The sequence below is a fragment of the Burkholderia sp. BCC1972 genome, assembly GCF_905339605.1.
Classification (GTDB): domain Bacteria; phylum Pseudomonadota; class Gammaproteobacteria; order Burkholderiales; family Burkholderiaceae; genus Burkholderia.
Window position 1 is genome coordinate 57,672 of record NZ_CAJPGH010000023.1, and the last position, 56,221, is coordinate 113,892.

Genomic DNA, 56,221 nt, shown 5'->3' on the forward strand with positions numbered 1-56,221 from the left:
TGCGGCCGTCAGTGGAACGTGAAGCCGCCGTCGACGTTCACGGCCTGGCCCGTGTCGATGGCAACCGGTCCCTCGACTGGGGCTGTCATGGCGATGTCTCCTTGATGATCGTTATGGATATCGAAATGTGCCGCGTGAAACCGGCGCTCAGTCATGCCGCGCGCCGGCGTCGCGCAGCAGCTGCCGCGACGACGCGTAGCGCAGCGTGCGGCCGACGTCGACCGTCAGCGGCCCGCGCCAGTCGAGCGAGATCTCGTAGCGATCGCCGCGCGCGACCTCGATCTCGCGCTCACCGTCGAACGCAAGCGTGCCGCGCTCGAATGGAATCACCTGCCACGTGTCCGGTTCGAGCCGCTCGCAACTGCGCATCACGACGCGGTCGATGCGCCCCGGTGCGATCGGTGCGGCGAGCGGCGTGCCCCCCGTCTTGCCGGCCTCCGCGAAGCGCATCGCGAGCCCGTGCGGCGCGCTGCGTTCGAGCGGCGCCCACGCGCCGCCGAGCGCCGACAGGCCGATGCCGTCCGGCTCCGCGAACGTCAGGTAGAGCGAATCGATGTCGTCGGAAGCGGAGATCGCACGCGCGCCGATGAAACGCTGCCGCGCCGCGCACACGTCGACGAGCGCGATTTCCTCGCGCCCCGGCTGCGCGCCCGCCACGCAGCGCACGACGAGCCGCTTGTTGCGCACGAACGCGACTTCGGGCGGCACGGCGCCGGTCGCCGCGAGCGCTGCCGCGACGCCGGCGACAGTCGCCTCGCGATGTTCGGGAAACGCGTTGTTGGTGCCGGTGGACAGCGCGACGAGCGGCGTCGCGCCGCAATGCGCGGCCACCGCGCGATGGGTGCCGTCGCCGCCAAGCACGACGATCAGCGCGACTTCCATCCGGTGCAGGTAGGCGGCGCCGGCTTGCGTGTCGGCGACGCTGTCGGTGATCGGCAGGTCGACGAATTCGACCTCGGGCCAGCGTTCGTGCGGCGCGACCGCGCGATGCGTGTCGATCGCGCGCAGCAGCAGCGTCGCGATGCCCGTGCGGTCGCGCAGCGTCAGCACGCGCTCGACGCCCATCGCACCGAGGCCGGCCAGCAGGCGCACGATCATGTTCGCCTTCTCGGCCGTCGGAAACACGGATGCATGCGTCGTGAGGCGGCGAATGTCGCGCCCCGATGCGGGGTTCGCGATCACGCCGACGGTAACGGGCGTCGTCACGGGTTCGTCTCCATCCAGTGGGCCGGCATGCCGGCCCTGCCTGTTTCGTCCGCTGCCATCGACGGGCAGCGGATCGTCGTCGCCGACGCGACCGCATCGGCTTGCCCTTGATCTCTGCAAGCGGCGTGCCATCGTCACTGCAATAACCGTGGAACCCGCGTGCACGCTGGCGCGGCGGACAGGCGCACGTTCCGGATTCGCGACCGTGACGGCGTCGCGCGTCGCGAACCGGCGCGGGTGTCTCACGAAGTCGATGCGACGAACCGATCGTCCCGGCATCCGCGCGTGCGCGCCGCCGTGCCTGCAAACCCCGCACACGTGCGGCTCGGCGCCTGCGCCGGCCGGCCGGACAACCGCCGCGCGCCACGCATGCGGATGTCTCAATCGCGCGAGACGCGGCGAGATCCCGGTGAGACGAACGTCTCACGCCCGCCGCGTGCTGCGATGCAATGTGATCCGCCGAACCGGATGTGCTACAAGGACATCGATATCCCCGCCGTACGGAACCGGAGCCGACCATGCCCTATGCCGTCCCCCAGGCCCAGCACGCCGACCGTGTACTCGGCGCGCTCGCCGGGCGCCTGCCTGCGCCGGCCGACTCCGAGCGCCTCGTGTCGTCGTGGCAACGCTCGCTGGAGCGCTACTGTCTCGACCCTGCTTCGTCGATCGGCCCGCGTGTGCTGACCGCGGCCGAGCTGCGCGAAGTGCGCGACAAGGAAGAGGCCTTCCTGCGCGCGTCGGGCCAGTGCCTGACGCGGCTGCACGACATGATCCGCGTCGCCGACTACTGCGTGATGCTGACCGACGCGCACGGCGTGACGATCGACTACCGGATCGACCGCGAGCGCCGCAACGATTTCCGTCATGCAGGGCTGCACATCGGCTCGTGCTGGTCGGAAAGCGAGGAAGGAACGTGCGGCGTCGCGAGCGTGCTGACCGATCTCGCACCGATCACCGTGCACAAGACCGATCACTTTCGCGCGGCGTTCACGACACTCACCTGCAGCGCGGCGCCGATCTTCTCGCCGGGCGGCGAACTGATCGGCGTGCTCGACGCTTCGGCCGTGCATTCGCCCGACAGCCGCGACAGCCAGCGGCTCGTCTACCAGCTTGTGCGGCAAAGCGCGGCGCTGATCGAGGACGGCTACTTCGTCCACAGCACCGCGCAATACTGGATCCTGTTCGGGCATCCGAACCGTCACTACGTCGAAGCACAACCCGAATGGCTGATCGCGTTTGACGAATGCGGCAATATCGTCGCCGCGAACCGGCAGGCGCGCGACGCGCTGCCGGCGCTGCGCGAGCCGCGCCATATCGACGAGATCTTCGATGCGACCGAGATGCCGCTGCGCGATGCCGCGCGGCTCGATACGATCGTCGCGGTGCGGCTGCGCGCGACCGGCGCGCCGCTCTATGCGCGATTGCGGGCGCCGCTACGGCGCGCCGGCCGCGAGCCCGGCACGGTATCGCGCCGCGCGGGCACCGCGCCACGCCACGTCGGCGCGCTGACGCCGTTCCTGCACAGCAGCGACGCGCATATCGCGCAGCAAGCCGAGCTCGCGCTGCGCGTCGCGAGCAAGCGGCTGCCGATTCTCGTGCTCGGCGAAACCGGCGCGGGCAAGGAAGTGTTCGCGCGCGCGATCCACGATGCCGGTGCGCGGCGCGCGCGACCGTTCGTCGCCGTCAACTGCGGCGCGCTGCCGGATGCGCTGATCGAGAGCGAACTGTTCGGCTATGCGGCCGGCGCGTTCACCGGCGCGCGCAAGCACGGTGCACGCGGCAAGATCGCGCTCGCCGACGGCGGCACGCTGTTTCTCGATGAAATCGGCGACATGCCGCTCGCGCTGCAGACGCGCCTGCTGCGCGTGCTCGCCGACGGCGAGGTCGTGCCGCTCGGCAGCGATACGCCCGTGCGCGTCGATCTCGACGTGATCTGCGCGACCCACCGCGATCTCGCGCGGATGGTGGCCGACGGGACGTTCCGCGAAGATCTGTACTACCGGCTGAGCGGCGCGACGTTCGAACTGCCGCCGCTGCGTGAACGCTCGGACGTGCGCGACGTGATTGCCGCCGTGTTCGCCGAGGAAGCGCAGGCGACCGGCCACGTGCTCACGCTCGATCCGACGCTCGCCGAGCAGCTCGCCGCATACGCGTGGCCCGGCAACGTGCGGCAACTTCGCAACGTGCTGCGCTATGCGTGCGCGGTGTGCGACGCCGCGCGCGTGACGCGGCACGACCTGCCGGCCGACCTCGTCGCGCAACTCGGCGCCGATGCGGCCGGCGCACTGCCCGACGACGAGCGCGGCCGCATCGTCGCGGCGCTCACCGCGCACCGCTGGCGGCCCGACGCGGCCGCCAAGGCGCTCGGCATGTCGCGTGCGACGCTGTACCGGCGCATCGCGAAGCACCGGATCGTCGCACCGCACCGCGCGTGACGCACGGGCACGACTGCGGTCATGCGGCCTGCCCGGCCGCTTCGTTCGCGTTGCCTGCCACGCCGGCCGCTTCGTCGCGCCGCGTGAACACTTCGTGCGCGGCGAACAGCGCGTTGAGCGCGGCCGGCATCCCCGCATACACGGCCATCTGCATGAACACCTCGACGATCTCGTCGCGCGTGCAACCGACGTTCAGCGCGGCCTCGATATGCACCTTCAGTTGCGGCTGCGCGTTGCCGAGCGCGGCCAGCGCCGCGATCGTCGCGATTTCGCGCGCCTTCAGGTCGAGCTGCGGCCGGCTGTAGATGTCGCCGAAGCTGAACTCGACCAGGAGCCGCCCGAAGTCCGGTGCGATCGGCGCGAGCGCCGCGATCACGCGTTCGCCCACTTCGCCGTCGATTTCCTTCAGTTTGTTCCAGCCGCGCGTGTAGCGATCCTCAACGAGTCGTTCCATGGTGTCCGTCCTGTTCCGATAAAGCGTGAGAAGAATTTGCCCGTCGTTCCGCTTCGTGCCCCTGCGCCTCGTAGTACGTGATCTTGTCGCCGATCACGTCGAGGTTTGCCTGCAGCTCCGCGAGATGCGCGCGCACCGCGTCGCGATGCGCGACCAGCAAGTCGCGCCGCGCGCCGAACGTCGACTCGCCTTGCTCGCGCAGCACCGCGAACGCCTGGATCTGCGCGATCGGCATGCCGGTCGCCTTCAGGCGCATCACGAAGGCCAGCCCGGCAAGGTCGGCCGGTGCATAGAGCCGGTGCCCGGCTGCCGTGCGCGAAATCGCGCGCAGCAGGCCGGCCTGCTCGTAGTACCGCAGCGTGTGCGTGGACACGCCCGTCAATTCGGCGACTTGCCCGATCGTCAGCGGACCGGCGGCGGAGGGTTGGGATGCGGTTTTCGACATGGCAGGAACAAGGTTAGGAGTTAGAGTTCACTCTAAGTCAAGCGTTATCGAACGGCCAGCGCAACGACGATCCGCGCACGCCCTGCGACACCGTAAAGAATGGTCAAAACCGGCACCCGGCACGGGTTTCGGCCTTTACAGCACCGCAAGCCTTCAGCAAGATTCGGTCAGCCTGTCTTAAAAAGGGCACGCATTTGTCCTATGCTTAACGGCGACGGCCGGCCCGATCTCGCGCCGCCGTCCGTTGCAACAGCCATTCATCCGTCAGAACCAGGGAGCCTTTGCCATGCTGAAAAAGCTGCTGATGCTGTTCGTCGCGCTGTCGCTGTCGCTCGCCGCCGGCCTTGCCGCGGCTGTCGAAGTCAACTCGGCTGACCAGGCCGCGCTCGAATCCGTGAAGGGTCTCGGCCCCGTGAAGTCGAAGGCGATCATCGACGAACGCACCAAGAACGGCCCGTTCAAGGATGCCGACGATCTCGCGAACCGCGTGAAGGGCCTCGGCACGAAATCGGTCGGGCACCTGGAGGAAAACGGCCTGACGATCGGCGGCTCGTCGACGCCGCCGAAGGGCGTGAAACTGTCGAAGCCGGCCGCAACCGCACCGGCCACGACGACTGCCGGCACCGCATCGACGTCCACGACCGCGACGGCCGGCACGACGACTGCAGCGCCGGCCCCGGCGGCAAGCGCACCGGATGCGGCGGCGAAACCGGCGAAGGCGAAGCGCGCGTCGAAGAAGGAAAAGGCAGCGGCCGCAGCGGCGGCATCCGCCGACGCGGGTGCGAGCGCACCGGCCGCCGCGTCGTCCGCGAAGGCGACGAAGGGTTCGAAGAAGAAGAGCAAGAAGGACAAGGCAGCCTCCGCCGCCGCGGCGTCGGGCGCCTGATGTGCGCCGCGCGCGCGACGGCGTGCGCGCGGTATTCGTTCAACGGGCGCCGTCGTCACGGCGCCCTTTTCAGTGAAGGTGAAGAACCATGGGTCTCCTCGACATCGTCGGCGGTCTGATCGGCGGCCAGGCCGGCGGCAACTCGCAAAGCGCGCTCATCACGACCGCGCTCGAATTCATCAACAACCAGCCGGGCGGCCTGAACGGCCTGATCGAGAAGTTCAAGGCAGGCGGCGCCGGCGACATCATCGGCTCGTGGGTCGGCAACGGCGAAAACCAGCCGATCTCGGGCGAGACGCTGCAGAACGTGCTTGGCTCGGACGTGGTCGGCTCGCTCGCGAGCAAGGTCGGTATCGATCCGTCGCAAGCCTCGTCGATTCTCGCGCAGGTGCTGCCGCACGTCGTCAACGGCGCGACGCCGAACGGCGAAGTGCCGGCCGGCGGCCAGGTCGACACGTCGAACGTGCTCGGCACGCTCACGCAGCTTGCCGGCATGTTCGGCGGCAACAAGCAGGGCTAAGCATTCCAGCCGGCGCGGCAGCCCGTTGTGCCGCTCCATAAGCAAACACCCCGCTTCAGGCGGGGTGTTCGTTTTTGCGCGCCCGGCGTGAGCCGGGCGGGCGACCGATGGCAGGCGATCAGTGCACGACGCGGTCGAACACGAACTTGCCGTCGTGGACGTCGACCGGAATCACGTCCTTCGGACCGAAGCGGCCGGCGAGGATCAGCTTCGCGACCGGGTTCTCGATCTCCTGCTGGATCGCGCGCTTCAGCGGCCGTGCACCGAACAGCGGATCGTAGCCGACCTTCCCGATCTGCTCGAGCGCCGCGTCCGACACGTCGAGCGCCATGTCGAGCTTCGCGAGCCGGTCGTGCAGGCGCGCCAGCTGGATCTTCGCGATCGACTCGATGTTGCTGCGGTCGAGCGCATGGAACACGACGACGTCGTCGATCCGGTTCAGGAACTCGGGGCGGAAATGCTGCTTCACCTCGAGCCACACCGCGTCCTTGATCTCTTCCTGCGGCGCGCCCGTCATCGCCTGGATCACCTGCGAGCCGAGGTTCGACGTCATCACGATCACCGTGTTCTTGAAGTCGACCGTACGCCCCTGCCCGTCCGTCATGCGACCGTCGTCGAGCACCTGCAGCAGCACGTTGAACACGTCCGGGTGCGCCTTCTCGATCTCGTCGAGCAGGATCACGCTGTACGGCTTGCGGCGCACGGCTTCCGTCAGGTAGCCGCCTTCCTCGTAGCCGACATAGCCCGGCGGCGCGCCGATCAGCCGCGCGACGCTGTGCTTCTCCATGAACTCGCTCATGTCGATGCGGATCAGGTGCTCTTCCGAGTCGAACAGGAACGACGCCAGCGCCTTGCACAGCTCGGTCTTGCCGACACCCGTCGGGCCGAGGAACAGGAACGAGCCGTACGGACGGTTCGGATCGGCGAGACCCGCACGCGAACGGCGGATCGCGTCGGCCACCGCGCCGATCGCCTCATGCTGGCCGACCACGCGCTCGTGCAGCTTTTCCTCGATGTGCAGCAGCTTCTCGCGTTCGCCCTGCATCATCCGCGACACGGGAATCCCCGTCGAACGCGACACGACTTCAGCGATTTCCTCGGCACCGACCTGCGTGCGCAACAGGCGCGGACGCGTCGGGCTGTGCTGCTCCTGCTCTTCGGCCTGCGTGACCTGCTTCAGCTGCGCCTCGAGCTGCGGCAGCTTGCCGTACTGCAGCTCGGCGACCTTCTCCAGCTTGCCGTCACGCTGCAGCCGCGCGATGTCCGCCCGCACCTTCTCGATTTCTTCCTTGAGCTGTGCGCTGCCCTGCACCGCGGCCTTCTCGGCGGTCCAGATCTCTTCCAGGTCCGCGTACTCGCGGCCGAGGCGGTCGATCTCTTCCTCGATCAGCTGCAGGCGCTTCTGCGACGCTTCGTCCTGCTCCTTCTTCACGGCTTCGCGCTCGATCTTCAGCTGGATCAGCCGGCGGTCGAGCTTGTCCATCTCTTCGGGCTTCGAATCGATTTCCATCTTGATCTTCGAAGCGGCTTCGTCGATCAGGTCGATGGCCTTGTCGGGCAGGAAGCGGTCGGTGATGTAGCGGTGCGACAGCTCGGCCGCCGCGACGATCGCCGGGTCGGTGATGTCGACGCCGTGGTGCAGTTCGTACTTCTCCTGCAGCCCGCGCAGGATCGCGATCGTCGCCTCGACGCTCGGCTCGTCGACGAGCACCTTCTGGAAGCGGCGCTCGAGCGCGGCGTCCTTCTCGATGTACTTGCGGTATTCGTCGAGCGTGGTCGCGCCGATGCAGTGCAGCTCGCCGCGCGACAGCGCCGGCTTCAGCATGTTGCCCGCGTCCATCGCGCCTTCGGCCTTGCCCGCGCCGACCATCGTGTGGATTTCGTCGATGAAGACGATCGTCTGGCCTTCGTCCTTCGCGATGTCGTTCAGCACGGCCTTCAGGCGCTCCTCGAATTCGCCGCGGTACTTCGCACCGGCGAGCAGCGCGGCCATGTCGAGCGACAGCACGCGCTTGCCCTTCAGCGTCTCCGGCACCTCGCCGTTGACGATCCGTTGCGCGAGCCCTTCGACGATCGCGGTCTTGCCGACACCCGGCTCGCCGATCAGCACCGGGTTGTTCTTCGTGCGGCGCTGCAGGATCTGGATCGAGCGGCGGATTTCGTCGTCGCGGCCGATCACCGGGTCGAGCTTGCCCGCACGCGCGCGCTCGGTCAGGTCGACCGTGTATTTCTTCAACGCTTCGCGCTGGCTTTCCGCGTCCTGGCTATGCACCTGCGAGCCGCCGCGCACCGCGGCGATCGCGGCTTCCAGCGCCTTGCGCGTGAGGCCGTGCTGACGCGCGAGCTTGCCGGCTTCGCCCTTGTCGTCGGACACGGCGAGCAGGAACATTTCGCTCGCGATGAACGTGTCGTTGAGCTTCTGCGCTTCCTTGTCGGCCTGGTTCAGCAGCCCGGCCAGTTCACGGCCGATCTGAATGTCGCCGCCCGTGCCCGTCACTTGCGGCAGGCGCGAGATGGCTTCGTTCAGCGCGCCTTGCAGCGCCTGAATGTGAACGCCCGCGCGCGACATCAGCGAGCGCGCGGAACCGTCCTGCTGCGCGACCAGCGCCGCGAGGACGTGAACGGGTTCGATGTATTGATTGTCGCGGCCTGCCGCGAGGCTTTGCGCGTCCGCGAGTGCTTCCTGGAACTTGGTGGTGAGCTTGTCGATTCTCATTTAGTCGAGACCTCCAATTTTCGATTAACACCAAGATGAGGATGGTTATGCGGCTTTCAAGCGAAATTCGGGTTGATTCAGCGCAAAAATTGCTGGATTGACTGGAAGCGGCTCCTGGACGGGCCGCGCGCGGATCGCGGGGCGCGGCGCCTGCGTGTCAGCCGGCCGCCGACGGCGGCTCGACGGTCGCCGGCGCGTCGTCCGGCGGCGCTTCGGCACGCACGAGCGCAACCGGACGGATACCGAGCAGCGCCGCGATCGGCGACGCGGGCTCGACGAGTTCACTGAGCCGGTGACGGTCGAGTTCGGCGAAGAACGCGTCGCGCGCGGCCGCCAGCACCCCCTTCAGGCGGCACTGCGGCTCGATCACGCAGCCGCGCGATTCGCCGCTGTCGGTCAAAAAGCAACCGACCAGCGCGAAGTCGCTCTCGGTCGCGCGCACGACCTGGCCGACCGTCAGCTGCAGCGATTGCGGGAAGAGCCGCAGCCCGCCATTGCGGCCGCGAACCGTGTCGACCCATCCCAGCTCGCCGAGCTGCTGCACGACTTTCATCAGATGGTTCTTCGAGATGCCGTAGGCATCCGAGATCTCCTGGATCGTCGCGAGCCCCTCTCCGCGTACGGCAAGGTACAGCATCACGCGCAGCGAATAGTCGGTGTAGTCGGTGAGTCTCATGAGCGAATACGGAAGTGAGCGAACGTGTTCCGATGACGTGAGGCGGGCCGATCGCGGTGCCCGCGGGACCGGCCGACGGTCCCGTTCCGCGCCCCGGGTTGCCGGGATCGCGTGCGCGCAATAAGATGCGTGACAGTTACACGTTTTCAGCGGGTATTGGACGCTATTTTGCGTCAAAATCCGACCGGCGTCCTGCCTGACACCCACGCCACGCCCGTCGGCGCCCCCGATCTACCGGCCCCTTTTTGCCATGACTGCCCTGCCCGCCTCGCCCGACACCGCACCGGCCCGCCCTCGCGACACCGAGCCGACCGAAGACAACATCCGCGATCTCGTCTACGCGTTCTACGACCGCGTGCGCGCCGATCCGCTGCTCGGGCCCGTGTTCGACGCGAAGCTGGCCGGCCGCTGGGACGACCACCTGCCGAAGATGGTCACGTTCTGGTCGAGCCTTGTGCTCGGCACCAAGGGCTATCGCGGCAACGTGCAGCAGGCGCACCAGCCGCTCGACGGGATCGAGCCGGCCCATTTCAGCCGCTGGCTGTCGCTGTTCCTGAAGACCGTCGAGGCGCGCTACGCGCCGCCCGCGGCGATCCGCTTCATGGAGCCCGCGCTGCGGATCGCGCAGAGCCTGCAGTTGAGCCGGTTCGGCTGGGACTACCGGATTCCGCCCGAGCAGCAGGCACTGCTCGACGCGATCGCGCCGCGCCGCCGCGACGCGAACGACGCTCCGCACGCGTCGCTGTCGCGTACCCGCGGCGAGCCGTTTCCGACGAAGATCATCGGGCGCAGCGTCGATCCGGACGCGTAACGCGCGGCCCGTGGCGCCAGGCACGCGTGCCGCCTGCGGCACATGGCCGCACCGTCCGTCCCGATGCCGTGTTCAGCGCGGCGTATTGCCCGACTCGACACCCCAGCGCGCGAGCGCGGCATCGTCGGTGCTGCGCGCATCGACCCAGCGCTCGCCGTCCGGCGTCGTTTCCTTCTTCCAGAACGGCGCCTCGGTCTTCAGATAGTCCATCACGAACTCGCACGACGCGAACGCATCGCCGCGATGCGACGCGACCGTCGCGACCATCACGATCTGGTCGAGCGGCAGCAGCCTGCCGACGCGATGCACGATCGCGACGTCGATGCCCGGCCAGCGCCGGGAGGCCTCCGCGGCGATCTTCTCGAGCGCCTTCTCGGTCATCCCCGGATAGTGCTCGAGCTCCAGCGCGGCGATCGAGTCGCCTTCGTTCAGGTCGCGCACCGTGCCGACGAAGCACGCGAGCGCGCCGATCTTCGGGTTGCGCGCGCGCAATGCCGCGACTTCCGCATTCAGATCGAAATCGTCTGCCTGGACTCGTACCGTTGCCATCGCACGCCCTCTCAACCGCCCGTCACCGGCGGAAAGAACGCGACCTCGCAGCCTTCGGTGAGCCGCGTGTCGGGATCGGTCATCTCGTGGTTGCACGCCATGCGCAGCGCGCGCCCTTCGGCGAGCGTCTCGGCCCACGCGCCGCCGCGCACGCGCAGCCACGCGCGCACGTCGCCGACGGTCGTCACGCTGTCCGGCACGTTTGCCTCTTCATCGGCGACGCCCAGCGCCTCGCGCACGCTTGCAAAAAATTTCAGCTGAATCTTCATGGTTCGGGAAGCCGTCGCGTTACGACAGCAGTTCGGAAAACGGAATGAAACGCACGGTCTCGCCGGCGCTGATCGCGTGCTGTGGCGGATTGTCGATCAGGCCGTCGCCCCAGACCGTCGACGTCAGCACCGCCGAGCTCTGGTTCGGGAACAGGTCGAGGCCGCCGGCCGCGTTCACGCGCGCACGCAGGAATTCGTTGCGCCGGTCGCCCTTGCTTTGCGAAAAGTCCGCCCGCAGCGACAGCGCGCGCGGCGCGACGTCGCGCACGCCGGACAGACGCAGCAGGAACGGCCGCACGAACAGCAGGAACGTGACGAAGCTCGATACGGGATTGCCGGGCAGCCCGATGAAGTGCGCATCGGCGCGCTCGTCGCCGCGACGCACCGCGCCATACGCGAGCGGCTTGCCCGGCTTCATCGCGATCTGCCACAGCGCGAGCCGCCCTTCGGCCTCGACGGCCGGCTTCACGTGATCCTCGTCGCCGACCGATACGCCGCCGCTCGTCAGGATCACGTCGTGATCGCGCGCGGCCTCGCGCAGCGTGTCGCGCGTCGCGGCGAGCGAGTCGGGCACGATCCCGTAGTCGGTCACGTGGCAGCCGAGCCGCTCCAGCAGCCCGCGCACCGTGAAGCGGTTCGAGTTGTAGATCGCGCCAGGCTTCAGCGGCTCGCCGGGCATCGTCAGTTCGTCGCCGGTGAAGAACACCGCGACGCGGATCCGCCGAGCCACCGACAGCTGCGCGCAGCCGACCGATGCGGCGAGGCCGAGCGCCTGCGGCGTGAGCCGCGTGCCGGCCGGCAGGATCACCGAACCCTGGCGGATGTCCGCGCCCTGCGCGGTGATCCACTCGCCGGCCTTCGGCGTGTGCAGGATCTCGACGGCGTCGCCGTCGGCCGATGCCTGCTCCTGCATCACGACCGCATCGGCGCCGGCCGGCACCGACGCACCGGTAAAGATCCGCGCAGCCGTGCCGGCCGCGAGCGGTTGAGCCGGATGGCCGGCCGGAATGCGCTGCGACACCGGCAACCGCCGATCGCCGTGCAGCAGGTCGGCGACGCGCACCGCATAGCCGTCCATCGCACTCGTATGCATCGGCGGCACGTCGAGCGGCGAACTCACGTCGGCGGCCAGCACGCGGCCGAGCGCATCGAGCGTGGCGACGGTTTCGGCGCCGGGCAGCGGCTTCGCGGCATCGAGCAGCGCGGCGAGCGCCTCGGCGGTCGACAGCATCGGCGCGCGCGGCGCCGCGGGATTCGGGTTCGACATCGATGGAATCGGGGATCGTTGAAGTCAATACGTCATTGTAGCGACGCCGTCGCACGGGCGCGCAATATGGCGGACATGCGAAAACTGTGATCGGCGCGAACGCGCGGGTCTGGCACTTGTTTCGCGCGACAGGCGATGCCCGCGCGCCAATTGAAACGGCCGGAATCCCGATCCGTTCGACGAATCGGCATTCCGGCCGTCCTGCGCAGCCGGGCCCGCGGGCCCGGCCGTGCGTCACGCGCCCGTGTGAGCGACGATGAAGTCCTTCACCTGCTGGGCATCGGCCTTCACGACCTCGAAGCGCTGCGGCAGCGACTCGAGCCCGTCGAACGCGGCCGGCCGCTCGGCTTCGCGATCGAGCGCCTCGCGGATCGTCTCGCCGAACTTGATCGGCTGAGCCGTCTCGAGCACGACCATCGGCACGCCGGCATCCAGGTGCTCGCGTGCGACCTTCACGCCGTCGGCCGTGTGCGTGTCGATCATCGTGTCGTAGCGCGAGAACACGTCGCGGATCGTCGCGATGCGGTCGGTGTGGCTGCTGCGGCCCGATACGAAGCCGAACTCGGCGACGCGCGCGAAATCGCCGCTCGCCGCGAGATCGAAGCCGCCCTTTTCCTCGACGTCGCGGAACAGCTGCATCACGCGCGCCGGATCGCGGCCGAGCAGGTCGAACACGAAGCGCTCGAAGTTCGACGCCTTCGAGATGTCCATGCTCGGGCTGCTGGTGTGATACGTGTTCTCGGCGCTGCGCACGCGATACGCACCGGTGCGGAAGAACTCGTCGAGCACGTCGTTCTCGTTGGTCGCGACCACGAGCTTCGCGATCGGCAGCCCCATCATCCGCGCGATGTGGCCCGCGCAGACGTTGCCGAAGTTGCCCGACGGCACCGTGAACGACACGCGCTCGTCGTTGGACTGCGTCGCCGCAAAGTAGCCCTTGAAGTAGTACACGACCTGCGCAACGACGCGCGCCCAGTTGATCGAGTTGACCGTGCCGATCTTCTGCTGTGCCTTGAACGCGTGATCGTTCGACACGGCCTTCACGATGTCCTGGCAGTCGTCGAACACGCCTTCGACCGCGAGGTTGAAGATGTTCGGATCCTGCAGGCTGAACATCTGCGCCGTCTGGAACGCGCTCATCTTCTTGTGCGGCGACAGCATGAACACGCGCACGCCGGCCTTGCCGCGCATTGCGTACTCGGCCGCGCTGCCCGTGTCGCCGGACGTCGCGCCGAGGATGTTCAGCGCTTCGCCATGCTTCGCGAGCGTGTACTCGAACAGGTTGCCGAGCAGCTGCATCGCCATGTCCTTGAACGCGAGCGTCGGGCCGTTCGACAGTTCGAGCAGCGACAGCGCCGCGCCGTTCTCGGTGCCGAGCGTCTTCAGCGGCGTGATGTCGGACGCGTTCTCGCCGTGGCGCGTGTTGCTGTACACGGCGGCCGTGTACGTGCGGCGCGTGATCGCGCGCAGGTCGTCGGCCGGCACGTCGTCGCAGAACTTCGACAGGATCTCGAACGCGAGATCCGCGTACGACAGCGTGCGCCAGCGCGCGAGCTCGTCGGCGGACACCTTCGGATACTCGGCCGGCAGGTAGAGCCCGCCGTCCTTTGCGAGGCCGCCGAGCAGGATGTCGGAGAACGTGTGGCGCTCGCCGATGCCGGCGCCGCGCGTGGAGATGTAGTTCATGTCGCCTTCCGTCCTCAGTTCAGCGCTTCCATGCGCAGCTTCGTCACCTTCGACACGACCGTCGCGAGGCTCTCGATTTGCGCGATCGCCGCATTGACGTTCTTCTCGACCGTTTCGTGCGTGATCAGGATGATGTCGGTTTCGCCGTTCGCACCGTCGACCTGCTCCGACTCCTTCTGCAGCAGCGCGTCGATCGAGATGCCCGATTCGGCGAGGATGCGCGTGATGGCGGCGAGCACGCCGGTCTGGTCGGCCACGCGCAGGCGCAGGTAATAGCCGCTCGTCACTTCCTCGATCGGCAAGATCGGCGTGTTCGACAGGCTGTCCGGCTGGAACGCGAGATGCGGCACGCGATGCTCCGGGTCGGCCGTGTGCAGGCGCGTGACGTCGACGAGATCCGCGACCACGGCCGATGCGGTCGGCTCCGCGCCCGCGCCCTTGCCGTAGTACAGCGTCGTGCCGACCGCGTCGCCGTGCACGACGACCGCGTTCATCGCCCCCTCGACGTTCGCGAGCAGGCGCTTCTCGGGGATCAGCGTCGGGTGCACGCGCAGCTCGATGCCGTTTTCGGCGCGGCGCGTGATGCCGAGCAGCTTGATCCGGTAGCCGAGCTCTTCCGCGTAGCGGATGTCGGTCGCGTCGAGCTTGCTGATGCCTTCGACGTAGGCACGGTCGAACTGCACCGGCACGCCGAACGCGATCGCGCTCATGATCGTCGCCTTGTGCGCGGCGTCGACGCCTTCGATGTCGAAGGTCGGATCGGCTTCCGCGTAGCCGAGTTCCTGCGCGGCCTTCAGCGCGGTCGCGAAGTCGAGCCCGCGGTCGCGCATTTCCGACAGGATGTAGTTGGTCGTGCCGTTGATGATGCCCGCGATGTACTGGATGCGGTTCGCGGTCAGGCCTTCGCGCAGCGCCTTGATGATCGGGATGCCGCCGGCGACGGCCGCTTCGAACGCGACCATCACGCCCTTCTCGCGCGCGGCTTCGAAGATCTCGGTGCCGTGCACCGCGAGCAGCGCCTTGTTCGCCGTCACGACGTGCTTGCCGTTCGCGATCGCGCGCAGCACGAGCTCGCGCGCGATGCCCGTGCCGCCGATCATCTCGGCGATGATCGCGATCGACGGATCGTCGACGACTGCATTGAAGTCGTCGGTGATCTGTGCGGCGGCGGCGTCACCGCCGAGCGCAGCCTGCGCCTTGGCCGGGTTGCGCACGGCAATGCGCGCCACCTCGATGCCGCGCCCCGCGCGTCGCTTGATTTCTTCCTGGTTGCGGCGCAGCACCGTGAAGGTGCCGCTGCCCACCGTGCCGAAGCCCAACAGGCCAACTTTGATCGGTTCCATGCTGCGTGTGATCGATGAGTAAGTAGTAATGAATTCCGTGTGACGCTGCCCGCTCAGACCGAATGGCGCTTGCGGTAGCCGTCGAGGAAGCGTGCGATCCGGTTGATCGAATCGGTCAGGTCGTCGAGGTTCGGCAGGAAGACCACGCGGAAGTGGTCCGGCGTCGCCCAGTTGAAACCCGTGCCCTGCACCAGCAGCACGCGCTCTTCGAGCAACAGGTCGAGAATGAATTGCTGGTCGTTCTGGATCGGGTAGAGCTTCGGGTCGAGGCGCGGGAACATGTACAGCGCGGCCTGCGGCTTCACGCAGGTCACGCCCGGGATCGACGTCAGCATGTCGTACGCGAGCTCGCGCTGCTTGTACAGGCGCCCGCTCGGCACGATCAGCTCGTTGATGCTCTGGTAGCCGCCGAGCGCCGTCTGGATCGCGAACTGGCCGGGCACGTTCGCGCACAGGCGCATCGACGACAGGATGCCGAGTCCCTCGAGGTAATCCTTCGCGCGCCGGCGGTTGTCGCCGCCGAGGCCCGACACGGCCATCCAGCCCGCGCGGTAGCCGCACGAGCGATAGCTCTTCGACAGGCTGTTGAACGTGACGGTGATCACGTCTTCCGACAACGCCCCCATCGCCGTGTGCTCGAGGCCGTCGTAGACGATCTTGTCGTAGACCTCGTCGGCGAACACGATCAGCCCGTGCTGGCGCGCGATGTCGATCAGCTCGAGCAGCAATTCGTCGGAATAAAGCGCGCCCGTCGGGTTGTTCGGGTTGATCACGACGATCGCCTTCGTGTTCGGCGTGATCTTGCTGCGGATGTCGTCGAGATCGGGCATCCACGCATTCTGCTCGTCGCACACGTAGTGCACGGGCGTGCCGCCCGACAGGCTCACGGCCGCCGTCCACAGCGGGTAATCAGGCGCGGGCAGCAGCACTTCGTCGCCGTCGTTCAGCAGCGCCTGGGTCGCCATCACGATCAGCTCGGACGCGCCGTTGCCGATGTAGATGTCGTCGAGGCCGACGCCCACGACGCCCTTTTCCTGCGTGTAGTGCATCACGGCCTTGCGCGCCGAGAACACGCCCTTCGAATCCGAATAGCCGGACGACGCCGGCAGGTTGCGGATCATGTCCTGGATGATCTCGTCCGGCGCGTCGAAACCGAACGGCGCGAGGTTGCCGATGTTCAGCTTGATGATGCGGTGGCCTTCTTCCTCGAGGCGCTTCGCGTGCTCGAGCACCGGGCCACGGATGTCGTAGCAGACGTTGAGCAGCTTGTTCGACTTCTGAATCGGTTTCACGACGACACGGTTCCTGGGTTGGCCTTGCGGCCGGGGGGACGGGATCAAAACTGGAAAGCGGCCGGTCTGTGCGCGCTGTCTAGACTGGGAAAAAGCGGGCGGTCGGACGCGGCTTGTGGCGACGCACGACGCAAGTGGCGCCCGGGGGCGACCAAAAAGTTATAATTTAGCGGATTTTGGCCGACTTTCGCAATGCACCATAGCCGCGCCGGGCCCGCGCCGTCAGGCGTCCCCGCGCGGCCAGGCGCGTGAAACCGGCCATCCGGGCCGCTTCGGCCCTGCGAACCATTCCCCTTCGGAACCGCGGAATACCGATTTGAAACTGCACCAGGACACGAGCGGCGCGCTCAACACCGTCACCGGCTACGGCCCCGATTACGTCGACGTCAATCTCGAACGCCATGAAACGAGCGTCATCGTGCTGCCCGGCGCGCCGGTCCAGGCATGGCCCGTGGCGTCGTTCGACGCGCTCGCGCCGGAGCATTTCGCGATGCTGCTCGATCCGACGCCCGAGCTCGTGATCTTCGGCAGCGGCGCGCGGCTGCGCTTCCCGCACCCGCGCCTCGTCGCGGCGCTCACGGCCAAGCGGATCGGCGTCGAGACGATGGATTTCCAGGCGGCCTGCCGCACCTACAACATCCTGATGGCCGAGGGCCGCAAAGTCGCCGCCGCGCTCTTAATTGAACGTTAATCCCGGATGCGGTAAAACTCGGGCCGGCGCAACGGGTCGATCCCTTCGATCGGCCCGGCCAGGCCGCCCGCCCCGGCGCAATCCGCCGGCGGCCCGTCACAACAACCAACAGGCTGAAAATCCATGAACGATACGCCGTCGAGGCTACCGCTCAATCGCATCACGCTCGTCCTCCTGCTCGTCGCGCTCGCGATCGTCTGGTTCGCGCCGCTCGGGCTGCGCCACCTGATCCCGAGCGACGAAGGCCGCTACGCGGAGATGGCGCGCGAGATGTTCGTCACCGGCGACTGGATCACGCCGCGCTACAACGGCTACAAGTACTTCGAGAAGCCGCCGCTGCAGACCTGGCTGAATGCGCTCACGTTCGCGTGGTTCGGCATCGGCGAATGGCAGGCGCGCCTCTACACGGCCGTCGCGAGCTTCGCCGGCATCCTGCTCGTCGGCTACACCGGCGCGCGCCTGTTCAACCCGCTGTCGGGCTTCCTCGCGGCCGTCGTGCTCGCGAGCTCGCCGTACTGGAACCTGATGGGCCACTTCAACGCGCTCGACATGGGGCTCGCGTTCTGGATGGCGCTGTCGCTCTGCTCGCTGCTGCTCGCGCAACAGCCCGGGCTGCGCCCGGCCGCCGTGCGCGGCTGGATGTGGGCATGCTGGGCCGCGATGGCGTTCGCGGTGCTGTCCAAGGGCCTCGTCGGGCTGATCCTGCCCGGCGCCGTGCTCGTGCTCTATACGCTGATCGCGCGCGACTGGGCACTGTGGAAGCGCCTGTACCTCGTCAGCGGCCTCGTGATCTTCTTCGCGATCGTCACGCCGTGGTTCGTGCTCGTCCAGCAGCGCAACCCCGAATTCTTCAACTTCTTCTTCATCGTCCAGCAGTTCCGCCGGTACCTGACCCCGGAACAGAACCGCCCGGGCCCGGTGTACTACTTCGTACCGGTGCTGCTGGTCGGCTTCCTGCCGTGGCTGTCGGTCGCGTGGCAGAGCATCCGCCATGCGCTGCGGATGCCGCGCCAGCCGAACGGCTTCTCGCCGATGCTGGTGCTGCTGATCTGGAGCGCCTTCATCTTCCTGTTCTTCAGCACGTCGCACTCGAAGCTGATCTCGTACGTGCTGCCGGTCGCGCCGGCGCTCGCGCTGATCATCGGCGCGTACCTGCCGCTGATGACGGCCGACCGGTTCCGCCGCCACCTGCTCGGCTACCTCGTGTTCTTCGTCGCCGCGGCGTTCGGGATCATCTTCCTCGCGTACCTGGGCGATGCCCGTACGCCGAACGCGCTGTACCGCGCATTCCAGATGTGGCTGTACGCGGGCCTCGCGGTCTCGGCCGCGCTGACGCTCGCGGCCGCGTGGCTGAACCGCCGCACGGGCGTCGCGGCCGCGATCGCCGCGTTCGGCGCCGCCTGGCTCGCGTTCGGCACGATCGGCGGCACCGGGCACGACGAATTCGGCCGCTACAGCTCGGGCGCGCTGCTCGCGCCCGCCGTGCGCGCCGAACTGGCGAAACTGCCGCCCGACACGCCGTTCTATTCGGTCGAGATGCTCGACCACACGTTCCCGTTCTACATGGGCCACACGACGATCATGGTCCAGCGCCAGGACGAGCTCGCGTTCGGGATCTCGATGGAGCCGAACAAATGGATTCCGACGGTCGACGAATGGGTCACGCGCTGGAAGCAGGAAACCCATGCACTCGCGATCATGCCGCCCGGCCAGTACGACACGCTGGTCAAGCAGGGCGTGCCGATGCGCGTGGTCGCGCGCGACAACCGCCGCGTGATCGTCGAGAAACCGCAATCGTAAGGACGCCCATCGCATGAATCCCGTTTCACTTGTGTGCATCGTCACCGGCGTGATGCTCAACGCCGTTGCGCAGCTGCTGCTCAAGGCCGGCGTCAACGCCGTCGGGCACTTCGAATTCAGCCGTGCGAACATTATCCCTGTCGGCCTGAAGATCGCGACCCAGCTGCCGATCATCGGCGGCCTCGGCTGCTACGTGCTGAGCGTCGTGGTCTGGATTCTCGGGCTGTCGCGGGTCGACGTGTCGATCGCGTACCCGATGCTGTCGCTCGGCTACGTCGTGAATGCGTTCGCGGCGTGGTACCTGTTCGGCGAAGTGCTGTCCGTCCAGCGGCTCATCGGGATCGGCATCATCCTGATCGGGGTGCTCGTGCTCGCGCGCAGCTGAGCATGCCCCGCGGCGTTAAGCGCCCGCCTACAAAAAATCACGGTGCGAATCCGCCAACCGGTGTTTAATGCCGGTTTCGGGCGGGATCGCCCGACCCTTTTATTACACGCCATTACAGGCCAACGCGTTCATGAGCCAGACTACCGCTCCGTTTCTGCCGTTCACCCGCCCGGAAATCGACGAGGAAACCATCCAGGGCGTCGTCGACGTGCTGCGCTCGGGCTGGATCACCACCGGCCCGCAGAGCCAGAAGTTCGAGGCAGCGCTGTCCGAGTACTGCGGCGGCCGTCCGGTCCGCGTGTTCAATTCGGGCACCTGCACGCTCGAGATCGGCCTGCGCATCGCGGGCGTCGGTGCCGGCGACGAAGTGATCACGACGCCGGCGTCGTGGGTCTCGACCAGCAACGTGATCATCGAAACGGGCGCGACGCCCGTGTTCGCCGACATCGATCCCGTCACGCGCAACATCAATCTCGACAAGCTCGAGCAGGCGATCACGCCGCGCACGAAGGCGATCATCCCGGTGTTCCTGTCCGGCCTGCCGGTCGACATGGACCGCCTGTACTCGATCGCGCGCGCGCACAAGCTGCGCGTGATCGAAGACGCCGCACAGGCGTTCGGCTCGACCTGGAACGGCAAGCGCATCGGCGCGCTCGGCGACCTCGTGTCGTTCAGCTTCCACGCGAACAAGAACCTGACGACGATCGAAGGCGGCGCACTCGTGCTGAACAACGAGGACGAAGCGACGCTCGCGCAGAAGTACCGGCTGCAGGGCATCACGCGCACCGGCTTCGACGGGATGGATTGCGACGTGCTCGGCGGCAAGTACAACCTGACCGACGTCGCCGCCCGCGTCGGCCTCGGCCAGTTGCCGCACATCGACCGCTTCACCGCGCAGCGCCGCGCGCTCGCCCGTGCGTATTTCGCCGCGTTCGACGGCAGCGCGGCCGCGAAGCTCGGCGTCGGCCTGCCGGTCGCCGACTTCGCGAACAGCAACTGGCACATGTTCCTCATCACGCTGCCGCTCGAGCGGCTGACGATCACGCGCGCCGAGTTCATGGCGCAGCTGAAGGAACGCGGCATCGGCACGGGCATCCACTACCCGGCGATCCATCTTTTCACGCTGTACCGTGCACGCGGCTTCAAGGAGGGCATGTTCCCCCACGCCGAACGGTACGGCGCGTCGACCGTCACGCTGCCGCTGTTCACGCAGATGACGGAAGACGACGTGCGTCGCGTGGTCGACGCCATCAACCAGATTTGCGAACAATACGGAAAATAAGCGTACATGAGTCATCTTGAAGCACGCGCCGGACATCCGGTCGCCGGGCACCAGGACGCAGGCCGGCCCGAAGTATCGGTCATCATCCCCGTGTACAACGAGGAAGACGGCCTCGCCGCGCTGTTCGCGCGGCTGTATCCGGCGCTCGACGCACTCGACACGTCGTACGAAGTGATCCTGATCAACGACGGCAGCCGCGACCGCTCGGCCGCGATGCTCGCCGATCAGTTCCACGTACGGCCCGACACGACGCGTGTCGTGCTGCTCAACGGCAACTACGGCCAGCACATGGCCATCCTCGCGGGCTTCGCGCAGTCGCGCGGCGAGATCGTCATCACGCTCGACGCCGACCTGCAGAATCCGCCCGAGGAAATCGGCAAGCTGATCGCGAAGATGCGCGAGGGCTACGACTACGTCGGCTCGATCCGCAAGCAGCGCCAGGACAGCCTGTGGCGGCGCAAGGCGTCGCAGATGATGAACCGGCTGCGCGAGCGCATCACGCGCATCAAGATGACCGACCAGGGCTGCATGCTGCGCGCGTACAGCCGCCGCATCATCGACACGATCAACGTGTGCGGCGAAGTCAACACATTCATTCCCGCGCTCGCGTACACGTTCGCGCAGAAGCCGACCGAAATCGAGGTCGCGCACGAGGAACGCTTCGCGGGCGAATCGAAGTATTCGCTGTACAGCCTGATCCGGCTGAACTTCGACCTCGTGACCGGCTTCTCGGTCGTGCCGCTGCAGTGGCTGTCGTTCATCGGCGTGATCCTGTCGCTCGGCTCCGCCGCGCTGTTCGTGCTGCTGCTGGTGCGCCGCTTCATCGTCGGCGCGGAAGTGCAAGGCGTGTTCACGCTGTTCGCGATCACGTTCTTCCTGCTCGGCGTGATCATCTTCGCGCTCGGCCTACTCGGCGAGTATGTCGGCCGCATCTACCAGCAGGTGCGCGCGCGTCCCCGCTACCTGATCCAGGCCGTGCTCGAGCAGCACGACGGCATGCCGCCGGTGCCGGCCGGCACGAACCGCACGGGAGCGCCGCAATGAAGCCGCGCGCGGTCGTCTTCGCGTATCACAACGTCGGCGTGCGCTGCCTGCAGGTACTGCTCGCGCGCGGCGTCGACGTCGCGCTCGTCGTCACGCACGAGGACAACCCGAACGAGAACATCTGGTTCGGCAGCGTCGCGTCCGTGGCGGCCGAGCACGGCATTCCGGTCGTCACGCCGGCCGATCCCGCCGATCCGGCCCTGCGCCGCGCGGTGTCGGATGCCCGGCCCGATTTCATCTTCTCGTTCTACTACCGGCACATGCTGCCGGTGGACCTGCTCGCGATCGCGCCGCGCGGCGCGTACAACATGCACGGTTCGCTGCTGCCGAAATACCGGGGTCGGGTTCCGACCAACTGGGCCGTGCTGAACGGCGAGACCGAGACCGGCGCGACGCTGCACGAGATGGCCGCGAAGCCCGACGCGGGCGCGATCATCGGCCAGACCGCGGTGCCGATCCTGCCGGACGACACGGCCACGCAGGTGTTCGACAAGGTCACGGTGGCCGCCGAGCAGACGCTCTGGCGCGTGCTGCCCGCGCTGCTCGCGGGCGAGGCCGCGCACCTGCCGAACGACCTGTCGACCGGCAGCTACTACGGCGGGCGCAAGCCCGAGGACGGCCGCGTCGACTGGTCGAAACCGGCCGCACAGGTCTACAACCTGGTGCGCGCGGTCGCGCCCCCGTATCCGGGCGCGTTCACGGACGTCGCCGGCACGCGTTTCGTGATCGCGCGCGCGCGCCTCGCGGCGCCCGGCAGCGCGGCAGCGGCCGCCGCGGCAGATTTGCCGCCCGGCCTGCACGTAAGCGATAATGCGCTATTCGGCGTCTGCGGCGACAGCCGCGCCCTATCCATTCTCGAGCTGTGGCAGCAGCGCGACGGCAGCGAAACCGTCGTGACGCCCGCGGAATTCGCGCAGTTCATTCATTCTTCCCGTCATTCATGAAAGCAAAAAAAGTCCTGATCCTGGGTGTGAACGGCTTCATCGGCCATCACCTGTCGAAGCGCATTCTTGAAACCACCGATTGGGAAGTGTTCGGCATGGACATGCAGACCGATCGGCTGGGCGACCTCGTCAACCACGAGCGGATGCATTTCTTCGAAGGCGACATCACGATCAACAAGGAGTGGGTCGAGTATCACGTGAAGAAGTGCGACGTGATCCTGCCGCTCGTCGCGATCGCGACGCCCGCCACCTACGTCCAGCAGCCGCTGCGCGTGTTCGAACTCGACTTCGAGGCGAACCTGCCGATCGTGCGTTCGGCCGTCAAGTACGGCAAGCACCTCGTGTTCCCGTCGACCTCCGAGGTCTACGGCATGTGCTCGGACGAGCAGTTCGATCCGGACGCATCGGCCCTCACCTACGGCCCGATCAACAAGCCGCGCTGGATCTACGCGTGCTCGAAGCAGCTGATGGACCGCGTGATCTGGGGCTACGGGATGGAAGGCCTGAACTTCACGCTGTTCCGCCCGTTCAACTGGATCGGCCCGGGCCTCGACTCGATCTACACGCCGAAGGAAGGCAGCTCGCGCGTGGTCACGCAGTTCCTCGGCCACATCGTGCGCGGCGAGAACATCAGCCTCGTCGACGGCGGCTCGCAGAAGCGCGCGTTCACCGACATCGGCGACGGCATCAGCGCGCTGATGAAGATCATCGAGAACAAGGACGGCGTCGCGTCGGGCAAGATCTACAACATCGGGAATCCGAAGAACAACTTCTCGGTTCGCGAACTCGCGCACAAGATGCTCGAACTGGCCGCGGAATACCCCGAGTACGCCGATTCGGCCAAGCAAGTGAAGCTCGTCGAAACGACGTCCGGCGCCTACTACGGCAACGGCTACCAGGACGTGCAGAACCGCGTGCCGAAGATCGACAACACGATGCAGGAGCTCGGCTGGGCGCCGCAGGCGACGTTCGACGACGCGCTGCGCAACATCTTCGAAGCGTATCGCGGCCACGTCGCCGACGCGCGCGCGCTCGTCGAACAGCAAGGCTGACCGGGACGCTCGCTTGGCTCGTATCGTCCTCAAGATCGACGTCGACACGCTGCGCGGCACGCGCGAAGGCGTGCCCAATCTCGCGCGCATCTTCGACCGCTTCAGTGCGCGCGCGACCTTCCTCTTCAGCCTCGGGCCCGATCACACGGGCTGGGCGCTGCGGCGCGTGTTTCGCCCGGGCTTCCTGAAGAAGGTGTCGCGCACGTCGGTGGTCGAACACTACGGCGTGAAGCAGCTGATGTACGGCGTGCTGCTGCCGGGCCCCGACATCGGCCGCCGTGCGATCGCCGACATGCGCGCGATCCACGAGGCCGGTTTCGAATGCGGGATCCACACGTGGGATCACGTGTACTGGCAGGACAACGTCCGCGCGCGCGATCGCGACTGGACCGCGCGTGAAATGCAGAAGTCTCACGCGCGCTTCATCGAGATTTTCGGCGCACCGCCCGTCACGCACGGCGCGGCCGGCTGGCAGATGAACGATTCGGCGTTCGAGCAGATCGATGCATGGGGGATGCGCTACGCATCCGACGGGCGCGGCCACTCGCCGTACCTGCCCGTCGTCGGCGGCCGCACGCTGTCGCACGTGCAGATGCCGACCACGCTGCCGACGCTCGACGAAGTGCTCGGCATCGACGGCGTCGACACGCACAACGTCGCCGCGCACATCCTCAAGTTCACCGAAACCAATCCGCACGACCAGGTCTTCACGCTGCATGCGGAACTGGAAGGCCAGAAGCTCGCGCCCGTGTTCGAGCAACTGCTCGCCGGCTGGCGCGCGCAGGGCCACACGTTTGCGACGATGGGTGACTACCACGCGACGCTGGACCGCGACTCGCTGCCATCGTACCCTGTCACGTGGGGCGAAATCCCCGGCCGCTCCGGCGAACTGATCGTCCAGCCCGACTGAGTTCGCGCGCGAGCCGGCGTCGCCCGCAGCGCGCTTGGCCGTGCTGCGGCGGCGCCCCGCCGCACAGCGCCGTCGCAGCGGCGCCTTTCCATAACAACAGGAGAAACACGTGTCTGTCGAAGTTGACCGTCAAGTTCCCGATTTCACCGCACCGGCCACGGGCGGCGACATTTCGCTGTCCGACCTGAAAGGCAAGAAGCTCGTGCTGTACTTCTATCCGAAGGACAACACGCCGGGCTGCACGACCGAGGGGCTGCAGTTCCGCGATCTCTATCCGAAGTTCAAGAAAGCCGGTGCGGAAGTCATCGGCGTGTCGCGCGACAGCCTGCGCTCGCATGACAATTTCAAGGCAAAGCTCGAACTGCCGTTCCCGCTCATCTCCGATGCCGACGAAGCGCTGTGCGCGCTGTTCGATGTCATCAAGATGAAGAAAATGTATGGCAAGGAAGTGCGCGGAATCGAGCGCTCGACGTTCCTGATCGACGCCGACGGCGTGCTCCGCCAGGCATGGCGCGGCATCAAGGTGCCGGGTCACGTGGACGACGTGCTAAAGGCTGTACAAGCGCTTTGAGGCGCGTTATATTGGGCCGCAATGAATGCCAGTTCGCCCCATATTTCTCGTAGCTGCGCCGGTGCTCGATGCGATGCTTCCCGGCACCTGACGCGCATCACGACGATATCAGCCGAGCCGCATGCCCCTGTCGACGGGGCAGCGGCTTTTTTTATGGATTGCGCGCCGGCCCTCCCGGTCCGGCCCTAACCGCATCGAGGAGCTGATCGACACTTAGGCGAACCGGCTAGACGAACTTCCTGTGCGCCACCGCGCGCAAACTGCATGCGTCTACGTCACGCAGGATGCGATCAGCGGCGCACGCCATGCGACACGATTCCTCCCGAGGGACACCATGCCTTTGCCTACCCCCCCCAGCAAGCTCGGCAGCCTGCTGCCGCCCGACGAATACAAGGCGAAAGCGCGGCCCGCGAAAGCCGCGAAGAAATCCGCCGAAGGGGACGCATCCACAGCCGGTGACTATGGTCCGGCCAGCGTGGCCCAACCGATGATCGAAGCCGCGAACACGGCCGCGCCGCTGCGTGCCGTCGCGTCTTCGGCGCCTGATGCCGCGAGCGCACCCGCACGCGGCCGCAAGACCAGGCAGACGGCCGCGCTGTTGCAGCCGATGCCGGCCCCCGCCGAACCCGCGGCGCCGGTCGTCGCACGCAACGACAAGCCGGCCGCCGGCAAACCGGCCGCCGCACCCGTGCGCGACGCCGGTGCCGCGACGAAGTCGCGCAGCCGCAAGCCCGCCGAAGCCGAACTGCAGAAACTGTTCGTGCTCGACACCAACGTGCTGATGCACGACCCGAGCAGCCTCTTCCGCTTCGAGGAACACGACGTCTATCTGCCGATGATGACGCTCGAGGAACTCGACAACCACAAGAAGGGGATGTCCGAAGTCGCGCGCAACGCACGCCAGGTCAGCCGCACGCTCGACGCGCTCGTCGCCGATGGCGGCCCGATCTCGGACGGCATCCCGCTGTCGCGCCTCGGCAGCCGCGAGGCGCTCGGCCGCCTGTACTTCCAGACGAAGCTCGCCGACATCGCGCCGATCGAAGGCTTGCCCGAAGGCAAGGCCGACAACCAGATCCTCGGCGTCGTGCGCGCGCTGCAGCGCGACCGGCCCGACCGCCAGGTCGTGCTGGTGTCGAAAGACATCAACATGCGGATCAAGGCGCATGCGCTCGGCCTGCCCGCGGAAGACTACTTCAACGACCAGGTGCTCGAGGACAAGGATCTCCTCTACTCCGGCGTGCGCGAACTCCCGCAGGACTTCTGGACCAAGCACGCGAAGGGCATGGAGAGCTGGCAGGACACGAAGACGGGCACCACGTACTACCGCGTGACGGGCCCGCTCGTCGCGTCGATGCTCGTCAACGAGTTCGTCTATTTCGAGCCGCAGAACGGCGAGCCGACGTTCCATGCGATCGTCCGCGAACTGAACGGCAAGACGGCGCTGCTGCAGACGCTGCGCGACTACAGCCACCACAAGAACAACGTGTGGGGGATCACCGCGCGCAACCGCGAGCAGAACTTCGCGCTGAACCTGCTGATGAACCCCGAGATCGACTTCGTCACGCTGCTCGGCCAGGCCGGCACCGGCAAGACGCTCGTCGCGCTCGCGGCCGGCCTCGCGCAGGTGCTCGACGACAAGCGCTACAACGAGATCATCGTGACGCGCGCGACCGTGCCCGTCGGCGAGGACATCGGTTTCCTGCCCGGTACAGAGGAAGAGAAGATGCAGCCGTGGATGGGTGCATTCGACGACAACCTCGAAGTGCTGCAGAAAACCGACGACGCGGCCGGCGAATGGGGCCGTGCCGCGACGCAGGAGCTGATCCGTTCGCGCCTGAAGGTGAAGAGCATGAACTTCATGCGCGGCCGCACGTTCGTCGACAAGTACCTGATCATCGACGAGGCGCAGAACCTGACGCCGAAGCAGATGAAGACGCTCGTCACGCGCGCGGGCCCCGGCACGAAGATCGTGTGCCTCGGCAACATCGCGCAGATCGACACGCCTTACCTGACCGAAGGCAGCTCGGGCCTGACCTACGTCGTCGACCGCTTCAAGGGCTGGGGCCACGGCGGCCACGTGACGCTCGCTCGCGGCGAACGCTCGCGGCTTGCCGACTACGCGTCGGACATCCTGTAATACCGCAAGCCGGCCGGTCGGCCGGCTGTCGACGCCTCGCGGCGCTCCGGAAACGGAGCGCCGTTTTTATTTGGGGTCGAAGACAAAAGTAACGCTTCGTCACGCAACAACGCAGTTTACGCGCGAAACTTCAAGTAAATTCTCAGGAATGGTTGCTTAAGCCCCGTCGGACCGTCTACCATCTGGTCTGTCTGTTGTCATACGATTCGCGAGCGCGCCGCGCTCGCCCGCCTCGCCATGCTTCGAATCTGGGTTCCCGTTGCCATCGTTTCCCTGCTTGCGGCCTGCTCCAGCGTGCCGCAGCAGTCGGCATCGCGTCCCGCGTCGGGCATGAAGATCACGACGCCGCGCGCGTTCCCCGCTCCCGCCAATTTCCCGAAATTCGTCGATCACAGCGTCGGCCAGGAAGAAATCTCGATCCAGGCGATGAGCCTCGTCGGCATCCCGTATCGCTGGGGCGGCAACACGCCGACGAGCGGCTTCGACTGCAGCGGGCTCGTGCGCTACGTGATCGGCCGCGCGGCCGACGTGAACCTGCCGCGCACGACCGCCGACATGAGCGGCCGCGGCGTGTCGGTCGAACCCGAGGAAATCGCGCCGGGCGACCTGATTTTCTTCAATACGACCGGGCGGCCGCATTCGCACGTCGGCATCTATGTCGGCAAGCTGCGCTTCGTCAACGCACCGTCGACGGGCGGCACCGTGCGGCTCGACTACCTGACGAACCCGTACTGGGCCAAGCGTTTCGACGGCATTCGCCGCGTCGCGCCGCCGCGCACGGCGCCGACGCCGTTCGATGCGCCGACCTACGAGGCGAAGCGCGACGAGCCGCGCAACGCGCCGGCAGCAGCACCCGCCCCAGTGGTCGTGACTGCCGCTGCGTCGCGGCCGCCCGCGTATGCTTCGTCGCAAGCGAGAGCAACGCAGGCGCCGGCGCCCGCTCCGGCGGTCCCGGCCGCACCGATCGTGACGACCGCCGCAGCCGCACCTGCGGCCCCGGCCGCCGATCCGTACGAACCGCCGCCGCCGCGTATGCAGGCCGCGCAGCAACAGGCGACGTCGGTGAATGACGGCCCGACCGCAATGACGGCCAATTCAGTGCCCATCACCGCGGCGGAATCCGGCACGCAGATTCCGACGACGGCGCTGACGGCCGCCCAGGCTGCCGCCTTCGATGCCGAACCGCCGCCCGCCGCTGCATCCGCTGCTCCACGCAGTATCGAGCCTGCCCCCGTGCAGGTATTGCGCGCGTCGACGCAATCCGCGCCCGTCAGCCCGCGTACCGGCACCGCAGACGATCCGATCGCGCGATTTGCGAACGGCAGTTACTGACCGGTCGCCCGAACCCCGACGGCCGGTATCGCCGCCGGCATCTGCCGCCGCGCCTGCCTGCTCCGCCTGAAACGCCCCTGCTCCAAAAGAAAATGCGCCGCAGCCTTTCGGCTTGCGGCGCATCGGATATCGAACCTGCTGCGTCGACGATCAGAAGATCTGGTGGCCGAGCCACCATCCGCCGGCCGCGAACAGCGCGGCTGCCGGCAATGTCAGCACCCACGCCCATACGATGTTGCCGGCGACACCCCAGCGCACGGCCGACAGCTTCTGCGTCGCGCCGACGCCGACGATCGCGCCGGTGATCGTATGCGTGGTCGACACCGGGATGCCGAGGAACGACGCGAGGAACAGCGTCATCGCGCCACCGGTTTCCGCACAGAACCCGCCGACCGGCTTGAGCTTCGTGATCTTCTGGCCCATCGTGCGCACGATGCGCCAGCCACCGAACAGCGTGCCGAGGCCCATCGACAGGTAGCATGCGCCGATCACCCACGCGGGCGGCGCATCGGCGGTGGCCGACGCGTAGCCGCTCGCGATCAGCAGCATCCAGATGATGCCGATCGTCTTCTGCGCGTCGTTGCCGCCGTGGCCGAGGCTGTACAGGCCGGCCGACAGCAGCTGCAGCCGCCGGAAGCGCCGGTCGACCTTGCTGGGCGCGGTACGGAAGTACAGCCACGACACGCCGAGCATGAACAGCGAACCGAGGATGAAGCCGAGCAGCGGCGAAATGAAGATGAACGCGATCGTCTTCAGCAGCCCGTCGATGTTCAGCGAGCTCCAGCCCGACTTCGCGAGCGCCGCGCCGACGAGGCCGCCGATCAGCGCGTGCGACGAGCTCGACGGAATCCCGTAGTACCACGTGATCACGTTCCAGCCGATCGCGCCGACCAGCGCGCCGAAGATGACGTAGTGGTCGACGATCTCGGGGTCGATCGTGCCTTTACCGACGGTCTGGGCGACTTTCAGGTGGAAGATGAAGTACGCGATCACGTTGAACGCGGCCGCGAACACGACGGCCTGCTGGGGCTTCAGCACCCCGGTCGACACGACGGTGGCGATCGAGTTCGCCGCGTCGTGAAAGCCGTTCATGAAGTCGAATACGAGCGCGACGAGCACGAGTGCCGCGACCATCCATAGGGCGAGTTGTATCGAATGCATCGTGGTCCGCTCAGGCGTTTTCCAGCACGATGCCTTCGATGATGTTCGCGACGTCCTCGCACTTGTCGGTGATCTCTTCGAGCAGCTCGTAGATCGCCTTCAGCTTGATGAGCGTCTTCACGTCGTCTTCCTCGCGGAACAGCTTCGACATCGCCGCACGCAGCACGCGATCGGCCTCCGACTCCCAGCGGTCGATCTCCTCGCACTGCTTGAGGATTTGTGCCGACTGCTTCATGTCGGACAGCAACCCGACCGCCTGCTGCACGTGCTGCGCCGACTGCGTGACGATGTGCGCGAGCTGGCTCGCCTCGGACGTGACCGAACGCACGTCGTACAGCGACACGGCCGTCGCGACGTCTTCCATCAGGTCGAGGATGTCGTCCATCGTCGTGATCAGCTTGTGGATCTCGTCGCGATCGAGCGGCGTGATGAAAGTCTTGTGCAACAGATCGATCGCCTCGTGCGTGAGCTTGTCGGCGGCCTTCTCGGCGGTTTGCACGTTTTGCTTGTGAATCTCGGCGTCGGCGAGATTGTCGATCAGCAGTTCGAGCTCGCGGCCACCGGAAACGATGTGCTTCGCGTGCGCGTTGAAGAGTTCAAAGAACTTGCCCTCGGTGGGCATGAATCGACCGAACATGGGATTCCTGAGAGATTGTCAAACTACTGTCACGAAAACGGGCGACATTGTACCGTTTTCGGTCGCGACGCGACGCGCGCACATGCACGCGCCGGGATTGGATACAACGTTTGGCGATTTAGGGCTTTACAAGCGGCGTTACTCGCCGTAGAACGTCTGCGCCCCCGCAAAGTTATCGAACTTCGTGTATTGACCCAGGAACGTGAGCCGAACGGGGCCGATCGGGCCGTTACGCTGCTTGCCGATGATGATTTCGGCCGTGCCCTTGTCGGGGCTGTCCGGGTTGTAGACTTCGTCACGGTAAATGAACAGGATCACGTCCGCATCCTGCTCGATTGCGCCTGATTCGCGCAAGTCCGACATCACCGGGCGCTTGTTCGGGCGCTGTTCGAGGCCGCGGTTCAGCTGCGACAGCGCGATCACCGGCACGTCGAGCTCCTTCGCGAGGCTCTTCAGCGATCGCGAGATTTCCGAGATTTCGGTTGCGCGGTTCTCGCCCTGCGACGAGCCCGACATCAGCTGCAGGTAGTCGACGATGATCAGGCCGAGCTTGCCGCATTGCCGCGCCAGACGCCGCGCGCGAGAACGCAATTCCATCGGGTTCAGGCCGCCCGTCTCGTCGATGAAGAGCTGCGCCTCGCTCATCTTCTGCACCGCATGCGTCAGCTTCGGCCAATCCTCGTCCGTCAGGCGGCCCGTGCGCATCCGGTGCTGGTCGAGCCGGCCGATCGAGCCGAGCATACGCATCACGAGCTGGGTACCCGGCATTTCCATCGAGAACACCGCGACCGGCAGCCCGTACTCGACCGCGACGTATTCGCCGATGTTCATCGAGAACGCGGTCTTACCCATCGACGGGCGCCCTGCAACGATGATCAGTTCGCCGCCGTGCATCCCGGACGTCATCCGGTCGAGGTCGACGAAGCCCGTCGGCGTGCCCGTGACGTCGCTCGGGTTCGCGGTGTGGTACAGCGTGTCGATGCGCTCGACCACCTGCGTGAGCAGCGGGCCGATCTCGAGGAAGCCCTGGTTGCCGCGCGCGCCTTCTTCCGCGATCGAGAACACCTTCGACTCGGCTTCGTCGAGCAGCTGGCGAACTTCCTTGCCCTGCGGATTGAATGCGTCGGCCGAGATTTCGTCGGCGACCGACACGAGCCGGCGCAACACCGCGCGGTCGCGCACGATTTCCGCGTAGCGACGGATGTTCGCGGCGCTCGGCGTGTTCTGCGCGAGCGCGTTCAGGTACGCGAGCCCGCCGACGTCATCGGCCTTGCCGGACGTGGTCAGCGCTTCGTACACGGTCACGACGTCGGCCGGGCGCGTCGACGCGATCAGGCGGCCGATGTGCTCGTAGATGATCCGGTGGTCGTAGCGGTAGAAATCGCCCTGCGACAGGAAATCGGCAATCCGGTCCCATGCCGCGTTGTCGAGCAACAGGCCGCCGAGCACCGACTGTTCGGCTTCGACCGAATGCGGCGGGACTTTCAGCGATTCGATTTGGGGATCTTGCGGCGCGTTCATGGGTTGGGATTATCGCGAATAGATCGCTGCAGCGCTACCGCTCAGGCGATCGGGCAATAAAAAAGGCAGGCCCCGGTTGCCCGGGCGCCTGCCCTTGTCCGGACGGCGGAAGCCGCCCGGAAAGCTTGCATACGCTTACGCGTGGTCGCCGATCACGTTGATCGTGACGTCGACGACGACGTCCGTGTGCAGCGCGACCTGGACGTTGTGCTCGCCGATCATCTTCAGCGGGCCTTCCGGCATGCGAACTTGCAGCTTCTCGACTTCGAAACCTGCCTTCTTCAGCAGTTCAGCGACGTCGCCGTTCGTGACCGAGCCGAACAGACGGCCGTCAACGCCCGACTTCTGCGTGATTTCGAACGACTGGCCGTTCAGCTTCTCGCCGACTGCCTGCGATGCTGCCAGCTTTTCAGCGGCGATCTTTTCGAGTTCAGCGCGGCGAACTTCGAATTCGGCGATCGCTTCCTTCGTTGCACGGCGAGCCTTGCGGTTCGGGATCAGGAAGTTGCGAGCGTAACCGTCCTTGACCTTGACGATGTCGCCGAGGTTGCCCAGATTGGCGACTTTTTCCAACAGAATGATTTGCATTCGAATTCTCCTTATTGCGTCGCCTGATTACGCCTTGTGCTGATCGGTGTACGGCAGCAGCGCGAGGAAACGCGCACGCTTGATGGCCGTATCCAGCTGACGCTGATAGTGCGCCTTCGTACCCGTCAGGCGAGCCGGCGTGATCTTGCCGTTTTCGCCGATGAAGTCCTTCAGCGTTTCCGTGTCCTTGTAGTCGATCTGCTCGACGCCGGCAGCCGTGAAACGGCAGAACTTCTTGCGCTTGAAGAGCGGGTTTTGTTGCTGACGACGCTTGTCGAATTTCTTACCAGTCGGGCGGGGCATGATTTCAGTCCTTTCCAATGTCCTGCAATGCTGTGATGTGAAACACCAAGGTTCTCGCGTTGCGGCTTTTCTTGGCCAGGAAGCCCGTGAACAGCGTTTCGACGCCCATTTCACGACTTTCCAGCCTGCCGCTCGCCTCACCGGCCGCCACCGCCTCGATCGTCATTTCGACCTGACGGGGAATGCCTGCTTCGACGACTTCCGTGCGGTGCTGCAATGTGGCGCTAGCGATCGGAACACCTGCCGGCGTATATCGCACCGGTGCGCGTTCGACGACGCTCGCCGTCAATTGCAACCTGTTCACGAGAGTGGCGCGCTCCTTGATGGCTTAATGAATGACGAACTTAAGCCTGCGCTTCGGTCGGCTGAGCTGCAGCCGCCTTCTTGGCTTCTTCGCGCTGAACTTCCTTCATCATCGGCGACGGGCCGGTTTCGGCCTTCTTCATCTTGACGATGAGGTGACGCAGCACGGCGTCGTTGAACTTGAACGCGTGTTCGAGTTCGTCGAGCGTCGTCTGGTCGCACTCGATGTTCATGCAGACGTAGTGAGCCTTCGCGAGTTTCTCGATCATGTAGGCCAGTTGGCGACGGCCCCAGTCTTCGACACGGTGGACCTGACCGCCGTGCGACGTGATCGTGGACTTGTAGCGCTCGATCATCGCGGGCACTTGCTCGCTTTGATCCGGGTGCACGATGAAGACGATTTCGTAATGACGCATTACACACTCCTTGTGGATTAAAGCCACCCGGGCGTCTGAACCGGTGTGGCAAGTGAGAAGCCGAAGATTCTAACCCGATTACGGGGCGCATGCAAGGCCAATCAACGATCGGCGCGCGGATTCGGCCATGTTTTCAAAGACTTGAACGGCGGGCCGATACCCGCGCCCGCCCGTCGGCTCTTTTTTATCGGGGTCCGAAGGCAAGCCGGACACGCGGCGGCGTGCAACGGGCGCCGCGCCGTCACTCGCTGCGCGTGCCGGAGAGCCGCGTGTCGAGCGCGGCCTTGAACGCCGCGAGCGCCGACGGCTCGGCGTCGGTCACGGCCCACCACGTCATCCCCGCCGCGTCCCAGCGGTCGAGCGCATAGCCCTGCGACACGGTCGAGTACGGGGCCGCGGGCCCTTCCCCGGCCGGCCGTACGTAGACGTCGATCACGTGCTGCCGGTACCGGTAGACGAGCACCGCCACGCGGCGGCGCCCGACGTAGTCGAGCCGGCCGCCGACCAGCGCGAAGCCGTTCGCCGCGAGATCCTCGACCGGCGGCGCATAGTCGAGCCGGCCGTTGAACCACGGCTTGACCGTGTGGCGGTCGGTCGAGATCACGTCGATGTCGCGCGCCGACAGGTCGGCCCGCACGTGGCTCGACACGAGTTCGTCGACGGTGCGGTCGGTGTCGGCGTGGCGCGCGGACAACGTCATCCCGCCCGCCGCCGCGAGCGCCACCAGCAGCGCGACGCCCCAGCCGAGCCCCGGCCATGCGGCGACGCCCGCCCCGGTGCCGGCCGTGGCCGGGCGTGCCGACCCGCCGCGCCCCGGCAGCCAGGGAAACCAGCCACGACCGCGCGGACGCGGCGGCGATTTCGGCTGCGAGCGCGGCTCGGGCCGCGACTCGGCCGGCGCCGGCTCGCGAACGGGCGCATCGGCCGCGGCCGGCAGGCCGGCCAGGATGCTTGCCCGCAACGCATCGGGCGCACGGTGATAATCGGCCTGCCGCACGGCCTGCACCAGCGTGACGATCCGCGCGCGTTCGCGGCGGCACACGCCGCACTCTTCGACATGCTGCTGGACCCGCAACGCATCGGGCGCCGACAGCTCGCGGTCGACGTCCGCGTCCAGCAACGCTCGCGCTTCGTTACAGTCCATCGATAGCCTCCGATGCGGTTCCGCCGGCCGGCGTACGGCCCGGCCTGCCTTCGGGCGCCGGTGCCGGCGCGCCGCCCAGCAGCGCGGCGAGCTTGCGCCGGCCGCGCGCGAGCCGCGACATCACGGTGCCGACCGGCACGTCCGCGATCGCCGCGATCTCGCGGTAACTCAGGTCCTCCATCTCGCGCAGCACGAGCACCTCGCGGTATTCGGGCGGCAGCTTCGCGAGCGCCGCGTTCACGAGCCGCACGTTCTCGCCGCGCAGCAGGTGCGCCAGCGGATCTTCCGTCGCCGGCTGCCAATCGTCGGGCACGTCGGTGTCGTCGAGCGTGTCGGGCAGCGCGACCTCGTGCGCATGCGTGCGGCGGCGCCACTCGGTGTACCAGGTATGGCGCACGATCGTCAGCAGCCACGGCCGCGCGTTGTCCCCGCGACACGAATCGACGAAGCGCAGCGCGCGCATGCACGCGTCCTGGACGACGTCGTCCGCGTCGCCGGCATTGCCGCTCAGCCAGCGCGCGAGGTTGTACGCGGCGTCGAGATGCGGCAGCACGAGCACGCGAAACCGCTCGCCGCGCGCGACCGCGTCGTCTGCCCCCCGTTCATCGACCGCCTGTCCGGCTTGCCCCACATGGCCTCCCTGGTCCCGGCGGCCGATGCCGCGCCCGTTCCGCGCACGGCGCCCGGACAGACCGGCAACGTGCACGCTCGACGACCATACCGTTGCTGCGTCGAGTTTATTCCCGCGCCGGGCGCTCGATGCGTAAAAAAATCGCCGGAGCGCCTGCCTCCCGTTACGGCGTGGTGCTCCAGTAGCCGGGGCGCGCATAGGCGTCGCGCAGGTAGTCGATGAAATAGCGCACGCGCGCCGGCACGTAGCGCTGCTGCGGATACACCGCGAGGATGTCGTAGTCGGGCAGCGCGTATTCGTCGAGGACGGTCTCGAGCTCGCCCGTCTCCAGCTGCGCGGCGATTTCCCAGGTCGAACGCCAGCCGAGCCCGAGCCCTTCGGCCACCCAGCGGTGCAGCAGCTCGCCGTCGTTGCAGTCGAGGTTGCCGGCCACGCGCATCGTCGCGATCTTGCCGTGGCGCTGGAAATACCAGCCGCGGTTCTGCCCGCCCTGCAGGTTGAATGCGAGGCAGTTGTGCTTCAGCAGGTCGTCGAGCGACTTCGGCCGGCCGTGCCGGCGGAAATACCCGGGCGTGCCGCACACGACGCGCCGGTTCGACGCGAGCTTCACCGCGACGAAGTTCGGGTCGACGGCGCCGCCGATCCGGATCGACAGGTCGTAGCCTTCGCGCACGAGGTCGACGACGCGGTCGGTCAGGTTGAACGACAGCTGCATCTCCGGCTTGTCGGCCAGAAAGCCGGGCGCGTGCGGCGCGACGTGCTTGCGCCCGAACGCGGCCGGCGCCGAAACGATCAGGTGCCCGCTGACCGCGCGCCGCCCGGCGGCCAGCTCGTTCTCGGCCTGGTCCCATTCGGACAGCAGCCCGCGGCAGCGCTCGAGGAACGCGGCGCCCTCCTCGCTGACCACCAGCCGCCGCGTCGAGCGGTACATCAGCTTCACGCCGAGGCGCTTCTCCAGCGCGTCGATGCGCCGCCCGAGCACCACCGGCGACACGCCCTCCTCGAGTGCCGCCGCCGCGAGGCTGCCGGCGTCGGCCACCCGCACGAACGTCTCGATCTGCTTGAAGCGATCCATCTCCTGTCTCCGTCTCTGTTCCAGCCCCGGCGGGAAGCCCCGCCCGGCCGTCATTCCATACTTTTAGTTTCGAAATAAGCGACTCCGGCTGATCTTATCAAACCTTTCCTGCATCCCTAAAGTGTCCCCAACAGACCCGATCGCAAGATCCGCCACATTCAAGGAGACATTCATGGCCAAGATGAGAGCCGTCGACGCAGCAGTGCTCGTGCTCGAGAAAGAAGGCATCCAGACCGCGTTCGGCGTGCCGGGCGCGGCGATCAACCCGTTCTACTCGGCCATGCGCAAGTCGGGCGGCATCAGCCACGTGCTGGCGCGCCACGTCGAAGGCGCATCGCACATGGCCGAAGGCTTCACGCGTGCCGCGCCCGGCAACATCGGCGTGTGCATCGGCACGTCGGGCCCCGCCGGCACCGACATGATCACCGGTCTCTACTCCGCTTCCGCCGACTCGATCCCCATCCTCGCGATCACGGGCCAGGCACCGCGCGCCCGCCTGTACAAGGAAGACTTCCAGGCCGTCGACATCGAGTCGATCGCGAAGCCCGTCACGAAGTGGGCCGTCACCGTGCGCGAACCGGCGCTCGTGCCGCGCGTGTTCCAGCAGGCCTTCCACCTGATGCGCTCGGGCCGTCCGGGCCCGGTGCTGGTCGACCTGCCGATCGACGTGCAGCTCGCCGAAATCGAATTCGACATCGACACGTATGAACCGCTGCCGGTCTACAAGCCCGCGGCCACCCGCGCACAGGTCGAGAAGGCGCTCGCGATGCTCAACGACGCGGACAAGCCGCTGATCGTGTCGGGCGGCGGCGTGCTCAACGCAGCGGCCGAAGACCTGCTCGTGGAGTTCGCCGAAACGATCGGCGTGCCGGTGATCCCGACGCTGATGTCGTGGGGCGCGATTGCCGACGATCACCCGCTGATGGCCGGCATGGTCGGCCTGCAGACGTCGCATCGCTACGGCAACGCCACACTGCTGGCATCGGACTTCGTGCTCGGCATCGGCAACCGCTGGGCGAACCGCCACACGGGCAGCGTCGAGGTCTACACGAAGGGCCGCAAGTTCGTGCACGTCGACATCGAGCCGACGCAGATCGGCCGCGTGTTCGGCCCGGATCTCGGCATCGTGTCCGACGCGAAGGCGGCACTCGAGCTGTTCGTCGCCGTCGCACGGGAATGGAAGGCCGCCGGCAAGCTGAAGGACCGCAGCGCATGGGTCTCGGAATGCCAGGCACGCAAGCGCACGCTGCAGCGCAAGACCCACTTCGACAACGTGCCGGTCAAGCCGCAGCGCGTGTACGAAGAGATGAACAAGGTGTTCGGCCGCGATACGTGCTACGTCAGCACGATCGGACTGTCGCAGATCGCCGCCGCGCAGTTCCTGCACGTGTTCAAGGCACGCAACTGGATCAACTGCGGCCAGGCCGGCCCGCTCGGCTGGACGATCCCCGCCGCGCTCGGCGTGCGTGCTGCCGACCCGAGCCGCCCGATCGTCGCGCTGTCCGGCGACTACGACTTCCAGTTCATGATCGAGGAACTGGCGGCCGGCGCGCAATTCAAGCTGCCGTATGTGCACGTCGTCGTGAACAACTCGTACCTCGGGCTGATCCGCCAGGCCCAGCGCGCGTTCGACATGGACTACTGCGTGCAGCTCGCGTTCGACAACGTGAACGCGCCGGAACTGAACGGTTATGGCGTCGACCACGTGGCCGTCGCGGAAGGCCTCGGCTGCAAGGCGCTGCGCGTGTTCAAGCCGGAAGAGATCGAGCCGGCGCTGCGCCAGGCGCAAACGCTCGCGGAAGAGTTCAGCGTGCCGGTGGTCGTCGAAGTGATCCTCGAGCGCGTGACGAACATCTCGATGGGCACCGAAATCGACGCGATCAACGAATTCGAGGATCTCGCCGAAAAGGCCGAGCACGCACCGACCGCGATCTCGATGCTCGACTGAACCGCACGACATTTTGACTGACCGACCGAAGAGGCTTAGCTCATGCCGAAGTTTGCTGCAAACCTGACCATGCTGTTCAACGAAGTGCCGTTCCTCGACCGCTTCAAGGCGGCCGCGGACGCGGGCTTCGACGCCGTCGAATTCCTGTTCCCGTACCCGTACGCGAAAGAGGAACTCGCCGAGCGGCTCGAGACGCATCGCCTGCGCCTCGTGCTGCACAACCTGCCGGCCGGCAACTGGGACCAGGGCGAACGCGGCATCGCGTGCCTGCCCGATCGCGTCGGCGAATTCCAGGAAGGGGTCGGCCGTGCGATCGAGTACGCGAAGGCACTGAAGGTGCCGCAGCTGAACTGCCTCGTCGGCATCCCGTCGGCCAGCACGGCGCGCGACAAGACGTTCGTCACGATCGTCGACAACCTGCGCTTCGCGGCCGACGCGCTGAAGCGCGAAGGCATCCGCCTGCTCGTCGAGCCGTGCAACCGCTTCGACATCCCGGGCTTCGCGCTGAACCGCTCGTCGGAAGGGCTCGACGTGATCCGCGCGGTCGGCTCGGACAACCTGTTCCTGCAGTACGACATCTATCACATGCAGCGCATGGAAGGCGAACTGGCCGCGACGATCGAACGCAACCTCGCGTCGATCGGCCACGTCCAGCTCGCGGACAACCCGGGCCGCAACGAGCCGGGCACGGGCGAGATCAACTACGCGTTCCTGTTCGCGCTGCTCGACCGGCTCGGCTATGCCGGCTACGTCGGCTGCGAATACAAGCCCCGTACCACCACGACGGAAGGCCTCGGCTGGCTGCAGAGCGTGGCCGGCTGTGCACCGGGCTCGGCGCGCCGCGCCGCCTGAGAAGCGCCCTTCCCGTTTTCAGCCCCATAGGAGACTTTCACATGGCAACCATCGGTTTCATCGGCCTCGGCATCATGGGCGCGCACATGGCGCGCAACCTGCTCAAGGGCGACCACCAGCTCGTCGTGAACGGCGCGTTCCCGATTCCCGACGACCTGCGCGCGAGCGCGAAGGTCGTCGCGAACTCGACCGAAGTCGCGCGGAACGCGGACATCATCATCGCGATGGTGCCGGACACGCCGGACGTGCGTAACGTGCTGTTCGCCGACGACGGCGTCGCGAAGGGCCTGACGGCCGGCAAGCTCGTGATCGACATGAGCTCGATCTCGCCGCTCGACACGCAGGCATTCGCGAAACAGATCAACGCGCTCGGCTGCGACTACCTCGACGCGCCGGTGTCCGGCGGCGAAGTCGGCGCACGCGAAGCATCGCTGACGATCATGGTCGGCGGCCCGGAGAAGGCCTTCGAGCGCGCGAAGCCGCTGTTCGAGAAGATGGGCAAGAACATCACGCTCGTCGGCGACAACGGTGCGGGCCAGACCTGCAAGGTCGCGAACCAGATCATCGTCGCGCTGAACATCGAGGCCGTCGGCGAAGCGCTGCTGTTCGCCGCACGCTCGGGCGCCGATCCGGAACGCGTTCGCCAGGCGCTGATGGGCGGCTTCGCGGCGTCGCGCATCCTCGAAGTGCACGGCGCGCGGATGACGAAGCGCACGTTCGATCCGGGCTTCCGCATCGAGCTGCACCAGAAGGACCTGAACCTCGCGCTCGACGGCGCACGCAAGCTCGGCCTCGCGCTGCCGCACACGGCAAGCGCGCAGCAGCTGTTCAGCGTGTGCGCATCGCACGGCGGCAAGGCATGGGATCACTCGGCACTCGTGCGTGCGCTCGAGATCATGTCGAACTTCGAGATCGGCCAGACGCCGGCCGCGTAACGCGACTGCCGCAACGCGCGTTTCCGCTGCAATGGCGGAGGCGCGCGACAGACACGCGCGACCCGGCTGCGGCCGGTCGCATCGATGCGCGAAGACACGCGTATCACGGTGGGGCGCCCCGCCCCGCATCGCCAACGGCATGCGGGACGGGGCGAAAAACGCCGCTCTGGGCTGAGAGCGGCGTGGTGGGGTCCGCAGCGGCACCCGGCGGCGCCGGGGAAGCCTTGGTCGGTCAGACGTCGTCGTCGGGTGTCCGCCTGTCGGATTTCGCGTATTACATTTCTTTACGTTCGAGCGCGCGATTTTTCATGCAATCGTCGCGCTGAACGCCTACACTTTCGCCACGCCTTTCGAGAAAACCGCCGCGCTTGCGATCACCGCCGGTGATCGCGCCCAGCGCGGTGTTTTTTTCGCCACTTCACGGCGCGTTTTCTTTTCAACCACCTAGGGAGTGCAGCGATGGGTCTTCTTTCGTTTATCAAAGAGGCGGGTGAAAAACTGCTGGGTCATGCCGACGCGCAAGCGGCGGAAGATCCGAATGCCGCGAACCAGACCGCGGCCGATGCAATCAAGAATTACATCAACTCGCAAGGTCTCGACACGTCGAACCTGACCGTCGCGTTCGACGGCGCGTCGCGCACCGTCACGCTGTCGGGCAGCGTTGCCGACCTCGACACGAAGGCGAAGGTCAAGGTCGCGGCCGGCAACGTGCAGGGCGTCGCGGGCGTCAACGACGACGATCTGCAGCCGGACGATCCGGAAGTGCAGTATCACGACGTGAAATCGGGCGACACGCTGTCGGCGATCGCCAAGGAAGTCTACGGCGACGCGAACAAGTATCCGGTGATCTTCGAGGCGAACAAGCCGATGCTGTCGAGCCCGGACCGGATCTATCCGGGCCAGAAGCTCGTGATTCCGCCGCAGTCCTGAGCATTTCCGCTCCGACCGACGCAAAAAAGGCAGGCCAACATGGCCTGCCTTTTTCATTGGGCGCCGCGCGCCGCCCGAGCGGCGCGTACCGGCTACAGCGTATCGAACGCGTGCTGCAGCGCGTCGCGATCGTGAATGCCGTTCGCGAGCGCGAGCATCAGCAGCACGCGCGCCTTGAACGGATTCAGCGAGCCTGCGCTGACGAAACCGAGCGCATCGTCGTTCGCGGCGCCGTTGCGCATCACATGCCCCGACCCGACACGCGACGCGCGGACCACCGCCACGCCCGCGTTCGCCGCATCGGCGAGCGCCGCCTGCAGCGTCGCATGGATCGACCCGTTGCCGGTGCCCGCGACGACGAGGCCGCGCACGCCGGCGGCAACCAGCGCGTCGACGGCCGTGCGCGTCACGCCCGCATAGCTCGTGACGACTTCGACGGGCGGCCAGGCCGCGGCGATCGCCAGTTGCGTGTCGCGCGAACGCGTGGCGCGGCGCGCGAATTCGACGCGGCCGTCCTGCACCCAGCCGAGCGCGCCGAGCTCCGGCGACTGGAATGCGTCGACCGCATAGGTGCTCGTCTTCACGACGTCGCGCGCGCCGTGGATCCGGTTGTTGAACGCGATCAGCACACCCTGCCCGCGCGCGGCCGGATGGCCGGCCACCGTCACTGCGTTCAGCAGGTTCAGCGGGCCGTCGGACGACAGCGCGGTCGCCGGCCGCATCGCGGCCGTCAGCACGACCGGCTTGTCGCCTGTCACGACCAGATGCAGCGCGTACGCGGTTTCCTCGAGCGTGTCGGTGCCGTGCGTGATCACGATGCCGTCGACCGTCGGATCGGCCATCAGCGCGGCGATACGCGCGGCAAGCGTGTTCCACAGCGGCAGCGCGAGATCCTTGCTGTCGATGCTGGCGACCTGTTCGGCATCGATGCGCGCGACCGACGCGAGCGCCGGCACCGCGTCGACCAGGAAATTGACGCCAAGCGCGCCGGCCTGGTAGCCGGCCGTGCTGGCCGCGTCGGGCGCGGCACCGGCGATCGTGCCGCCGGTGGCGAGCACGGCGATGCGCGGCAGTGCCTGCGCGGACGAAGATGATGCGGAGTTCTGTGTATTCATGGCCGCGATTGTAATGGCTCGCGGCCGGGTTCCGGCAGGTTCCGGCTAAGCGGCCGGTGCCGGCGGCCGCGCGTCATGGTTTGTCCCGATCTCCGGAACGCGCGCGCCGTCAACGGCCATGGCGTCCGCAACGTTATAGAAAGTGCCGTTTTGGTGTTTTCACATTGATTTGCCATAATCGGAACGCACGGTGCGATGCGACCCTATCCGCAGCGCGGCGTGCTTCGTGACGGCGGCGATAACACGCAATTCACCCCATGGGAGTGTCGAAATGAAAATCCAATCGCTCGTAGCCGCAGTGCTTCTCGGCGGCATGCTGGCTTCCCCCGCATTCGCGGCGAACAGCCAGCAGGACAAGATGAAGGCCTGCAACACCCAGGCAGCCGGCAAGACGGGCGACGAACGCAAGGCGTTCATGAAGGACTGCCTGTCGGCGAAGCCCGCGAAGGCGATGACGCAGCAGGAAAAGATGAAGGCGTGCAACACGCAGGCCACCGGCAAGAAGGGCGACGACCGCAAGGCGTTCATGAAGAGCTGCCTGAGCAGTCAGCCGGCCGCCTGAGTTCCGGCGCTCCCGTATCGAATGCCGTGCACCGCTTCGGCGGGCGCGGCATTTTCGTTTTCGTTGCACGCGCATCGACACACGTGTTGCCCGCCTGATTTCCCCCTTCCCGCCCCGCTTTTCCGGCCCGCTGCCACATGGTGCGGCAATTCGCCGCGTTTTCTTCTATGATGGCTGCAACGCGGCCCATCCAAGACCAAGAAGCGCCATCGGGCCGCCCTCGAGACGGACGCGCACGCGCGCGTCAAACGGAGGCTTGGATGGCATGGAGACAACACCGCTGGTTCCGCCGCTGGCTGATCGTGATCGTGTTCTGGGCCGTGCCCGTCGCGATCGTCGCCGTCCGCGAGATCCGCGAGGAAATGGCCTACAACAAGGCGGACCTGCAGCTCGCGCTGACCACCTGGCAGCTCACCGACGCGCAGCAGGCCGCCGGCGTGGCCGCGAAGTGCCACGGGGATCCTGACGAGGCGCGCGCGGCCGGCTGCCCGGCCGACGTGCTCGCTGCCAACGCACCGCGCCAGCAGGCGGCCCGCGACGAATACGTGGTGCGCCGCAATACGCTCGCCGGCTATCTGTGGCACGCGTTCGTCGGCTACTGGGTCGTCCCGGCCGTGTTCCTGTTCGCGTGCGGCGTCGTGATCGCGCTGATCCGTCGCGCGCTGCGCCGCCCGCCGATCAAGCCGCCCGTCCCGCCGGTCACGCACTGACGTGCGCCGCCGACGCCTGCCGCCCTCCCGACCGACCGTCCAGCGCGCCGCGCACCGACCACGCGCGGACGCGCCCCACGCGCCGGCGCCGCTTCGTCCGTTGGCGCGCCGCGACACCCCCGAGCGATTTGACGCTTTTTCACGCGCCGACGAAAAGAGGCTGTAATCCGCTGTGATATAACTGCCGACGTGATCCGCTCCCTGAGCGAGACTCACTCCGAACATCATCCGATGGAGAAGAACGATGCAAAAACGGAATCTCGTGCTGAAAGCCGCCGCGGCGCTCATCGTCGGTAGCCTCGCGCTCACCGGTTGCACCACCACTCCGGACAAGCCGGACAACGCCGCGACCAACGCGTCGAAGCGTCAGTCGATCGACGCGAGCGTCGACGCCACGCTGTCGCGCATGTACTCCACGGTCAAGGGTTCGCGCGAACTCGTCGCGAAGTCGCGCGGCGTGCTGGTGTTCCCGGAAGTGATCCAGGCCGGCTTCATCGTCGGCGGCCAGTCCGGCAACGGCGCGCTGCGCGTCGGCGGCAGCACGGTCGGTTACTACAACACGTCGTCGCTGTCGGTCGGCCTGCAGGCCGGTGCGCAGTCGAAGGCGATCGTGTTCCTGTTCATGACGCAGGAAGCGCTCGACGAATTCCGCGGCTCGGACGGCTGGGCAGCCGGCGCCGGCGCATCGGTCGCGCTCGTGAAGATGGGCGCGAACGGCGCGGTCGACACGACCACGGCCACCGCGCCGGTCCAGGTCGTCGTGCTGACGAACGCGGGACTGATGGGCGACGTGTCGATCAACGGCACGAAGGTCACGAAGCTCAAGATCTGACGCTGACGCACCGCCCGTGCGCGCCGCGCACGGGCCATGCGCAAACGGCGATGTCCTTGCGGGCATCGCCGTTTTTTTATCCGTCCGCGTGCTGCGTCGGGAGGCTCAGGTCGTCGAGTCGATCACCTTGAAGCGCGAGCGCTTCTGCGCGCGGATCACCGACTGGTAGACATCGACGTACTGCTGCGCCATCCGGCGCGACGTGAAGCGCTCCTCGAAGCGCTGCCGCACGCGCGCACGCGGCAGCAGGTGCAGCCGGTTCACGGCCGCGACCGCGCTGATTTCATCCTCGACGATGAACCCCGACACGCCCTCGTCCACCACTTCGGGCACCGCGCCGCGATTGAACGCGATCACCGGCGTGCCGCACGACATCGCCTCGATCATCACGAGGCCGAACGGCTCCGGCCAGTCGATCGGAAACAGCAGCGCATGCGCGCCCGACAGGAACTCTGCCTTCTGGTGATCGGCGATCTCGCCGATGAATTCGACGTGCGGCAGCGCGAAGAGCGGCTTGATCTCGCGGTCGAAGTACTCCTGGTCGGCCGCGTCGATCTTCGCGGCGATCCGGATCGGCAGCCCGCACTGGCGCGCGATGCGGATCGCGGTGTCGACGCGCTTCTCCGGCGAGATACGGCCGAGGAACGCGAGATAGCGCGGCTCGACGGGTTGCGGCATGTACAGCGTATCGGGCAGCCCGTGATAGACGGTCGTCAGCCATTTCGCCTGCGGCAGCGGCTGGCGCTGCGAGTTCGAAATCGAGATCACCGGCGCCGTGTTGAACGTGTCGAACACCGGCTGCTGCTCGGGCAGGTCGAGCCGGCCGTGCAGCGTCGTCACGTACGGCGTTTCCTGCCGGTTGAAGACCGAGAACGAGTAGTAGTCCATGTGGAAATGGAGCACGTCGAAATCCTTCGCGCGGCGCGCGACCGTCTCCATCAGCAGCATGTGCGGGGCGACGCGGTCGCGGATCGACGAATCGAGCCGCAGCGCGCGCGGCCAGACGGGCTCGAGCTTCGCCCGCGTCGTCGAGTCGCCGCTCGCGAACAGCGTCACGTCATGGCCGAGCTCGACGAGCGCCTCGGTGATGTAGGACACGACGCGCTCGGTGCCGCCGTACAGCTTCGGCGGCACGGATTCGGTCAGCGGGGCGATCTGCGCAATTCTCATGGTCCACGTCTCCTGTGTCCTGTCCCTCGCGGCACGGCCGACGGGCGATTGCGCCATTGCGCGCGCCCTCCCCATGCAGCGCTGGCCGGCAAGGCGCCGGCCGGATATCCCGTCATTATTCGCGATCCCGGTGCCCGTAACCGCCCGTCTTGCATTTTATGGGCGTTGTTACAGGCAGGATACATTCCGTTCGCCGCGCCAGCCGGCCCGCGTCGGGCGTGGCCGGGTCGATCCGCCCCCTTTTGACGATACAGACGGACGCACGCGCTGCCCGGCGCGTCAACGCGACGGCCACTTCCAGGCCGGCAGGTCGCGCGTGTCGGCATCGACGAGCGCGGTCGCGCCGAGCTGCTTGTCGAGCACCAGCGATTCGCAGCCGGCCTCGCGCTCGAGCGTCGCGATGAGCCGCGCCGCGTGCGACACGACGAGCACCTGCGAACGCCGCGCCGCCTGCGCGATCAGGCGGCCGAGCGCCGGCAGCAGATCGGGATGCAGGCTCGTCTCCGGTTCGTTCAGCACCATCAGCGCGGGCGGCCGCGGCGTCAGCAGCGCGGCCGCGAGCAGCAGGTAGCGCAGCGTGCCGTCGGACAGCTCGGCCGCCGCCAGCGGCCGCAGCAGCCCCGGCTGGCGCATCAGCACGTCGAAACGGCCACGGCCGCCCGGGTTGTCGATCTCGACCGACGCGCCGGGAAACGCGTCGTCGATCGCTGCATCGAGTGCCGCCCCGTCGCCGATTTCGCGGATCGTCTGCAGCGCGGCGGCCAGGTCGGCGCCATCGTCCGCGAGCACCGGCGTATGGGTGCCGATGTGCGACTGCCGCGCCGGCGCCTGCGCGTCGGTGCGGAAATGGTCGTAGAAGCGCCACGAGCGGATCCGCTCGCGCACCGCGATCATCTCGGGTGCGCCGGTCGGATCGGCGAACTCGGTCATCATGCTGTCGAAGCTCGCGACCGGCTGCGGAATCGTCCGCCAGTCGCCCGACGCCGTGCGTGCGCGGATCTGCGCGCCCTGCCGGTCGACCAGCAGCGTCGACGGGCGCAGCAACGCACCGCCCCAGATGCATTCGCGCTTGACCACCGGGTCGAGCGCGAACTGCGAACCGCTCGGGACCGGCAGGCCGAGATCGATCGAATAGCCAAAATCGTCGCACGCGAAGCCGAGCTTCAGGCTCACGGGGCCGTTGCGCACCGTGCCCGTGACCGGCGCATCGCCGGCCAGCATCGCGCGCGAGAAGCGTTCAGGGCCGGCCCACAGCGTCGACGGCAACCCGCCTTCGCGGGCGAGCGACGGGATCACGCGGCCCTGCGCGGTGTCGGCGAGCAAGCGCAGCGCGCGATATACGCTCGACTTGCCGCTGCCGTTCGGCCCCGTGACGACGTTGAGCGCCGCGAGCGGCACGATCAGCTCGCGCAGCGAGCGGTAATTGGCGATGGCGAGCGTCTTCAGCGCGGTCATGGGAACGGAGAGGGGAAGGACGGGCACCGGGCCGCGTTCAGCGGCCTTCGACGGCCTGCGGATCGGCTGCAGTGTTGGCCGCGGTGCTGGCGGCTGGCGCCCGCGCGTGCGGCCGTTCGGGATTCGGCGCGTCCGGCGCCGATTCGTGCGGATACAGCTCCATCCGGCTGCGCGGCAGGCACTGCGGATAGCGGTCCTGCAGGTACGCGATCAACCCTTCGCGCACGCGGCAGCGCAGATCCCAGCACGACGACGAATCGGCCGCGCTGACGAGCGCGCGCAACTGCATCGTGCGTTCGGTCGCGTCGGTCACTTGCAGCACCTGCACGCGGCCGTCCCACTCGGGCGCCGCATGGACGAGCCGCGCGAGCTCCTCGCGCAGCGGCGCGAGCGGCGTGCGGTAGTCGACCGACAGGTAGACGGAGCCGATGATCTCCGAGCTGCTGCGCGTCCAGTTCGTGAACGGGTTCTCGATGATCCATTGCAGCGGCACGACGAGGCGCCGCTGGTCCCACAGCCGCACCGACACGAACGACCCGGTGATTTCCTCGATGCGCCCCCACTCGCCCTGGATCACGACCACGTCGTCGAGCCGGATCGGCTGCGTGAGCGCGATCTGCAGCCCGGCGATCAGGTTGCCGAGCACCGGCCGCGCGGCGATACCGGCAACCAGCCCCGCGACGCCGGCCGACGCCAGCAGGCTCGCGCCCACCTGGCGCACGTTCGGGAACGTCATCAGCGCGGCGCCGGTGCCGATGATCACGATCAGCACCATCACGGTCCGCACGAGCACCTTGGCCTGCGTATGGATGCGCCGCGCCTGGAGATTGTCGGCCGTATCGATCGGATGGGCCTGGATGATCGCGTCGCCGACGCCGGCCGCGAGCCGCACCAGCAGCCACGTGAGCGACACGATCGAGCCGACCGCGGCCGCGGTGCGCATGCCGCCCACGAACGACATGCCGTCGTCCGCCTGGACCCACAGGAATTCGAGCGCCAGCAGCGCGAGTACGACGAGCGACGGCTTGTCGATGTAGCGCAGGATCGCGCTCATCAGCGGATATGGCTGCGCGATGCGCTTGACGATGCGTGCGCCGAGACGGTGCACGATCGTGACGACCAGTACGACGATGACCGACACGGCCAGCGTACCGAGCCACGAATGCAACGGCGCATCGGCGATGTGCTGCAGTTCCTCGATTGAAATCATCGGCGCCCTTGGGTGATGAGGCGCACGCGCCTCGTCCTGGATGCGTCGGCGACGTCCGGGCCGCGCATGCGGCCGGACACGGCGTCAGGTCAGTTGCCACTCCTGCACGGAAACGCCTTGCCGAGACCGAGCGACACCGCGGTGCTCGCGTTGTAGTCGGCGAGCTTCGGATTTTCCGCGATGTACTTGCGCACCGCGTCGGTCATCTGCTGCGCCCGGATGTCGGGCGGCAGGCAGAAATACTGGCCGACACGCGGCCCCGTGGTGCCGCCGATCGCGTCGATCGTGTTGTAGACGCCGTCGGCGGCGCCTTCGATATAGGCCGCGCACGACGCCCGCGACTTGACGTCCGTCTTCGCGCACAGCCGGTCGAGATCCGCGCCCGTGAAAGCCGCCGCCGACAACGGCACGGCAAACGCCGCGGCACAAAACATTGCGCGCAACATGGTGTTCCTTATGTCAATGCGGCCCGAGACCGCCTGCTGCCTTGGCCAGCGCGGCGCCAGGCTCCCTGCTCCGGCCGGAGTCCGGCCGGGCGGGCGCACCGTGCGCCGCACCGAAAACCGTCATTTTGCACTCTTTTGCGCATCTGCCGGCGTCGCTGCACCGATGCGCGTCGTCCGCTTGCTCAGGATCTCGATCGCGTCCGGCGCGTTGTAGTGCTTCGCGAACTCGAGCGCGGTGATGCCGAGCTGGTTCTTCACCTGCGGATCGGCGCCCTGGTCGAGCAGCAGCGTGACCGTCGACGCATGGTTGCCGCGCGCGGCCATCATCAGCGGGGTCGTGCCGTTCGGCGACGCGGTATCGATATAAGCGTCGTGGTCGAGCAGCAGCTTGACGACCGCGTCCTGGCCGTTGGTCGCCGCGTAGTGCAGCGGCGCCCAGCCTTTCTTGCTGACTTCCGCGCCCTTGTCGATCAGCAGCTTCGCGAGGCCGACGTCGCCGTTCAGCGACGCGAGCATCAGCGCGTTCTCGCCGGCCTTGTCTTCCTTCTCGAGGTCGACGTTCGGCGTCGTCGCGATCGCGGCCGCGACCTTGTCCGACTTCTCGCGCGCGGCGATCACCAGGATCGGATCGCCGTTCGGCGCGAGCGTGTTCGGGTCGAGCTTGCCGCTCTTGAGCTGCTTGCCGATGTCGGCGATGTCGTCGAACTTGACGGCCTTGACGATCGCGTCGAGCGACTCGGCATGCGCGCCGGCAGCGGCGAACAGGCCGCTCGCGACCAGCACGGCGGCGACGAGTGCGCGTTTGGGCAGATGATTGGTCGGCTTCGTCATTGTTGTGGGCTCCTTCCCTGGGTTGTGTCGGCTGCGCGCGCGTCGTTAGCGGGCGATCTTGAACAGCCGGAAAAAGTTCTGCGTCGTCGCATCGGCGAGCGCCTCGACGGCGATCCCGCGTTCGGATGCGATAAAGCGTCCGACATGGCTGACGTACGCAGGTTCATTCGGCTTGCCGCGATACGGCACCGGCGCGAGGTACGGCGAGTCGGTCTCGATCAGCAGCCGCTCGAGCGGCACGCGCCGCGCGACGTCCTGCACGTCGGTCGCATTCTTGAACGTGACGATGCCCGACAGCGAGATATGGAAGTTCTGCGCGAGCGCCTGCTCGGCGACCGGCCACGGCTCGGTGAAGCAGTGCATCACGCCGCCCGGCACGTGTGCGCGCTCCTCGGCCATGATCCGCAGCGTGTCTTCCGACGACGAGCGCGTATGGACGATCAGCGGCTTCATCGTCGCGGTCGCCGCGCGGATGTGCGTGCGAAAGCGCTCGCGCTGCCATTCCATGTCGTCGATCGAGCGGCCTTCGAGGCGGTAGTAGTCGAGGCCCGTTTCGCCGATCGCGACGACCTTCGGGTGCGCGGCCAGCTCGACGAGCTCCGCGAGCGTCGGCTCGCGCGCGTCCTCGTGATCGGGATGCACGCCGACCGACGCGTAGACGTTGTCGTGCGCGTCCGCGATCGCGAGCACGTCGGGCAGCGTCTCGAAATCGACGGATACGCACAGCGCGTGCGTGACGTCATGCTCGCGCATGTTCTCGAGAACGGCCGGCAGGCGGTCGGCCAGGCCCTTGAAGTTGATGTGGCAGTGAGAGTCGACGAACATCGTGTTTCCTGAATACGTAAGACGCGCGCTCAAGCGCTCGCCGGCAGGCGGCAGCGGGCCGCATCGCCGCGTGATCCGTTCACCGTTTCGCAATCCACGGGAAACAATGCCGGATCACGCGAACATTTCCCGATATCCGAGAAACAATTCCTCGAATACGAGCCGCGCGTTGAGCGGATGGTTCTCGACCGTCCGCTGCCGCGTCACGGCTTTCATGAAGCGGGCGAACGCGTTCGCGTCGACCGACTCCGCGCAGCGCGCGAGCGCCGCCGCGTGCGTCGGGAAGTAGCGCGGCGCCCCCGCCATCCGCTGCGCGAGCAGATCGTACAGCCAGCGCTGCAGCCAGCCGAGCACCAGCGGCACCGGCAGCTTCTGCAGCGTCTCGCCGCACGCGAACGGATCGCATTGCGCACCGGCCGCGAGCTGCCCGAGCGTGTAGTCGCGCAGCGGGCGGTTCTCGTCGCTCGCGAGCGCCAGCGCGGCGAGCGGCGCGCCGCCGGCTTCCGCGAGCAGCGCGCTCGCGTGGTCGACGCCCTGCGCCGCGAGCCATGCCTCGGCCGCGGCGGGCGCCGGTACCGTCATCGGCCACTGCCGGCAGCGGCTGATGATCGTCGGCAGCAGGCGGTCGATGCGGGCCGACACGAGCAGGAACACGACGCCGGACGGCGGCTCCTCCAGCGTCTTCAGCAGCGCGTTCGACGCGGCGACGTTGAGCGCCTCGGCCGGATACAGCACGACGACGCGCGCGCCGCCGCGATGCGAGCCGACTCCGCAGAAGTCGAGCAGCGCACGCACCTGCTCGATCTTGATTTCCTTGCTCGGCGCGCGCGTCTTCTTGCCGCCTTCGTCCGCATCGGCCGGCTTCGCGTCGTCCGCGGCGCCCGGCGCTTCGCCGGCCAGCGCCTCGGGCAGCACGATCCGGTAATCCGGATGGTTGCCCTGCGAAAACCACGTGCAGGCCGCGCAGGTGCCGCACGGCTCGCCGTTCGGCTGCGGCGATTCGCACAGGAAGCCCTGCGCGAGATGCTGCGCGAACTGCAGCTTGCCGATCCCGGCCTGGCCGTGCAGCAGCAGCGCGTGCGGCCATTGCGCGCGCAGTTGCTGCAGGCGGTTCCAGTCGTCGGTCTGCCACGGATAGATCATGTGGTGCGTTCCTTGCGGGTTACAGCGCGGCGAGCACGCGTTCGAGCTGCTGGCGGATCTCGGGAATCGACTGCGTCGCGTCGACGATCGCGAAACGGTGCGGCGCCTCTTCCGCGCGCCGCAGGTATTCGACGCGCGTGCGCGAGAAGAACGCGTCCGACTCGCTTTCGAACTTGTCGGGCATGCGCGCGGCGCCGCGGCGTTCGCTCGCGACGTGCGGCGCGACGTCGAACAGCACCGTGAGGTCGGGCTGGAAGCCGCCCTGCACCCAGCGCTCGAGCGTCTCGAGCTTGTCGCGCGGCAGCCCGCGGCCGCCGCCCTGGTACGCGAACGTCGCGTCGGTGAAGCGGTCGGACACGACCCAGTCGCCGCGCGCGAGCGCCGGCTCGATCACGAGCGCGAGATGCTCGCGGCGCGCGGCGAACATCAGCAGCGCTTCCGTCTCGAGATCCATCGGCTGGTTCAGCAGGATCTCGCGCAGTTTCTCGCCGAGCTGCGTGCCGCCCGGCTCGCGGGTGACGACGACCTGCCGGCCGGCCGCGGCCAGCTTGCCCTGGAGCCGTTCGCAGAACCATTGCAGGTGGGTGGTCTTCCCCGCCCCGTCGATGCCTTCGAACGTGATGAATTTACCGCTCGCCATTATTGACCTCGTATGTACTTGTCCACGGCCTTGTTGTGATCGCCCAGCGTGTCCGAGAACACGCTCGTGCCGTCGCCCTTCGCGACGAAATAGAGCGCGCTCGTCGGTGCCGGATTGATCGCCGCCTGCAGCGCGGCTACGCCCGGCAACGCGATCGGCGTCGGCGGCAGGCCGCGTCTTGTGTAGGTATTGTAAGGAGTGTCGGCCTGCAGGTCGCGCTTGCGCAGGCGGCCGTCGTACGCGTCGCCGAGCCCGTAGATCACCGACGGATCGGTCTGCAGCGGCATGCCGATGCGCAGCCGGTTCGCGAACACGGCCGCGACGAACGCGCGGTCGGCCGCGTGGCCCGTTTCCTTCTCGACGATCGACGCGATCGTCAGCGCTTCGTAAGGCGACTTGTACGGCAGCCCCGGTACGCGGGCGGCCCACGCCTCGTCGAGACGCGTCTGCATCAGGTGGTACGCGCGCCGGTAGATGTTCAGGTCGCTCGTGCCCTTGTCGAACAGGTAGGTATCGGGGAAGAACAGCCCCTCCCCGCTGCCGCGCTGCACGGCGCTGTCCGGTGCGCCGATCGCGCGCAGCAGCTCGGCGTCGCTCATGCCGGCCGTCGCGTGCGCCAGGTCGGGGTTCGCATCGAGTTCCGCGCGCATCCGCTTGAAGGTCCAGCCTTCGATGACCGTCGCGACGTACTCGTTCACGTCGCCGCGCGCGATCTTCTGCAGCACCTCGTAAGGCGTGATGCCGGTCTTGAATTCGTAGTTGCCGGACTTGAGGCGGCTCGACAGCCCGAGCACGCGCGTCATCGCGACGAACCCGAACGGCTCGACCGGCACGCCGCCGCGCTTGAGCTGCAGCGCGACGCTCTTCACGGTGCTGCGCGGCTTGATCGTGACGTCGAGCGATGCCGAGCCCAGCAGCAGCGGCCGGTTCGCCCAGTAATACCCGCCGCCCGCGCCGGCAGCGGCCACAACGACGGCCAGCGCCACGATCGTCGCGGCGCATTTCTTCAGTAGGGACATGGAAACGTGACTCAGGTAAGACCCATATAATACTTGCTCGCCTTCGTCAAAGTCAGGGTTGACTGTTCCCTCATTCCATGAGCACACCGTTCGCTTCACCGGCTGCCCAGGCCGCATCTGCCTCGCTCCCCGTTTTCCCCCGCCCGTCCGCCGCCGATTTCGATGCGCCGGGCGCCTGCATGCCGCTGCCGCAGTTCGGCGTGATCGACGTGGCCGGCGACGACGCCGCGACGTTCCTGCACAGCCAGCTGACCAACGACATCGAGCATCTCGATGCCGCGAGCGCGCGGCTGTCTGGCTATTGCTCGCCGAAGGGGCGCCTCCTCGGCTCGTTCCTCGCGTGGCGTGCCGGTCACGGTGTGCGCCTGCTCGTGTCGAAGGACGTGCAGCCGGCCGTGCAGAAGCGGCTGTCGATGTTCGTGCTGCGCGCGAAGGCGAAGCTGACCGACGCGAGCGACACGCTCGCGGTGGCCGGCTTTGCAGGCGACGTGCGCGAAGCGCTGTCGGGCATCTTCGATGCGCTGCCGGACGGCGTGCACGTGAAGGTCGACGGCCCGGCCGGCGCGCTGATCCGCGTGCCCGACGCGGCCGGCCGCAAGCGCTATCTGTGGATCGGCCCGCGCGCGGAAGTCGATGCGCGCCTCGCGGCGCTCGCCGGCACGCTGCCGGTCGTGTCGCCGGCCGTGTGGGACTGGCTCGACGTGCGCGCGGGCGAGCCGCGCATCACGCAGCCGGCCGTCGAACAGTTCGTGCCGCAGATGGTCAACTTCGACGTGATCGGCGCCGTTAACTTCAGGAAAGGGTGCTACCCGGGCCAGGAAATCGTCGCACGCAGCCAGTACCGCGGCACGATCAAGCGCCGCACCGCGCTCGCGCACGTCGCCGGCGACACCGATACCGTGCATGCCGGCGTCGAGTTGTTCCACAGCGACGATCCCGGCCAGCCGTGCGGGATGATCGTCAACGCGGCAGCCGCGCCCGCGGGCGGCGTCGACGCGCTCGTCGAGATCAAGCTCGCCGCGCTCGACAGCGGTACGGTGCACCTTGGTTCGGCCGACGGCCCGGTGCTCGCGTTCGACGCGCTGCCGTACGCATGGCCGACGGAAGCGTGATGCACTGACAACCCGTTCGGGCGCCGGCTCGCGAGTCGCAGCCGGCGCCCGATGTTTCCTGCGAGAGATTCGCCCGATGTGTCTGATTGCCTTCGACTGGCAGCCTGATGCCGCCGCCGGTCCCCTCTTTACCCTCGTCGCCAACCGCGACGAGTTCTTTCGCCGGACCAGCGCGCCGCTCTCGTGGTGGGAAGACGTGCCGGGCGTCCTGGCCGGCCGCGATCTCGAAGCGGGCGGCACGTGGCTCGGCGTCTCGCGCGACGGCCGTTTCGCCGCGCTGACGAACTACCGCGCACCGTTCGACATCCGCGCGGGTGCACCGACCCGCGGCAAGCTCGTGTCCGATTTCCTCGGTGGCCCGTCCATCGCGCCGCTCGATTATCTCGGGCGGCTGGCCGAGCATGCGGCCGTGTACAACGGCTTCAACCTGCTCGTCGGCGACTGGCGGCGGCGCAAGCTCGCGTGGTTCTGCAACCGGGCGCCCGAAGGCGAAAGCAGGGTCGCCGCGCCCGTCGCGGTCACACCCGGCGTGCATGCGCTGTCGAATGCGCGGCTCGATACGCCCTGGCCGAAAGTCGTGCGCAAGCGCGCGGAGCTCGGCACGCTGCTCACCGACAATCCGACCCCGTCGCTCGACGAACTGATCGCGCTGATGCGCGACCCGCATGTCGCGGACGACGACGCGCTGCCGCATACCGGTATCCCGATCGAGCGCGAACGTGCGCTGTCGGCCGCGTTCATCGAGACGCCCGAATACGGCACGCGCGGCACGACCGCGCTGCGCGTCACGATGAAGGAAGGCGTGCGGCTGACGGTCGAGATCAAGGAGCGCTGCGACGACGACGGCTCGCACCGCACCGTTCGTCCGGGTTCGTTCGAGCGCGCGCTCACGTTCGACCTCGACGCAACGCGGCCGCGCTGAACGCACGCATCGCGCTACGGCGCGCGCGCCATCTCGACGTGCGGCACGCCGGCTTCGACGAACGGCTCACCGACCGCCGTGAAGCCGTGCCTCACATAGAACGCCACGGCCGAATCCTGCGCGTAGAGCCGCACGGCGGTTTCGCCGCGGTGCCGCGCGGCATCCAGCAGCGCGTTCAGCACGGCTGACCCGACACCCTGCCCGCGGACATCGGCCAGCACCGCGACACGGCCGATCGTGCCGGACGGCAGCAGCCTTCCCGTCGCGACCGCCCGGCGCCTGCCCGTCGCCGCATCGATCCGGTAGGCGACCGCATGGAGCGACAGCGGATCGTCGTCGTCGAGTTCCCATTCCGGCGGAATCTGCTGCTCGCGCACGAACACCGCGTCGCGGATGCGCGCCGCGTCGCCGCCCAGTACCGTCCAGTCGCCCGTTTCCACCACGCCGTCCGTCATCGCAGCTCCCATGCGGCGCGTGCGCCGCCAAACGCCCGCCGTCAAACGTCGTCGAATGCGGCCTTCAGCGCCGCGACCGCATCGGCATGCGCGGCCCGCACCTCGGGGATGTAGCCGCCCATCTTGAAGAATTCGTGGATCATCCCCGGATAGCAGACCAGCGTGACCGCGTTGCCGGCCGCGCGCAACTTGTCCGCGTACGCGGCACCCTCGTCGCTCAGCGGATCGTATTCGGCCGTCGCGATCCACGCCGGCGCGACGCCCGCGAACGACGGCGCGCCGCGCGTGCCGTCGAGCGGCGCGAAGCGCCAGTCGTCGCGATCCGCCCGATCGCGCACGTATTGCGTGAAGAACCACTGGATCGTGTCCTGCGTCAGCAGGTAGCCGTTCGCGAGCCGTGCATGCGATTCGGTGTCCTGGTGGCCCGTCACGCCCGGGTAGATCAGCAGCTGCAATGCCAGGCGAATCCCCGCGTCGCGCGCGAGCACCGCGCAGACGGTGGCGAGCGTGCCGCCCGCGCTGTCGCCGCCGACCGCCAGCCGAGCAGCGTCGATGCCGAACGTGGCGGCCTCGCGATGCAGCCACTGCAACGCGTCGTCGGCGTCGTTCACCGCGGTCGGGAACCGG

Annotated in this window: 57 protein-coding genes and 1 pseudogene (1 of these 58 running past the window's edge); 24 read left to right on the forward strand and 34 right to left on the reverse strand. The window is 67.4% G+C overall.

Translation table 11 applies throughout. The features are described 5' to 3' along the window. Positions 1-147 precede the first annotated feature (147 nt). Complete coding sequence (locus U5798_RS27435) at positions 148-1,206, reverse strand: ATP-NAD kinase family protein (protein WP_322083796.1); 1,059 nt, start codon at positions 1,204-1,206, stop codon at positions 148-150. A 518-nt stretch (positions 1,207-1,724) separates the two neighbouring features. On the opposite strand from U5798_RS27435, the gene U5798_RS27440 reads away from it, so the two are divergent. Continuing rightward, positions 1,725-3,641, forward strand: a complete 1,917-nt coding sequence (locus tag U5798_RS27440) for a sigma-54-dependent Fis family transcriptional regulator (protein ID WP_322083797.1) — start codon at positions 1,725-1,727, stop codon at positions 3,639-3,641. A gap of 19 nt (positions 3,642-3,660) precedes the next feature. Here U5798_RS27440 and U5798_RS27445 read toward each other — a convergent pair whose 3' ends face one another. Next, positions 3,661-4,095, reverse strand: coding sequence for a carboxymuconolactone decarboxylase family protein (locus U5798_RS27445; RefSeq protein WP_124450293.1), 435 nt, complete (start codon positions 4,093-4,095; stop codon positions 3,661-3,663). Beyond that, positions 4,079-4,540, reverse strand: coding sequence for a MerR family transcriptional regulator (locus tag U5798_RS27450; RefSeq protein ID WP_322083798.1), 462 nt, complete (start codon positions 4,538-4,540; stop codon positions 4,079-4,081). The genes U5798_RS27445 and U5798_RS27450 overlap by 17 nt, the downstream gene beginning before the upstream one ends. A gap of 286 nt (positions 4,541-4,826) precedes the next feature. Here U5798_RS27450 and U5798_RS27455 point away from each other — a divergent pair, with 286 nt between their 5' ends. Beyond that, entirely contained in the window at positions 4,827-5,426 is a 600-nt protein-coding gene (locus U5798_RS27455; RefSeq protein WP_124450297.1) for a ComEA family DNA-binding protein, read from the forward strand. A gap of 88 nt (positions 5,427-5,514) precedes the next feature. Continuing rightward, the gene (locus U5798_RS27460; protein WP_124450299.1) at positions 5,515-5,946 is read left to right on the forward strand and encodes a YidB family protein; all 432 of its coding nucleotides are present in this window, start codon (positions 5,515-5,517) and stop codon (positions 5,944-5,946) included. A 118-nt stretch (positions 5,947-6,064) separates the two neighbouring features. On the opposite strand, the gene clpB is transcribed toward U5798_RS27460, so the two are convergent. Next, positions 6,065-8,662, reverse strand: a complete 2,598-nt coding sequence (gene clpB / locus U5798_RS27465; protein WP_124450301.1) for an ATP-dependent chaperone ClpB — start codon at positions 8,660-8,662, stop codon at positions 6,065-6,067. Between the two features lie 157 nt (positions 8,663-8,819). Then, positions 8,820-9,338: an Rrf2 family transcriptional regulator gene (locus U5798_RS27470; RefSeq protein WP_124450304.1), complete on the reverse strand. Its 519-nt coding sequence runs from the start codon at positions 9,336-9,338 to the stop codon at positions 8,820-8,822. Between the two features lie 250 nt (positions 9,339-9,588). Here U5798_RS27470 and U5798_RS27475 point away from each other — a divergent pair, with 250 nt between their 5' ends. Then, positions 9,589-10,149 (forward strand): group III truncated hemoglobin, encoded by a 561-nt coding sequence (locus U5798_RS27475; protein ID WP_124450306.1) that lies wholly within the window; start codon positions 9,589-9,591, stop codon positions 10,147-10,149. Positions 10,150-10,221: 72 nt separating this feature from the next. Here U5798_RS27475 and U5798_RS27480 read toward each other — a convergent pair whose 3' ends face one another. The 6 genes from U5798_RS27480 to U5798_RS27505 all read right to left on the reverse strand — a co-directional run bounded on the left by U5798_RS27480 (position 10,222) and on the right by U5798_RS27505 (position 16,555). Further along, complete coding sequence (locus U5798_RS27480; RefSeq protein WP_124450308.1) at positions 10,222-10,698, reverse strand: molybdenum cofactor biosynthesis protein MoaE; 477 nt, start codon at positions 10,696-10,698, stop codon at positions 10,222-10,224. A gap of 11 nt (positions 10,699-10,709) precedes the next feature. Then, complete coding sequence (gene moaD, locus U5798_RS27485) at positions 10,710-10,967, reverse strand: molybdopterin converting factor subunit 1 (RefSeq protein ID WP_012328655.1); 258 nt, start codon at positions 10,965-10,967, stop codon at positions 10,710-10,712. A 19-nt stretch (positions 10,968-10,986) separates the two neighbouring features. Beyond that, on the reverse strand, positions 10,987-12,234 hold the full coding sequence (gene glp / locus U5798_RS27490; protein ID WP_322083799.1) for a gephyrin-like molybdotransferase Glp: 1,248 nt from the start codon (positions 12,232-12,234) through the stop codon (positions 10,987-10,989). 234 nt (positions 12,235-12,468) lie between these two features. Continuing rightward, the gene (thrC, locus tag U5798_RS27495; RefSeq protein WP_124450312.1) at positions 12,469-13,920 is read right to left on the reverse strand and encodes a threonine synthase; all 1,452 of its coding nucleotides are present in this window, start codon (positions 13,918-13,920) and stop codon (positions 12,469-12,471) included. Between the two features lie 14 nt (positions 13,921-13,934). Next, entirely contained in the window at positions 13,935-15,263 is a 1,329-nt protein-coding gene (locus U5798_RS27500; protein ID WP_124450314.1) for a homoserine dehydrogenase, read from the reverse strand. Between the two features lie 53 nt (positions 15,264-15,316). Then, positions 15,317-16,555, reverse strand: coding sequence for a pyridoxal phosphate-dependent aminotransferase (locus U5798_RS27505; RefSeq protein ID WP_124450316.1), 1,239 nt, complete (start codon positions 16,553-16,555; stop codon positions 15,317-15,319). A gap of 316 nt (positions 16,556-16,871) precedes the next feature. Between U5798_RS27505 and U5798_RS27510 the strand changes: the two genes are divergently transcribed. From U5798_RS27510 to U5798_RS27550, 9 genes are all read left to right on the forward strand, one after another. Then, a complete protein-coding gene (locus U5798_RS27510; RefSeq protein WP_059645648.1) occupies positions 16,872-17,246 on the forward strand; it encodes an Mth938-like domain-containing protein in 375 nt (124 codons plus the stop codon). A gap of 123 nt (positions 17,247-17,369) precedes the next feature. Continuing rightward, a complete protein-coding gene (locus U5798_RS27515) occupies positions 17,370-19,046 on the forward strand; it encodes a glycosyltransferase family 39 protein (protein ID WP_124450320.1) in 1,677 nt (558 codons plus the stop codon). Between the two features lie 13 nt (positions 19,047-19,059). Further along, positions 19,060-19,431: an SMR family transporter gene (locus tag U5798_RS27520; protein WP_153488433.1), complete on the forward strand. Its 372-nt coding sequence runs from the start codon at positions 19,060-19,062 to the stop codon at positions 19,429-19,431. Between the two features lie 130 nt (positions 19,432-19,561). Beyond that, positions 19,562-20,713, forward strand: coding sequence for a DegT/DnrJ/EryC1/StrS aminotransferase family protein (locus U5798_RS27525; protein WP_322083800.1), 1,152 nt, complete (start codon positions 19,562-19,564; stop codon positions 20,711-20,713). Positions 20,714-20,719: 6 nt separating this feature from the next. Then, a complete protein-coding gene (locus U5798_RS27530; RefSeq protein ID WP_124450326.1) occupies positions 20,720-21,757 on the forward strand; it encodes a glycosyltransferase in 1,038 nt (345 codons plus the stop codon). Beyond that, positions 21,754-22,701, forward strand: a complete 948-nt coding sequence (locus tag U5798_RS27535) for a formyltransferase (protein WP_124450328.1) — start codon at positions 21,754-21,756, stop codon at positions 22,699-22,701. The genes U5798_RS27530 and U5798_RS27535 overlap by 4 nt, the downstream gene beginning before the upstream one ends. After that, positions 22,698-23,753, forward strand: coding sequence for a bifunctional UDP-4-keto-pentose/UDP-xylose synthase (locus tag U5798_RS27540; RefSeq protein WP_059233974.1), 1,056 nt, complete (start codon positions 22,698-22,700; stop codon positions 23,751-23,753). The genes U5798_RS27535 and U5798_RS27540 overlap by 4 nt, the downstream gene beginning before the upstream one ends. A gap of 13 nt (positions 23,754-23,766) precedes the next feature. Further along, on the forward strand, positions 23,767-24,663 hold the full coding sequence (locus tag U5798_RS27545; RefSeq protein ID WP_124450330.1) for a polysaccharide deacetylase family protein: 897 nt from the start codon (positions 23,767-23,769) through the stop codon (positions 24,661-24,663). A 109-nt stretch (positions 24,664-24,772) separates the two neighbouring features. Next, positions 24,773-25,234, forward strand: a complete 462-nt coding sequence (locus tag U5798_RS27550) for a peroxiredoxin (protein ID WP_034207483.1) — start codon at positions 24,773-24,775, stop codon at positions 25,232-25,234. 185 nt (positions 25,235-25,419) lie between these two features. Here U5798_RS27550 and U5798_RS27555 read toward each other — a convergent pair. Further along, positions 25,420-25,673: pseudogene (locus U5798_RS27555) on the reverse strand (hypothetical protein); the annotation flags it as partial. Here U5798_RS27555 and U5798_RS27560 point away from each other — a divergent pair. Further along, positions 25,569-27,371 carry a PhoH family protein gene (locus U5798_RS27560; RefSeq protein ID WP_322083801.1) on the forward strand — a complete coding sequence of 601 codons (1,803 nt, stop codon included), beginning with the start codon at positions 25,569-25,571 and terminating at the stop codon, positions 27,369-27,371. The pseudogene U5798_RS27555 and the gene U5798_RS27560 sit on opposite strands and share 105 nt — an antisense overlap. A 237-nt stretch (positions 27,372-27,608) precedes the next feature. Further along, positions 27,609-28,703: a C40 family peptidase gene (locus U5798_RS27565; protein WP_322083802.1), complete on the forward strand. Its 1,095-nt coding sequence runs from the start codon at positions 27,609-27,611 to the stop codon at positions 28,701-28,703. A gap of 150 nt (positions 28,704-28,853) precedes the next feature. Here U5798_RS27565 and U5798_RS27570 read toward each other — a convergent pair whose 3' ends face one another. The 10 genes from U5798_RS27570 to U5798_RS27615 form a co-directional block, all read right to left on the reverse strand. Next, positions 28,854-29,864: an inorganic phosphate transporter gene (locus U5798_RS27570; protein ID WP_046543500.1), complete on the reverse strand. Its 1,011-nt coding sequence runs from the start codon at positions 29,862-29,864 to the stop codon at positions 28,854-28,856. 10 nt (positions 29,865-29,874) lie between these two features. Continuing rightward, positions 29,875-30,501, reverse strand: coding sequence for a DUF47 domain-containing protein (locus U5798_RS27575; protein ID WP_034188683.1), 627 nt, complete (start codon positions 30,499-30,501; stop codon positions 29,875-29,877). 138 nt (positions 30,502-30,639) lie between these two features. Continuing rightward, on the reverse strand, positions 30,640-32,022 hold the full coding sequence (locus tag U5798_RS27580) for a replicative DNA helicase (protein WP_006486249.1): 1,383 nt from the start codon (positions 32,020-32,022) through the stop codon (positions 30,640-30,642). Between the two features lie 135 nt (positions 32,023-32,157). Beyond that, a complete protein-coding gene (gene rplI / locus U5798_RS27585; protein WP_021156519.1) occupies positions 32,158-32,610 on the reverse strand; it encodes a 50S ribosomal protein L9 in 453 nt (150 codons plus the stop codon). A 27-nt stretch (positions 32,611-32,637) separates the two neighbouring features. Next, a complete protein-coding gene (gene rpsR / locus U5798_RS27590) occupies positions 32,638-32,913 on the reverse strand; it encodes a 30S ribosomal protein S18 (RefSeq protein WP_006486248.1) in 276 nt (91 codons plus the stop codon). A 4-nt stretch (positions 32,914-32,917) separates the two neighbouring features. Further along, on the reverse strand, positions 32,918-33,217 hold the full coding sequence (priB, locus tag U5798_RS27595; RefSeq protein ID WP_034188684.1) for a primosomal replication protein N: 300 nt from the start codon (positions 33,215-33,217) through the stop codon (positions 32,918-32,920). 40 nt (positions 33,218-33,257) lie between these two features. Next, the gene (gene rpsF, locus U5798_RS27600; protein WP_124450336.1) at positions 33,258-33,632 is read right to left on the reverse strand and encodes a 30S ribosomal protein S6; all 375 of its coding nucleotides are present in this window, start codon (positions 33,630-33,632) and stop codon (positions 33,258-33,260) included. A 241-nt stretch (positions 33,633-33,873) separates the two neighbouring features. Further along, complete coding sequence (locus U5798_RS27605) at positions 33,874-34,776, reverse strand: anti-sigma factor (protein WP_322083803.1); 903 nt, start codon at positions 34,774-34,776, stop codon at positions 33,874-33,876. Then, positions 34,766-35,407: an RNA polymerase sigma factor gene (locus U5798_RS27610; RefSeq protein ID WP_124450341.1), complete on the reverse strand. Its 642-nt coding sequence runs from the start codon at positions 35,405-35,407 to the stop codon at positions 34,766-34,768. Before U5798_RS27610 ends, U5798_RS27605 begins: the two co-directional genes overlap by 11 nt. A 163-nt stretch (positions 35,408-35,570) precedes the next feature. Then, positions 35,571-36,482: a LysR family transcriptional regulator gene (locus U5798_RS27615; protein WP_124450343.1), complete on the reverse strand. Its 912-nt coding sequence runs from the start codon at positions 36,480-36,482 to the stop codon at positions 35,571-35,573. Positions 36,483-36,654: 172 nt separating this feature from the next. Between U5798_RS27615 and gcl the strand changes: the two genes are divergently transcribed. The 4 genes from gcl (at position 36,655) to lysM (ending at position 41,147) form a co-directional block, all read left to right on the forward strand. Next, the gene (gene gcl, locus U5798_RS27620) at positions 36,655-38,430 is read left to right on the forward strand and encodes a glyoxylate carboligase (RefSeq protein ID WP_322083804.1); all 1,776 of its coding nucleotides are present in this window, start codon (positions 36,655-36,657) and stop codon (positions 38,428-38,430) included. A gap of 42 nt (positions 38,431-38,472) precedes the next feature. Continuing rightward, positions 38,473-39,282, forward strand: a complete 810-nt coding sequence (gene hyi, locus U5798_RS27625) for a hydroxypyruvate isomerase (protein WP_124450347.1) — start codon at positions 38,473-38,475, stop codon at positions 39,280-39,282. 41 nt (positions 39,283-39,323) lie between these two features. Continuing rightward, positions 39,324-40,217, forward strand: a complete 894-nt coding sequence (locus tag U5798_RS27630) for a 2-hydroxy-3-oxopropionate reductase (RefSeq protein ID WP_322083805.1) — start codon at positions 39,324-39,326, stop codon at positions 40,215-40,217. 459 nt (positions 40,218-40,676) lie between these two features. Then, entirely contained in the window at positions 40,677-41,147 is a 471-nt protein-coding gene (gene lysM, locus U5798_RS27635) for a peptidoglycan-binding protein LysM (protein WP_124450352.1), read from the forward strand. 92 nt (positions 41,148-41,239) lie between these two features. Here the strand turns inward: lysM and U5798_RS27640 are convergent, their stop codons facing one another. After that, positions 41,240-42,262, reverse strand: a complete 1,023-nt coding sequence (locus U5798_RS27640; protein WP_124450354.1) for an asparaginase — start codon at positions 42,260-42,262, stop codon at positions 41,240-41,242. A gap of 271 nt (positions 42,263-42,533) precedes the next feature. On the opposite strand from U5798_RS27640, the gene U5798_RS27645 reads away from it, so the two are divergent. The 3 genes from U5798_RS27645 to U5798_RS27655 all read left to right on the forward strand — a co-directional run bounded on the left by U5798_RS27645 (position 42,534) and on the right by U5798_RS27655 (position 44,366). Further along, positions 42,534-42,824, forward strand: coding sequence for a PsiF family protein (locus tag U5798_RS27645; protein WP_034181226.1), 291 nt, complete (start codon positions 42,534-42,536; stop codon positions 42,822-42,824). Positions 42,825-43,084: 260 nt separating this feature from the next. Then, entirely contained in the window at positions 43,085-43,534 is a 450-nt protein-coding gene (locus U5798_RS27650) for a hypothetical protein (protein ID WP_124450356.1), read from the forward strand. 244 nt (positions 43,535-43,778) lie between these two features. Next, a complete protein-coding gene (locus U5798_RS27655) occupies positions 43,779-44,366 on the forward strand; it encodes a YSC84-related protein (protein ID WP_059233959.1) in 588 nt (195 codons plus the stop codon). A 105-nt stretch (positions 44,367-44,471) separates the two neighbouring features. Here U5798_RS27655 and U5798_RS27660 read toward each other — a convergent pair whose 3' ends face one another. The 9 genes from U5798_RS27660 to mltG form a co-directional block, all read right to left on the reverse strand. After that, positions 44,472-45,536 (reverse strand): glycosyltransferase family 4 protein, encoded by a 1,065-nt coding sequence (locus U5798_RS27660; RefSeq protein ID WP_124450358.1) that lies wholly within the window; start codon positions 45,534-45,536, stop codon positions 44,472-44,474. Positions 45,537-45,815: 279 nt separating this feature from the next. After that, complete coding sequence (locus U5798_RS27665; RefSeq protein WP_322083806.1) at positions 45,816-46,991, reverse strand: AAA family ATPase; 1,176 nt, start codon at positions 46,989-46,991, stop codon at positions 45,816-45,818. Between the two features lie 37 nt (positions 46,992-47,028). Then, a complete protein-coding gene (locus tag U5798_RS27670; protein WP_322083807.1) occupies positions 47,029-48,201 on the reverse strand; it encodes a mechanosensitive ion channel family protein in 1,173 nt (390 codons plus the stop codon). 89 nt (positions 48,202-48,290) lie between these two features. After that, positions 48,291-48,647: a Rap1a/Tai family immunity protein gene (locus U5798_RS27675; protein ID WP_006485939.1), complete on the reverse strand. Its 357-nt coding sequence runs from the start codon at positions 48,645-48,647 to the stop codon at positions 48,291-48,293. Between the two features lie 120 nt (positions 48,648-48,767). After that, positions 48,768-49,478, reverse strand: coding sequence for an ankyrin repeat domain-containing protein (locus U5798_RS27680; RefSeq protein WP_322083808.1), 711 nt, complete (start codon positions 49,476-49,478; stop codon positions 48,768-48,770). Positions 49,479-49,523: 45 nt separating this feature from the next. Then, positions 49,524-50,303, reverse strand: a complete 780-nt coding sequence (locus tag U5798_RS27685) for a TatD family hydrolase (RefSeq protein ID WP_322083809.1) — start codon at positions 50,301-50,303, stop codon at positions 49,524-49,526. A 114-nt stretch (positions 50,304-50,417) separates the two neighbouring features. Beyond that, on the reverse strand, positions 50,418-51,446 hold the full coding sequence (locus U5798_RS27690) for a DNA polymerase III subunit delta' (RefSeq protein WP_322083810.1): 1,029 nt from the start codon (positions 51,444-51,446) through the stop codon (positions 50,418-50,420). A gap of 19 nt (positions 51,447-51,465) precedes the next feature. After that, positions 51,466-52,086, reverse strand: a complete 621-nt coding sequence (gene tmk, locus U5798_RS27695) for a dTMP kinase (RefSeq protein WP_322083811.1) — start codon at positions 52,084-52,086, stop codon at positions 51,466-51,468. After that, positions 52,086-53,105 carry an endolytic transglycosylase MltG gene (gene mltG, locus U5798_RS27700; protein ID WP_322083812.1) on the reverse strand — a complete coding sequence of 340 codons (1,020 nt, stop codon included), beginning with the start codon at positions 53,103-53,105 and terminating at the stop codon, positions 52,086-52,088. Before mltG ends, tmk begins: the two co-directional genes overlap by 1 nt. Before the next feature lie 77 nt (positions 53,106-53,182). Here mltG and U5798_RS27705 point away from each other — a divergent pair, with 77 nt between their 5' ends. Next, positions 53,183-54,217 (forward strand): folate-binding protein, encoded by a 1,035-nt coding sequence (locus U5798_RS27705; protein ID WP_322083813.1) that lies wholly within the window; start codon positions 53,183-53,185, stop codon positions 54,215-54,217. A 76-nt stretch (positions 54,218-54,293) separates the two neighbouring features. Further along, a complete protein-coding gene (locus U5798_RS27710; RefSeq protein ID WP_322083814.1) occupies positions 54,294-55,139 on the forward strand; it encodes an NRDE family protein in 846 nt (281 codons plus the stop codon). Positions 55,140-55,153: 14 nt separating this feature from the next. Here U5798_RS27710 and U5798_RS27715 read toward each other — a convergent pair whose 3' ends face one another. Beyond that, on the reverse strand, positions 55,154-55,594 hold the full coding sequence (locus U5798_RS27715) for a GNAT family N-acetyltransferase (RefSeq protein WP_124450652.1): 441 nt from the start codon (positions 55,592-55,594) through the stop codon (positions 55,154-55,156). A 41-nt stretch (positions 55,595-55,635) separates the two neighbouring features. Then, positions 55,636-56,221 carry the 3' portion of an alpha/beta hydrolase gene (locus tag U5798_RS27720; protein ID WP_322083815.1) on the reverse strand. It continues 374 nt past the right edge of the window, so the window shows 586 of its 960 coding nt (coding positions 375-960); its start codon lies beyond the right edge, outside the window — the gene reads right to left on this strand; its stop codon occupies positions 55,636-55,638.

Coding starts and splice junctions, on each gene's coding strand:
- U5798_RS27480 (WP_124450308.1), bottom strand. CDS start 10,698: ATGGCAACGGTACGAGTCCAGGCAGACGATTTCGATCTGAATGCGGAA.
- U5798_RS27535 (WP_124450328.1), top strand. CDS start 21,754: ATGAAGCCGCGCGCGGTCGTCTTCGCGTATCACAACGTCGGCGTGCGC.
- U5798_RS27580 (WP_006486249.1), bottom strand. CDS start 32,022: ATGAACGCGCCGCAAGATCCCCAAATCGAATCGCTGAAAGTCCCGCCG.
- U5798_RS27460 (WP_124450299.1), top strand. CDS start 5,515: ATGGGTCTCCTCGACATCGTCGGCGGTCTGATCGGCGGCCAGGCCGGC.
- U5798_RS27655 (WP_059233959.1), top strand. CDS start 43,779: ATGCAAAAACGGAATCTCGTGCTGAAAGCCGCCGCGGCGCTCATCGTC.
- U5798_RS27470 (WP_124450304.1), bottom strand. CDS start 9,338: ATGAGACTCACCGACTACACCGACTATTCGCTGCGCGTGATGCTGTAC.
- moaD (WP_012328655.1), bottom strand. CDS start 10,967: ATGAAGATTCAGCTGAAATTTTTTGCAAGCGTGCGCGAGGCGCTGGGC.
- U5798_RS27685 (WP_322083809.1), bottom strand. CDS start 50,303: ATGTTCGTCGACTCTCACTGCCACATCAACTTCAAGGGCCTGGCCGAC.
- U5798_RS27565 (WP_322083802.1), top strand. CDS start 27,609: ATGCTTCGAATCTGGGTTCCCGTTGCCATCGTTTCCCTGCTTGCGGCC.
- U5798_RS27705 (WP_322083813.1), top strand. CDS start 53,183: ATGAGCACACCGTTCGCTTCACCGGCTGCCCAGGCCGCATCTGCCTCG.
- rplI (WP_021156519.1), bottom strand. CDS start 32,610: ATGCAAATCATTCTGTTGGAAAAAGTCGCCAATCTGGGCAACCTCGGC.
- U5798_RS27650 (WP_124450356.1), top strand. CDS start 43,085: ATGGCATGGAGACAACACCGCTGGTTCCGCCGCTGGCTGATCGTGATC.
- glp (WP_322083799.1), bottom strand. CDS start 12,234: ATGTCGAACCCGAATCCCGCGGCGCCGCGCGCGCCGATGCTGTCGACC.
- clpB (WP_124450301.1), bottom strand. CDS start 8,662: ATGAGAATCGACAAGCTCACCACCAAGTTCCAGGAAGCACTCGCGGAC.
- U5798_RS27520 (WP_153488433.1), top strand. CDS start 19,060: ATGAATCCCGTTTCACTTGTGTGCATCGTCACCGGCGTGATGCTCAAC.
- U5798_RS27690 (WP_322083810.1), bottom strand. CDS start 51,446: ATGATCTATCCGTGGCAGACCGACGACTGGAACCGCCTGCAGCAACTG.
- U5798_RS27500 (WP_124450314.1), bottom strand. CDS start 15,263: ATGGAACCGATCAAAGTTGGCCTGTTGGGCTTCGGCACGGTGGGCAGC.
- U5798_RS27680 (WP_322083808.1), bottom strand. CDS start 49,478: ATGACGAAGCCGACCAATCATCTGCCCAAACGCGCACTCGTCGCCGCC.
- U5798_RS27645 (WP_034181226.1), top strand. CDS start 42,534: ATGAAAATCCAATCGCTCGTAGCCGCAGTGCTTCTCGGCGGCATGCTG.
- U5798_RS27605 (WP_322083803.1), bottom strand. CDS start 34,776: ATGGACTGTAACGAAGCGCGAGCGTTGCTGGACGCGGACGTCGACCGC.
- U5798_RS27515 (WP_124450320.1), top strand. CDS start 17,370: ATGAACGATACGCCGTCGAGGCTACCGCTCAATCGCATCACGCTCGTC.
- U5798_RS27715 (WP_124450652.1), bottom strand. CDS start 55,594: ATGACGGACGGCGTGGTGGAAACGGGCGACTGGACGGTACTGGGCGGC.
- U5798_RS27575 (WP_034188683.1), bottom strand. CDS start 30,501: ATGTTCGGTCGATTCATGCCCACCGAGGGCAAGTTCTTTGAACTCTTC.
- U5798_RS27540 (WP_059233974.1), top strand. CDS start 22,698: ATGAAAGCAAAAAAAGTCCTGATCCTGGGTGTGAACGGCTTCATCGGC.
- U5798_RS27570 (WP_046543500.1), bottom strand. CDS start 29,864: ATGCATTCGATACAACTCGCCCTATGGATGGTCGCGGCACTCGTGCTC.
- U5798_RS27525 (WP_322083800.1), top strand. CDS start 19,562: ATGAGCCAGACTACCGCTCCGTTTCTGCCGTTCACCCGCCCGGAAATC.
- U5798_RS27640 (WP_124450354.1), bottom strand. CDS start 42,262: ATGAATACACAGAACTCCGCATCATCTTCGTCCGCGCAGGCACTGCCG.
- rpsR (WP_006486248.1), bottom strand. CDS start 32,913: ATGCCCCGCCCGACTGGTAAGAAATTCGACAAGCGTCGTCAGCAACAA.
- lysM (WP_124450352.1), top strand. CDS start 40,677: ATGGGTCTTCTTTCGTTTATCAAAGAGGCGGGTGAAAAACTGCTGGGT.
- U5798_RS27530 (WP_124450326.1), top strand. CDS start 20,720: ATGAGTCATCTTGAAGCACGCGCCGGACATCCGGTCGCCGGGCACCAG.
- gcl (WP_322083804.1), top strand. CDS start 36,655: ATGGCCAAGATGAGAGCCGTCGACGCAGCAGTGCTCGTGCTCGAGAAA.
- U5798_RS27710 (WP_322083814.1), top strand. CDS start 54,294: ATGTGTCTGATTGCCTTCGACTGGCAGCCTGATGCCGCCGCCGGTCCC.
- thrC (WP_124450312.1), bottom strand. CDS start 13,920: ATGAACTACATCTCCACGCGCGGCGCCGGCATCGGCGAGCGCCACACG.
- tmk (WP_322083811.1), bottom strand. CDS start 52,086: ATGGCGAGCGGTAAATTCATCACGTTCGAAGGCATCGACGGGGCGGGG.
- hyi (WP_124450347.1), top strand. CDS start 38,473: ATGCCGAAGTTTGCTGCAAACCTGACCATGCTGTTCAACGAAGTGCCG.
- U5798_RS27455 (WP_124450297.1), top strand. CDS start 4,827: ATGCTGAAAAAGCTGCTGATGCTGTTCGTCGCGCTGTCGCTGTCGCTC.
- U5798_RS27675 (WP_006485939.1), bottom strand. CDS start 48,647: ATGTTGCGCGCAATGTTTTGTGCCGCGGCGTTTGCCGTGCCGTTGTCG.
- rpsF (WP_124450336.1), bottom strand. CDS start 33,632: ATGCGTCATTACGAAATCGTCTTCATCGTGCACCCGGATCAAAGCGAG.
- U5798_RS27440 (WP_322083797.1), top strand. CDS start 1,725: ATGCCCTATGCCGTCCCCCAGGCCCAGCACGCCGACCGTGTACTCGGC.
- U5798_RS27630 (WP_322083805.1), top strand. CDS start 39,324: ATGGCAACCATCGGTTTCATCGGCCTCGGCATCATGGGCGCGCACATG.
- U5798_RS27475 (WP_124450306.1), top strand. CDS start 9,589: ATGACTGCCCTGCCCGCCTCGCCCGACACCGCACCGGCCCGCCCTCGC.
- U5798_RS27670 (WP_322083807.1), bottom strand. CDS start 48,201: ATGATTTCAATCGAGGAACTGCAGCACATCGCCGATGCGCCGTTGCAT.
- U5798_RS27660 (WP_124450358.1), bottom strand. CDS start 45,536: ATGAGAATTGCGCAGATCGCCCCGCTGACCGAATCCGTGCCGCCGAAG.
- U5798_RS27560 (WP_322083801.1), top strand. CDS start 25,569: ATGCCTTTGCCTACCCCCCCCAGCAAGCTCGGCAGCCTGCTGCCGCCC.
- U5798_RS27450 (WP_322083798.1), bottom strand. CDS start 4,540: ATGTCGAAAACCGCATCCCAACCCTCCGCCGCCGGTCCGCTGACGATC.
- mltG (WP_322083812.1), bottom strand. CDS start 53,105: ATGTCCCTACTGAAGAAATGCGCCGCGACGATCGTGGCGCTGGCCGTC.
- U5798_RS27665 (WP_322083806.1), bottom strand. CDS start 46,991: ATGACCGCGCTGAAGACGCTCGCCATCGCCAATTACCGCTCGCTGCGC.
- U5798_RS27615 (WP_124450343.1), bottom strand. CDS start 36,482: ATGGATCGCTTCAAGCAGATCGAGACGTTCGTGCGGGTGGCCGACGCC.
- U5798_RS27445 (WP_124450293.1), bottom strand. CDS start 4,095: ATGGAACGACTCGTTGAGGATCGCTACACGCGCGGCTGGAACAAACTG.